Here is a 55,529-nt window from a genome sequence, read left to right on the forward strand (position 1 = left end):
GCAGCAAAACGCCGGAGATCATCGGCGGTGGAGACGAGGTTGCCCGTCGCATACACAAACGTCATCGACACGTCGGCGCGGTCGGATGCGCCGATGTAGCCCTCCGCGATAGCGCCGTCAACCGCCTCATCGGGGGTGAAAAACGTATGCCGCAGATCAAGTGGCGTCATGATCCGCTGCCGCATCTCCTCCGCCAGCAGCCTGCCCGTGACCTGCTCGACGAGCAGGCCGAGGATGATATAGTTGGTGCTTGAGTACTTCCAGGCGCCCGCGCTGCCCGGCTCGAAGGCCGCCCCGTACTGATCGACCATCCCCACCAGCTCACGCGGGGTGTAGGTCCGCTCAGGGTTCTGATACGCTTCGATGAAAAACTCCGAGTCTTCGAGGTAGTCGAAGATGCCGGACCGATGGCTCAACAGGTGCCGCACGGTCGTTCGATCGGCCAGCGGCACGATCTCCGGAAGCCAGGCGCTGATCGGCGTGTCCAGATCGATCCGCCCCTCTTCGGCCAGTTGCAGCACCACAACTGCGGTAAACATCTTGGTGATGCTCGAAATACGGATCAGCGTATCTGCCTCCATTGGCCGACCATCCCGGCGGTCGGCGACGCCGCTCGCGCCGCTCCACGGCGTATATCCGGGGATGCTCACCGCCAGCACCGCGCCGGGACTCGATCCGCTCGTCACGGTGTCGTCAAGGACCGCCTGCATCTGTGCGATGAGCGCCGGGTCAAGCGGCTGCGGGGCCACGGGAGCCGGAGTGGGGGTCCGGGCAGGTGGCGCTGCCGTCGCCTGCGGATCGGGCTTGGCCGGAGCTGTCGGCAGCGCCACCGTCGTCGACGCTGCGGTGATCCGTCGACTCGCGGTGGTCGGCGGGACAGCGGGGCGTGCCGCGCTGTTCGGGCTGGTGCGTCCGAAGGATGCTACGCCGACCGTCAGCAGCAGGAGGATCGGGACGAGCAGCCGCAGCCGACGGAAATCATCCAGGCCGCGACGCGATCGTGACAGCCACGCCGCAGACCACGCACCTCGCCAGCCCCACCACCGGCTCCCGTCGTATAGGGGCAGGCCATGACGCACCGGCAGTTCGATCCAGCGATACGACAGCTCGACGAGGACCGCCACGATCGCCAGGCGCAGACCAAGCAGGGGCAGGCCAGCGAGCGGCAGATCGATCGTGGGCCGCGTGACCATGAAGACCGGCCAGTGCCAGAGGTAGAAGCCATACGACCGCAGCCCAATCCAGCGGAGCGGTCGTGAACCTAGCCATCGCGGCACGATCTGTGCGTGCGGATGAGTCACGGCGGCGATCAGGAGCGCCGTCAGCAGGTCGATCAGCGCGAAGCCGCCACGGTACAGCAGCGGGTGCCGCTCCGACAGGAAGACGAAACAGACGATCAAGCCAGCCAGGGCGGCCAGACCGGCGGCGTCCGGCAGCCATCGACCCCGGCGACGTGGTATCGCAGGCGTGGTGAGCGGTGCCCAGACGAGTGCGAGGGCCGCGCCGACCAGCACGCCACTTGCTCGCGTATCAGTTCCATAGTAGAGCCGGGATGGATCAGCGCCAGGCTGATAGGCGGCAGCCATGAGCGCGGCGCTGCCGAGGGCGGCGGCCACGATCAGCATGAGCAGGCCCCTGGCGCGCAGCATGCGCATCCCGGCGACGAAGATCAGCGGCCAGAGGATGTAGAACTGCTCCTCTACCGCCAGCGACCAGAGGTGCTGCACGAGCGAGGGACGCAGGAGCGGATCGAAGTAGGATTGCCCCCTGGCGATCAGGTGCCAGTTCATGACATAGCCCAATCCTGCCAGCAGGTCGGCGCCCAGGTCGCTGCGCTCACCGCGCAGCAGCAATGCGTCAAGCAGCACGGTGCCAAGCAGCATGACGAGCAGTGCCGGAAACAGTCTCCGGGCACGGCGGAGCCAGAAGGCGCGCAGATCGATGCGGCGGTGCTGTCGCCACTCTGCCAGCAGCAGGCCGGTAATAAGAAAGCCACTCAGCACGAAAAACGACTCGACGCCTAAAAAGCCGCCCTGAACCGGGAGTCCGGCGTGGTAGAGGAGCACAACAATGACGGAGAGCGCCCGCAGGCCGTCAAGGCCGGGTATGTACGGCAGCCGGTTGCTGTGCGCGGAACATGTCGGCGGTGAGTCCATCTGAAGATCCTTGATCAGTCAATCCTGTTGGCACACGAGCGCAGACCGTCGCCGATGGTTTGGCCGCAGCATCCTGAACTCCTTTGCGGTCGTGCCGAGGACAGGCATGCGCTCTACGGCGATGCTGCCGTGCGCTGCCGGAGCGGGTAGCCTCGATGTGAAGCGGCACGACCTTTGCGTGCGCTGCTGCGACCGGCGTGATCGTGCCGCCAGCGGACGTGAGCCGCAGCGCATTTCTGAGCACATTGCCCGGCTCGCGCGGCATCCGCTCCCCATCGGCACTGATGGGCGGCAGATCTGCTAGCGCGGTCATAGCAAGCGTAATGCCTGGCCTTGGCTCCGCGCCGATCCGCGCCTGCTCTCGCCGCAGCAGGCGCACGATACATCCACGCTAGTCTGATCAGATTGCAGGAGACAGAAGCACGACGAGCAGCTTCCAGCGCGCTTGCGCTCAGGGGTTTTTTTGAACGTTATTTAATCAAGGCACCTCGGTGCTTCAGCTACCACAGCCGGGGAGCCAGCCCGTCCTCGGTTGGGCGATAAAGGCTACCTGCGGTACGGACGCTTGTGGAGGAGGATGTTGTGTGCCGCCAGCCACGCCTCGCGAGCACTCCTCAGCAGCGCGGCGTTCGACGGCTGTCTGGAGCAGCCGCACGGTTGTCATGAGGATCTGTAGCCCCAAAGAGCGCGGGTTGCTGCGTACCGCTGTGCGGCGCGGCTTTTCCCATCAGCGGGGGTAGCTCGCTGGTTCGGCCCCTTTCAAATGAGCTTCCAGATCGCCCATAGATCGCAATCTGCATGTTGCTCGTGTGGATAGGCGTGTCGCAGGCGAGCTTGCACCGCACGCGCAGCATCAAAATCACGCAGAAGACCGACGTCAGAAAGATCAGCAGGCGTGAACGCCTGATCAAAGCCTCCGCAATTCGTCAGCGCACTGATTCCCGTTGCTGCTTCAACCAGATCATAGCCGAGAAAGGCAAACTGCGCGTCCGTAAATGCCGCTCGCGGATCCTCCGCTGGTTCACGCATCACCGCCAGGATGTGGGCTGCTTGATCACCCGTGCGGGCGCGTAGGTAGTTCAGATCGTGGAAAAAGTACGTGTACCAGTCCTGGTGAATGTTGTGCTCCCAATCTTCCGCGATGAGATCAGGCAGCACATCAGGGCACAGGAGGATGTCCAACGAGATCACTTCGCGGAGGTGTGGGAGGTTGGCCCATGCCAGATAGCTCGTCCACGCCTCACCACCAGAAGGATCAAACGGCTTCCGTGCCGTGAACCAAATGTTGGTCATACACACTCCACAGTGGATTGACCGGTGTCGCACAACGGCCTGGCTCACCTGCTGCCATAACGCAAGATACTGCGCAATCGCCTGCGCGATACATGCAGGCGACTGTGCTGTTGTATCACGATCGCGATCATACCTGGAGATTAAGGTATCGTGCAAGCGCCCGCGTGCGAGGCCACGGGATGGCCTAGGAGTTGTTTTCGCTGCTCCATGCTGGGGAGATCAAGTGCAGGTTTGGAAACTCCTTAGGCATCCCTGGCCCCGGACGATGCAGCCGTTATCCAAGGATGCCCTTCGGGCGGGCAGCCGATCAAACGAGACGACCGCGTCATAGCTGCAACCAGCACCCGCGCGGCGTCGTATCTCCAGCAGAAAGCAGGAGCGATAGATACATATGCGTGAATCACACTATTTCGTCGGCTGGCGGCAGCGCGAGGTGCTGCTTGTCCTCGGCCTGGCGCTCGCCACGATCGTTGCCTGGCGCATGCCGGTGGTGGGCTGGGTGCTCTATCCCTTTCAGGTCTACGGCACGTTCGTGCATGAGCTGAGCCATGGCATCGCGGCGATCCTCACGGGTGGCGCATTCCGGCGCTTCGTCGTCAATCCCGATCTATCGGGGACGGCTCTATCTGCGGGCGGCATCGGCTGGATCGTGGTCAGCGCGGGCTATATCGGCAGCGCGATCTTTGGCGGCATCCTCACGCTCCTCTCTGCGTCGGCTGTTTCCGCGCGGCGTGTGCTGGTCTGGCTGGGGCTGACGCTTGGGGTGATGTCGCTGCTCTTCGTGCGGAACCTGTTTGGGCTGGTGGCGGGGGTGGCGCTCGCGGCGCTGCTGGTTGTGGCCGGACGGAGGCTCCGCGAAACCTGGGCCGATGGCCTCCTGCTGTTGCTCGCGGTTCAGATGATGCTCAGCGCGCTCGACAGCGTCGTCGATCTTGTGCAGATCTCGGCCCTGCGTGGAGCGACACGCACGGATGCTCAGATCATGGCCCAGATGACGGGCATCCCCGCAATCGCGTGGGCCGGGCTGTGGAGCCTGCTCTCGCTGGCGATTCTGGTGGGAACGCTCCGCCTGGCGTATCGCCGGACCCCGCCAGGGCTGCTGGATGACGAGGCTGGATCGGTCCAGCCTCGTGAGCGACGAGGCTCTGCCAGCCTGTGAAGATCGCAGCGCCCCATGCGCGGCGGCAGGCGTGCGGCGCGGTGCTAGCGCCGACGGACGCACATCCTGCCGCTGGACGCACGCCGGGAACCGTCTACGACGCCTGCGGGTCTATCGGCGGATGAGTCGGCTCTCCGCCGTAGTCTTGCTCCCGATAGCTGCCCGTCGCACTGGCGCCGGACTCGTCGCGGTGCGTCTCGTCGCTCCCGACATCGTGCGGGAGCGGCGCTGGTTGCTGCCGGGCGTCGCGACCGTCGATCGCTTCTCCTGGGGCAGGCTGTGAATCCTGCATCTCTCGTGCTGACATTGCTATCCTCCTCGTCGTGACACGTCCATCCGAGATGGGCACCGTCGGCGCACGACGAGGCTGCCCATCATGTAGCCCTGGTAGCAGCCCGGATGCCAGGAGCATGGCACGCTGCCACAGGCGCGTTGACGCTGCCGCGAAGCTGCGCTAAACGATCTGATGCTCCGTCGCATCCGCCTGCTCAATCAGCCGACGCATGGCGTCAAGACAGCTCTTCGCCAGCCGCTCAACCGTTGACGCGCGATGAAGTGACGGGCAATAGCACCAGTCGAGGTGCAATTGCTTCCCCTGAATACTCCCGATCACCTCGAAGAGCCAGGGACGCTGGCATTGCGTGCTGCGCGTCGGGCCGTACGACTCGGGTGCCAGGCCGAAGGAGGACGACATGCTCATGCTCTGGTCGATCCGCCCTAAATAGTTTAAGACGATCTCGGCAGGCGGCAGCGCGCGCATCTGGCGCTTGATGGCATCGTCGCTGAGATTGAGCAGCCAGTCATAGCCCCAGCCATGATTGGGAATCGCGCGCCATTGGCGCTGAGTCGTCTCCAGCGCGGAGGCGGCAGTTGTAACGCCACGCAGATCAAGCACGAGCCGGGTCGCGGTTGCCAGCCAGCCGACGGTGCGCGACAGATCAATGCTGTCCAGCCCGATCTGCCGACCATGCCCCTGCACGCAGATCAGGTGCACCGGATGCTCCGTCCAGTCTGCTAAGGCCAGTCCGATGCCTGTCAGCACCAGCTCGCGGATCTGAACATTGTAGCTCGCTGCCACCGTCTGCAACAGGGCTTGCGTCTCCTGGATGCTCAACGACGTACGCAGCGTCCGCGTCGCCCCCTCGATGTTTGCGCTCTGCCCTTCCGGGAAATCAACCGGCAGGCGTCGGACCTCCGTCCAGGGCCGTCCCAGCCAGTAGGGCACCTGCTGCGTCAGCGCTGGCGAACGGACATAGTCTACCACGCGCTCGCTCCATGCTTTGAACGAGGCGGTCTGTGCCGGGAGCGCGATCGTCTCGCCGCGCCGCAACTGCTGGTAGGCGCGCTCAAGATCGTGAAGCAGGATTTGAAACGAGATCCCATCGGCGGCCAGATGGTGGACGATGATCAGCAAGCGCCCTGGCGCGGTAGAGCCGCACACAAAGGCGGCCACACGCAGAACAGGGCCGTGCTGAAGATCCAGGCTCCTTTGCAGCTCAGTCGCGGCTGCCGTAATCGCCTGTCCACGAGCTGCGTCCGCGACATCCGAGAGATCGACGACTGAAAACGGCAAATCGCCGGGAGGAGCAATGAAGGCGCGCCAGCCCTGCGGTGTGTTATGAAAGCGCAGCCGCAGCGCATCATGGTGGGCCATCACGTGCTGCACGGCGCGCCGCATGAGCGCGGGATCGATCAGCTCGTTGACTGTGAAGCATGCGGCAACATTCCAGTGATGCGGCGAGTCGAAATTATTCTCAAGCCAGCCCCGCCGCGTCACAGGGATCTCCTCCGCCACGGCATGGACGCGCTGCTCGGCATCGATCGCTGTGGCTGCGGCTAGCACAGCCTGCTGCGCTGGAGCCGCATGCTGAAGATCGAGCAGCGCATCGTCCCCTGATCGAAACCCGTGGTCGTCGGTGCTACGCTGCTCCAGCGGCGACAGATGGCGTACGATGTCAGCGAGCACCTGGAGAAAGCTCTGGGCAACCTGCTCGATGATCGCAACACGCTCCATATACAATAAGCCACACTGGAGCTGTCCTTCGCCGATGTGGGCGCTCACATGCAGCACGCGAGGCACAATATTCTGCTTGCCGGTCCCTGCTCCGGGGAACGGCAAGAAGCTCCGAATCAACGACCGCTTAGAAAATCTGCGGTACCCCTCACCCGACATAATCCGACCGTGATACAAGAAAATAATCTCAGGCTGCGGGAGCGCGCGGAGCCGTGTGGAAATGTCCGGGTCCGTATTGAGGTGATGCAAGACATTATGATCAAAGCCCCTGTGAGGATTGAGCCGTCCCTGCTCTTTGACCAGCCGCACGGCGTGTCCCAGATCACGAGCATCTCGCAGATCGAAGAGCCTGGGCGTATGCGTCGTGAACCAACCGACCGTGCGCGATATATCGAGATCGTCGAAGATGGCCTCTCGTCCATAGTGTGTGACATCAACCAGCAGCACACGCACATCGGTCCACTGCATAAACGCCAGCGTCAGGGCAGCCAACAGCAGATCCTCGACCTGCAAATCGCCGCTCCGCGCTCCAGCAAGCAAGCGATCGGTTTCCGCACCACCGAGCGACACGCGCCTCTCAATCCAGCGCTCCGTCTCTACCGGCGGCAGCTCAGGGAGCAATCGGCTAACCTCGCTCCAGGGCAGCCCCAGCCAGTAGGCAGCCTCGTGTCTGAGCGCCTCGGAGTGCGCATACTCGGTCAGCCGCTCCGCCCACTGTTGCAAGGACGTTGTCTTGGCGGGCAGGCGAACCGGCATGCCCTGGCTCAGGTGCAGGTAGGCCGTCTGTAAATCTTCGAGCACGATTCGCTGCGAGTGAGCATCCGTGACGAGATGGTGAATCATGAGCAGCAGGCGCTGCGGCGTGACCGGTCCCAGGTCAAACAGGATCAGGCGGATCAGCGGCCCGTTCGACAGATCCAGCGACACCTCGATCTCAGAGATCGCAGCCTGAAAAGCGGCTTCTTGCTCTTCCTGGCGGATCGTCGAAAGGTCGATCGTCGAAAATGGCACGGCCTCGTCGACACCCGCGATGTACTGCCGCCAGCCCGACGCTGTTCGCTCGAAGCGCATGCGCAGCGCGTCGTGGTGGAGGAGCAGGTGTGAGAGCGCCTGCTCCAGCAGTGCGGCATCGACGGCAGACTCCAGCTCCAGCAGCGTCGGTATGAAGTAATGCTGAGGAACCTGAACCCGCCACCAGTCTTCAAAGAACCAGTGCTGGCGCGGCATAAGCGGCACTGGCCCGGTCACGATCCCCTGGGCTGCTCGCTGCATAAGCGCGGGATCGATCGGCTTGCCGCACGTGAATGAGGCGGCGGCATCCGACGGGCGTGGCGCATCGTCCGCAGGCTCAAGCCTGCCGCGCCGTGTGGCGGGAATCGCTTCTGGCATCGCGATCGAGTCGCCATCGGCGGCAAGGAGCCGATCGCGCGACCCATCGCTCAAAAGCGAGCGAATGATGTCGACAAAATAGCGCGCCAGCCGCTCGACCGTCGAGCGTCGGTGAAGATTGACGCTATAGGTCCAGCTCACATGGAGCTGCTGCTCAAAGATGTGTCCAACCACCTCAAAGAGCAGGTGCCGATGATTGTGCGGATCATGGGCCGGGCCGCTTGACTCCGGGGCCGGTCGGTATGGCTGATCCTCAACTCTGGCCTGGTCGATATTTCCCAGGTAGTTAAAGAGCGCCTCGGTAGGCGGCAGCGTGCGCATCGCGTCGAGAATCTCCGGGTCGTCGCTGACATAGCGCAGCACGTCGTAGCCGAAGCCACGGTTAGGAATGCGGCCAAGCTGTTCTTTGATCGCGCGCACCATCTGCTCAGGCGTATCCGCAGGGCTGACGCTCAAGAGCGCCCGCGTGCCGTTCGCGATCCAGCCGACGGTGCGCGAGAGATCGATGTCGTCGAAGATTGTCGATCGACCGTGGCCCAGCAGATCGACCACGACGCCAGGAACGCCCGACCAGCGGGTAATAGCTCCCACCATGGCGGCGACTAGGACATCTCTGATCCGAGCATCGCAGCCGGGCAACAGCTCCTTGAGCAGGATATGCGTTTCTTCAGCCGTCAGCGACACAACCACTGACTGAGTTGAGGCTTCCGTATTCGCCGACCGACCTTCGGGATAATCGACCGGCAGCGGCGTCGCTCGCTCCCACGGCAGCGCGAGCCAGTACTCCTCCAGCTCGCGTCGCAGCGCTGGCGACTGGGCATACGCAACCAGGCGCTCGGACCAGTGTTTGAACGATGTGGTCTTGGCTGGCAGCGCGATCGCCTCGTCCCTTAGGAGCTGATGGTAGGCGGTGTAGAAATCCTCCAGCACGATCTGCATTGAGATGCCGTCGCCGACCAAATGGTGCATGATGACCTGGAGGCGCTGCGGTCGGTCTGGTCCTAGCTCAAAGAGGGCCACCCGGATCATCGGCCCGTCGCACAGGTCCAGCGTCGTGTGCAGATGGGCAGCCGTCTCCTCAATCACGGCATGGTGCTCCACCTCCGCTCGTGTCGAGAGGTCGATCACCGTGAGCGGCACGGCCTCATCCGGGGCCGCGATGTACGGCTGCCAGTAGGGCGCGGCGACCTTGAAGCGCAGGCGAAGCGCATCGTGGTGCAGCAGAAGCTGGCGGAGCACGCGCTGGACCAGCGCCGGATCGAGGCGTCGTGGCGGTATCAGCAGCACGGCGACGTTCCAATGCTGCGGATGAGCAAAGTTCTGCTCGAAGAACCACCGCTGGATAAAGGGCATCGGGCCGATCACCAGATCTTGCTCAACAGTGGTTGCGGAGGGGCAGGCCACGCGAGCCAGCTCGGCGATCGTCTGGTGCTCAAGCACCTGCCGGGCGGTTATGTGCAGCCCGGCCTGCGCGGCTTTGGCGACGACCTGAAACCCGATCAGCGAGTCGCCGCCGAGCGCAAAGAAGTTATCATGGATGCCGACCTGATCGATGCCCAGGAGCGCCTGCCACAGCTCGGCGATCGTGCGCTCGACGGCGCTGCGGGGCGCAGCATAGCCGGTGGCTAAGGCTGGCCGGGCGTAGCGCGACTCGAAGCTGCTCGGCTGCTGCCCGCCGCTGCTGCCGCGACCCGACCGCCGACTGGCCTGCTTGATACGGCGCGGCAGGTCACGCACCGACACCGCGATCTGGGGCAGGCCGCCGCTCGCCAGCACGCGCTGCAAGGTTTCCATGCCTTCCTGGGGCCTGATACCAGCTTCAGCCAGGGGCGCGTCAGGATGATCTGCGTGGATCGATTCGTCGCCAAACTGCCATCCATCCCAGTTGACGCTGATCCAGCGGGCCGGGCTGATCTGACGCTGCTGATGCACAAAGAGATCCATAAAGGCGTTTGCCGCAGCATACGCGGCGAATCCCAGGCCGCCCAGGATCGACGATAACGAGGACGTGACCAGGCAAAAATCGAGATCTCTTCCGCGCAGGACACGTTCGAGCGTGAGCAGCCCATACACTTTGGGCTGGAATTGCTCCTCACCGACGCGCCGATCGGTTTGCTCAATCAGGCGCATCGCCCGCTCTCCGACGATGCCAGCCGCATGGATCACGCCATGCAGCGCGCCGTACTGGGCTTCGATGCGCTCGATGATCGCCTGCATCTGCTCCTGATCGGCCACATCCGCGCCCAGGATCAGCACCTCCGCGCCCAGCGCTTTGAGACGCTGGACCTGCGGCGTTTGTTCGTGCGCGGCACCAGCAGAGCGGCTGACCAAAATCAGCTTCGCCTGCACGGTCTGAGCCAGATATTCGGCAAGCACCAGGCCGATTGCTCCGAGGCCGCCCGTGATCAGGTAGACGCCGTGTGGCCGGAGGATGCTCGGATGTGCTAAGTCGCTTCCCGGCTGGATTGGCTCATAGACCTGTACCCAGCGCTGCTGTCCGCGATACGCCACCACCGGGTACGTCGCAGGCTGCTGCATCTCTCCGATCAGCGCATCGAGCAGGCGCGCCTCCTGCCAGGTGTTCGGCTGCGGCAGCGCTATATCGATATGTCGACATGCGATGTCGGGGTACTCCTGCGGAATGATCTTACTCAGCCCAAGCGCTGTCGCCTTCTCGGCGGCCAGCGCCTCGGTGCCCGTCACGGGCTGGCTCTGGTTCGAGACAATCTCGATGCGCGCTGCCAGCTTGCGCGTGCCCAGCGCGCGCGCCAGAAACAGCAGGCTATAAAAGCCGCGCGCTTGCGCTCGTTTGAAGGATGGCGCGTCGAGCGGCTCGGCGTCGTCCGAGGATGTCAGGCTCCAGAGATGAACGGTCGAGGTTGGCGTGAGATCGCGGGCGGCCAGGTGATCCAGCAGCGCCGCGTACTGCTCCGGCTCCGTCGGATCGAGCATGTACGTTCGCGCGCCGGTCTGCGCGAAGCGCTGCCCGCAGACCACGGTGATCGGATTGTGACCGAGCTGCTCAAGGCGCTGTACCAGCCGCGCCGCGACGCCAAGCTCATCCGCGAAGACGAGCCAGCAGGCCGGATGATCGGCGTTGGATGCCTGCGCGAGGGTCGGCTGCGCCTGCTTCCACACCGGGATATACAGCCACTGATCTGGCGCAAGCCGCTGATCGGTGGCGACGGTCGGCGCGTCCTCGGCATCGGCTGGCGCTTCCAGCCAGTAGCGGCGGCGCTCGAACGGATAGGTCGGCAGTGCAACGAGCTGGCGACGCTCATGGGCATAGCCTGCGGCCCAGTCGATCGCCACGTCCGCCAGCCACAGGTGGCCGAGCGTCTGCATCAGCAGCACGCTATCGGGCTGCTGCTCATCTGCGTGCGGCAGCGATGAGAAGATCGTGCAGGCCGCAGGAGCAGCCTGCCGAGCCAGGTTGCGCAGCGCGCGCCCAGGACCAACCTCCAGCAGCACCGGCTTCGGTCGTCGCACGATCTCCTGCACGCCCGCGCCGAAGCGAACCGGAGCGCGCAGGTGCCGTGCCCAGTAGTCGGGATCTTGCGCCTCGTGCTCGGTGATCCAGGTGCCGGTCACATTCGAGATAAACGGAATGCGCGGTACACTGCGCGGTATCTGCCGCACATACTCGGCAAAGACCGCGCAGATCGGCTCGACCATCGGGGAGTGGAAGGCATGGCTGGTTGACACGGGGCGGCACCGCACGCCGTGCTCCGTCAGTCGTTGGCGCAGCGCCTCGATCGCTGCTGTCTGGCCGGAGATGACGCACTGGGTCGGGCTATTGATCGCCGCCAGCGACAGGTGCTCGTTCAGTAGCGGCTGTACGGCATCTTCGTCCAGCGCGACCACCAGCATGGCTCCTGCGGGGAGCTGCTGCATCAGCCGTCCGCGTGTGGCAATCAGCGCGACGCTATCTTCCAGCGAGAAGACTCCGGCCAGACACGCCGCCACGTATTCGCCCAGGCTATGTCCGAGCATGGCTGCCGGTCGGACGCCCCAATCCAGCCAGAGCTGGGCCAGCGCATAGCTCACGACAAACAAGGCTGGCTGTGCGATGCGCGTCTGGCTTAGCAGGCTGGCCGCCTCCGCCCGCTGATCGTCTTGCGGATAGAGCACCGCGCGCAGATCCAGGCCGAGGTGCGGCTCGAACAGCCCGGCACAGCGATCGACGCACGCTCGGAAGCGGGCCTCGGTGCGGTACAGATCGTGTCCCATCCCGACGTACTGCGATCCCTGCCCCGGAAAGAGCCAGATGACCTCAGGGCTGCCGTCGCCGTCGACCTGGGCCGTGTCCGCTCCCGCAGGCGGTGATTCCAAACCTGCGATTGCCTCCGCACGATCGCGGCAGACCACGATGCGGCGGTGGGCAAAGCTGCGCCGTCCAACCTGCAACGTGTAGGCCACATCGGCAAGATTCACGTAGGGCGTGGCCTTGAGCCACGTCCGCAGATTCGCGGTCGCCGCATCAAGCGCCGTCTCGGTTTTGGCCGAGAGCAGCAGGAGTTGCACGGGCCGCGACGGCCCCGACTCCTCGACCGGCGGCGCTTCTTCGAGGATGACGTGGGCATTCGTGCCGCCCATGCCAAACGAGCTGACTCCGGCGCGGCGCGGGTGATCGCCGCGGGTCCAGTCCGTCAACGCGGTGCTGACGCGAAACGGTGTTGCGGCAAAATCGATCTGTGGATTGGGCTGCTGAAAATGTAGGCTCGGCGGAAGCTGCCGGTGCTGGAGCATCAGCGCGGTTTTGATCAGTCCGGCCACGCCCGCGGCTGCGTCCAGGTGTCCGATATTGGTCTTGACCGATCCCAGGGCGCAGCGTGGGCCGGTGCCGCTGCGCGCTCCAAATGCCAGCGCGAGCGCCTTGACCTCGATCGGATCGCCGAGCGGCGTGCCCGTGCCGTGCGCCTCGACATAATCGATCGTATCGGGCGTGACATCCGCGAGCGCCAGCGCATCGCGGATCGCCTGCGCCTGCCCGTGTACGCTGGGCGCGGTAAACCCGACTTTCTGCCCACCGTCGTTGTTGATCGCCGAGCCACGGATCACGGCGTAGATCTGGTCGCGGCTCGTGATGGCGTCTGCCAGCCGCTTGAGCACCACGACGCCCACGCCGTTGCCGCCGACGGTTCCCTGTGCCTGGGCGTCGAAGGCCCGACAATGCCCGTCCGGTGAGAGAATGCTGCCATCCTGATAGTGATAGCCGGTCGTCTGTGGCACCTGGATCGCCACACCGCCCGCCAGCGCCAGGTCGCTCTCGCCGTTGAGCAGGCTCTGGCAGGCCAGATGCACCGCGACCAGCGAGGTCGAGCAGGCGGTTTGTACGGTCATGCTTGGGCCGGTCAGGTGCAGCTTATACGAAACCAGGGTCGACAGAAAATCTCGATCGTTGCTCAGCGTCGCTTGAATATTAGCAAACGCGGCGTGGCGCTGGGGATGAGCCAGCAGATGGTGCAGCAGGTAGCTGTTGAGCTTCTCGCCGGCATAGACCGCGATCCGGGTGGCGGCAGGCGCGGCGGAGTAGCCCGATCGCTCAAGCGCTTCCCAGGCGCACTCCAGAAAGAGGCGATGCTGCGGATCGGTCAGCTCAGCCTCGCGCGGCGGCATGTCGAAGAAGGCGGCATCGAAGCGGTCGATGTCCGAGAGGAGGCCGCCAGCCGGGACGAAGCTGGGATCGACGCGCTGCGCTGGCGAAACGCCCGCCGCATCCAGCTCGGCCTCGGAGAAGCGCGCGATCGACTCGACGCCGCCGCTCAGGTTCTGCCAGAACTGCTCCAGCGTGGACGCGCCGGGAAACCGGCCAGCCATGCCAATAATCGCAACACCGTAGTCGAAGAGATCGGGCTTATTCATGCTTGGACGGCTCCTCATTCCGCGCTGCCTGGATGCGCTGTCGCTGAAGCTGCTGTCGCTGGCGGGCGGAGCGGATCGACTCGGCGCGCGTGGCGGAGTCACCCGACGGCGCAGCGCTATCCTGGGGCGGCCTCAGGGACTCGGCAAACGATCGGATCGTTGGATGCTGAAACACGTCGATCATCGACACGGGCTGCGGCAGGGCCGCTTGCAGCCTGCGGTGCAGATGAACCGCCAGCAGCGATGTGCCGCCCACATCGAAGAAGTTGTCGTCGATGCCCAGCCGCTCAAGCTGAAGCACCTCCTGCCAGATCGCCAGGATCGTCCGCTCCGTCTCCGTCTGCGGCGCGATGTACGCCGTATCAAGGCGCGGGCGGCTCGTGGTCGGCGCGGGCAGCGCGTGCCGATCGACCTTGCCGCTGGGCGTCAGGGGCAGCGCCGCAAGCTCGACGATCGTCGAGGGCAGCATGTACTCCGGCAGCTCGGCGCGCATGAGCTGGCGCAGCCGATCCACGGCAAGCTGCTGCTCCGGCACGAGCACGACATAGGCGACCAGACGCTGCTCGGCGGGCGGATCGTGACGCGCCACGACCACCACCTGCTGAACGGCGGGATGCTGGCTGATGACCGTCTCGATCTCCTGCGGCTCGACGCGGAAGCCGCGCAGCTTGACCTGCTGATCGATCCGGCCTAGAAACTCCAGCGTGCCGTCAGCGCGATACCGACCCAGGTCGCCCGTCTTGTACAGCCGCGTGCCGGCTGCGCCGAACGGGTTGGGGATGAAGCGCTCGGCGGTCAAGGCGGGCTGGTTGAGGTAGCCACGCGCCAGACCAATCCCGCCGAGACAGATCTCGCCCGGAGTCCCAAGCGCCACGGGATTGGCGAGGCGGTCGAGCAGGTACACCTGCACGTTGTCGATCGGACGGCCAAGCACGGCTCTGCGCGGCGGCGGATCGTAGCGCGCGATCGTGGCGCAGACGGTGCCCTCGGTTGGACCATAGGCATTCAGGAGATGACGGCCAGCCGACCAGCGCGCGGCCAGATCGGTCGGGCAGACCTCGCCCGCGACGATCAGCGTCTTGAGCGCGGGCAGCGGCTCGTGCGGCAGCAGGGCCAGCACCGAGGGCGGCAGCGTCGCCGTCGTAATCGCCTGGTCGCGCAAGAGCTGCGCGAGCGCCGGGCCGGGAATCCGACTGTGCGACGGCATCAGCGTGAGCGTCGCGCCCGCCAGGAGCGCCATGCAGATCTCGGACACTGCCGCGTCGAAGCTGAGCGACGCAAACTGAAGCACGCGGCTGCTCGGCTCGACCCCGAACGCTTGAATCTGGGCGGCGGCCAGATTGAAGAGGCCGCGATGCGTCACTTGCACGCCCTTGGGCCTGCCGGTCGAGCCGGAGGTGTAGATCACGTAGGCCAGGTTGTCCATCGTTACGGCGCATGGCGGATTCGACGGGCTGTGCTGCGCCAGCGCCGTCTGCGCTCGATCCAGGCAGATGATCCGTGGCCCCTGATCCGGCAGCATCGCGGCGTGCTGCGTATGAGTCAGGATCAGCGGCAGGCGTGTATCCGCGATCATATGTGCCAGGCGCTGAGCGGGGTAGGTCGGGTCCAGCGGCACGAACGCGCCGCCAGCTTTGAGCACTGCCAGCACCGCGACGAGCATATCCAGCGACGACTCAAGACAGATGCCAACCAGCGTCTCCGGCCCGATCCCCATCTGGCGCAGCTCGTGCGCTAGGCGGTTGGCGCGCTGGTTGAGCGTCTGATACGTCAGGCGCTCATCGGCAAACGTCGCGGCAATCGCCTGCGGCTGTCGATCGGCGATGGCCTCGAAGACGGACTGGATCACGGTGGTAGCGCGGCCAGCGACATCCGTCGCGTTCCAATCGTACACAAGCTGCCGGTACTCGGCATCGCTCAGGCAGGCGTAGTCCATGATCGGACGATCGGGATCGCGGAGCACGGAGCGCAGCAGCAGCTCAAGATGCGCGACCATCCCCGCAACGGTGGCCGGATCGAAGAGGTCCGTATTGTACTCAAGCTCGCCTTGCAGCGCCGTGGCCGTGCGCTCAAGCGACAGGGTTAGATCGAATTTGGCGGGCGAGGTGTCGATCTGCATCGTCCGCAAGGTCAGATCCGCAACCCGGAGCGTGACGTTCGGAGCATTCTTGATCACCAGCGCGGCCTGAAAGAGCGGGTTGCGGCTCAGATCGCGGGTGGGCTGGAGCTCCTCAACCAGCCGCTCGAAGGGTAGATCCTGATGGGCATAGGCCTGGAGGCAGACCTCGCGGACGCGACGCAGCAGCGCGCGGAACGTCGGATTGCCTGACAGGTCGGTGCGCAGCACGAGCATGTTGACGAAGAAGCCGATCAGCGGCTCGAACTCGGCGCGCGTGCGATTCGCGATAGCCGTGCCGACGACAATGTCGTCCTGGCGGGTGTAGCGGTGGAGCAGCGTTTGAAACGCCGCGAGGACGACCATAAAGAGCGTCGCGGTTTCCTGCTGTGCCAGCGCGTCGATCGGGTCGGCGATCGACGCATCGAGCACGACGGGATGCCGCGCGCCGGAGAATGTCTGAATCGCCGGACGCGGACGGTCGGTGGGCAATGCCAGCGTCGGCAGGGGCGGGCGAAGCTGCTGCCGCCAGTAGTCGAGGTGCTGCTCCAGCACGGCTCCCTGCATGGAGCGCCGCTGCCAGATCGCAAAGTCGGCGTATTGCAGCGGCAGCGGGGTACTCACCTGGCCCAGCGGCGCGGCCTTCCCGGCGCGCCGTGCCTCGTAGAGCGTTACCAGCTCACGCATGAACACGCCAATCGACCAGCCATCGGAGATGATGTGGTGCATCGTCAGCAGCAGCTTATGGTCGTCTGCGGCGAGGCGCAGCAGCACGACACGCAGCAGCGGCCCCTGGGCCAGATCGAACGGGCGCTGCGCTTCCGCGACCGCGTGGCGTCGCACCTGCTCGTCGCGCTGCTCCGCCGGGAAGAGCTGCATATCGATCACCGGCACGTCGATGCTCAGCGCGGGGCTGATGATCTGCACCGGACGGTTCTCAACAACCGTGAAGGTCGTCCGCAGCGCCTCGTGACGACGGATCACCTCGTCGAGACTCAGGCGAAAGATCGTCACGTCGAGCGGGCCTTCGAGATGCGCCGCGACCGGCAGATTGTAGAAGGCCGTCTGCGGCACGAGCTGGTCGAGAAACCACAGGCGGCGCTGCGCAAACGACAGCTCAATCCCGTTTGGGTCGCGCTCCTGCGGCCCGACGAGCGGTTGCCGGGCGGGCCGCAGGGCCATCAATTGTTGAAACAGCCGCCCGTGCTCTTCGGGCGACAGATCTGCAATCTGTTTGGAACGATCTGTCATAACCCTGTGACTCATCGCCTCCCCTGGCTAGGTGCTGAGCGCATTACGGATGATCGATCGTCAGACGGGCGGCAGTTTCAGGATCGGCCTGCTCCAGCATGTGCTGCACGACCATCACCGAAAACTCGGCGATGGTCGGAGCCTCGAATAAGCCCCGCAGCGGCAGCGACACCTGAAATTGCTCAAGCACCCGCGCGTTGATCTGTGTCGTCAGCAGCGAGTGACCGCCCAGCGCAAAGAAATTGTCGTGGATGCCGATGCGCTCGACGCCCAGCACCTCTTCCCAGATCGCGGCGACCGCCTGCTCAAGCTCATTGCGTGGCCCGACATACGTCTGTGCCCGATCGCTCAAGGCCAGATGCGGCACCGGCAGTGCCTGTCGGTCGACTTTTCCGCTGGCGGTCAGGGGGAAGGCGTTGAGCGGCACCACGATCGACGGGATCATATAGTCGGGCAGCTTGCCGCCCACAAAGCGCTGAAGCTCCTCCACGACGATGCTCTGGTGCGGCTGCGGGATAACATACGCAGTTAAACGCTGGTCGGGGTGCCTGCCCGCGGGCGCTGCGTCGTCGCGCACCATGACGACGGCATCCTGCACCGCTGGATGCTGCCGCAGCACCGCCTCGATCTGCCCCAGCTCGATCCGAAAGCCGCGCAGCTTGACCTGATGATCGACCCGCCCCAGGTACTCGATCGTGCCATCGGGCTGGTAGCGCGCCAGATCTCCGGTGCGGTAGAGCCGTGATCCAGGGGCGGCGCTGAACGGATCGGGGATGAAGCGCTCAGCCGTGAGATCCGCGCGCCGCACATAGCCGCGCGCCAGGCTGACGCCGCCGATGTACAGCTCACCGGCAATGCCGATCGGCACCGGCTGAAGCGCGCGATCCAGAATATACGCCCGGACGTTCCAGATAGGCCGTCCGATCGGGACAAGCGCCTGATCGGTCTGGCGCTGGCACTGCCAGACGATGACCTGGATCGTCGTCTCGGTCGGGCCGTACAGATTGTACAGATCCGCCGGAAGGCGGTCGAAGCAGCGCTGTTGCAGGTCGAGCGCCAGCGCCTCGCCGCCGCAGAAGACCCGCTTGAGACTGGTGCAGGAGCGGATCAGCGGCTCTTCCAGCAGCAGGTGCAGCATCGCCGGGACGAGCTGCAGGATCGTGATCCGGCGCTCGATGACCGTCCTGACCAGATAGGTGCTATCCTGCTGCTTGCCCGGCTCGGCCACGACCAGGCACGCTCCGGCAAGCAGCGGCGCGTAAAACTCCCAGACGGATGCGTCGAAGCTGCACACGGTCTTCTGCAACACGCGATCATCGGTCGTCAGCGGCAGCTCGGCCTGCATCCAGAGCATGTGGTTGCACAGCCCGCGATGCGTGATCATCACGCCTTTTGGCACGCCCGTGGAGCCGGAGGTGTAGAGCACATAGGCCAGGTGGTCGGGCGCTCCGGCATGCTGCGGCGGCGTCGCCTGCTCCCGCGCGATCGTCGTCCAGTCGGCATCGATACGCACAACACGACCGTCGAAGGCCGGGAGTCGCTCGGCGAGGTGCTGCTGCGTGAGCAGCACGCTGATCGCGGCATTGTCGATCACGAAGGCCAGATACTCCGAGGGATGCGACGGCTCAAGCGGCACGTACGCGCCACCGGCTTTGAGCGTGCCCAGCAGCGCAATCACCAGATCCAGCGAGCGCTCGACATGGATGCCGACCAGGACATCGGGGCCGACGCCCTGCCGCATCAGGTGGTGCGCGAGCTGATTAGCGCGGGCATTCAACTCGGCATAGGTCAGGCGCTGGTCGCCATACTCGACGGCGACCGCGTCTGGAGTGCGCGCGGCCTGCGCCTCGAACAGATCATGCAGCAGCAAATCAGGCTCCACGTCGACCGTCGTGCGGTTGAAGTCGGAGAGCAGCCGCTGGCGCTCGCTCGCGCCGAGCAGCGCCAGCCGGTCGATCAGGAGCTGCGGCGCGTGCAGCGCATGATGCAGGAGCGTCTGGTACTGCTCGGCGAGGACCGCGAGATGCTCCTGATTCAAGAGCCGGGCATCGTAGTGGAAGTCGCAGACGATCGTATCGGCCTCGCGGCGACAGGCCAGCTTGATCTTGAATTGATGGGTACAGGCTGCGTAGCGCTCCAGGGAGCACGTCACGTCCGCACCGGACTCACACAGCGCGGCGTCGTCGAACGAGAAGCAGACCGGGAAGAAGGGCGGCTGCTCGCCGTCAGCGGCGTCCGGCAGCACGGTATCCCAGGTAAAATACTCCTGCCACTCGTTGTGCTCATGCCAGATCCGCCCGACCTCATCCAGCGCCTGTTGAAAGGTCGTGCTCGCGTCTCGCTCAAAGGAAAGCGGCAGGTCCCTGGCAAACAGCCCGATCGCCTGCTCAAGCTCCTCATACTTGCGCCCGTCGCTGGCGATGCCCAGCGTAAGCCGCGATTGTGGAATATGCCGTCCCAGCAGCACGATCCAGGCTGTCAGCAGCAGCATCGACGTATCGGCTGGATGCGCGTCAAGCTGCGCGGCGAGCGACTGATCCAGCGTGGAGTGATAGACCTGGAGATCGAAGCCGCCCGCCGCGCCCTGCCGACGCTCGAACGCCAGACGCATGCCCGGCAGCGCCTCAAGGTGGGAGCGCTCGCGCCAGAATTGCTTGCCAACCTCGGCATCGGCGACCTCAAGCAATTCGTTTTGCCACTCGGCAATATCGGCGTACTGGAGCGGCTCGTCGTCGAGCGCGCCGCCCTCGACCGATGCCGCGTACGAGCGCACGATCTCAGCGACCAGATGGCGGAGCGATGCCAGATCAGCGCACAGCGCCGGGAGGCTGATCACCAGGCAGTGCTTGACGGGCGAGCATATCACCAGCGTACAGCGCGTCACGGGACCCTGCGCCAGATCGAATGGTCGTTGCAGCAGCTCATCAAAGACCTGCCAGATCTGCCGCGCCTGCGCTTCGGGCACGTGCTGCTGGATGTCGATCGCCTCCCAGGTCAGCAGATCCTCGCCAATCACCTGAAGCGGGATCGTCATCCCCGCCAGCGCGCGAAAGGTTGTCCGCAGGATCTCGAAGCGCTGAACCACGCTGTCGCAGGACTGGCGGAGGCGCGCCCGATCGAGCGGCCCGTCGATCTGTACCGCACACTGGGACCGAAAGGGCACAGCACGCCCGGCTTGCTGCAACAGCCAGACCTGTTTCTGCTGCGGCGAAACCCGTACACCTGCAATCGAATCAAGGGTCATGTCTACGGTTCTCCTTCAGTGAGGTCGTGTAGGGCGCGGACGAGCACGGCGCGGCATATGTCGGCACACGCCCCGTGCTAGATCAGCGAAATATCGATCTCTTCTTGCCAGGCGTTGAGCCAGCGCCGGAGCTGCTGCCCGTCGTCTTTCGGTGGAACGTTCGAGCGATGCCAGACCAGGAAGGCCTGTTTGTCGGCACCGACCAGGAAGAGCGCGTGCATGCCTTTCGAGCGCTTCAGCGTTTGTAGCGCCTGCGCGGGCGTCTGCACGATCGGGCTGCCGACGTTGAGCGACGTGTTGACCGATACCTCGACGCCGACGCGCCGCCCCATCGCTTTGAGATAGGCGTAGGCCAGCGGATCGATCTCAGGGCGGACGATCTGCACGCGCGCGGTGCCGTCCTTGTGGACCACCGCCGGGATCAGATGCGCGCTTTCTGGTCGCGCCCGCACGGTCAGGACCATGTAGTTGTAGGCGTTGTAGTTATCGCAGGCGGCACCCGGCGATAGCTCAAACAGGTGATGAGCCGCCTGATAGGTTGCCATCGGCGCCAGCGGTCGCACGGCCTCGCGGAATTTGACGAGCTGATTCAAGATGGTGCGGATCTCCGCGTTGCAGGGATTGGCAAGGATCGAGCGATGCCCCAGCGCGCGCGGACCCGTCTCGGCCACGCCCTGGAACAGCCCGATCACGCCATTCTTGGAGACGATGTAGGCCATCAGATCGGCGATCACGCCGCGCCGTCCCACATCCGAGAGATTGCCCAGCCGAAGACAGCCGAGATCGCCGACGCTCTCTAGCGCCTGCTCGATCGCCGCGCTCGACGCCGGAATGCCGCAGTAGAAGGCATGGCGCAGCGGCTCGCCCGGAGGCGCGCCATTCGCCATCGCAACATGATAGGCCGCGCCCATCGGCGTCCCCGCATCGCCCGGCGTGGGCGGCACCCACAGATGCAGCCGCGTATTGTTGCATCCCAGGTAGCGCTCGTAGTAGTGCTCGTCGAAGTGCTCAAGCAGCTTCATGTTGGCAAGGCAGTTGAGCGCGGTGCCGCCGGTCAGCACCAGCTTATTGCTGCCGGTTGTGCGGATCAGATGGCCCACGATATGAAAGAGCACATCCTCGAAGAGCATCTGTGTCGCGGCGGCCTTATCCACCCGATCGCGCGTAATCTCGGCATGCTGCACGTCCTCGACATTCAGGATCGCGTCGGGATTCCACATATCTTTGCGGGCGATCGGCTCTCCCAGGATCTCCTTGAGCATCGGCGTGTACGGGCGATGCACGCTGCGATGCCAGTTTGCCAGCGCCCGGTTGAGATAGATCTGCCCGTTATTGCCGAAATAGACCAGTTGCCGGAGCTGGCGATAGTAGGGATTGGTCAGGCGATCGTTGTTGCCCCAGGCTGCCGCGCCCATGTAGCGCCCTTCGCTGCTCAGCTCCGTCCAGCCGCCCTGTGTCGAGCTGATACACGAGTAGAGCAGGCCGAGCGAGTCGAACATGCTCCGGTTGTCGTACAGCAGCTTGACGCGCCCGTGCTGGGCCATGTACAGCGAGATCGCGTTATCATCGCCAGCGCCGTCGATCACCGTGATGATCACCGGCTCCGCGCTGCGGGCAAATGGCGAGGCCGCAAGGGAAAAGTACGCATGGTTATCGTGGTGGCGCGCGCCGATGATCGGAAACGGCTTGCTCATGCCGAACTGCTCGCCCAGCGCCCTGGGACCGCTGAAGAACTTGAGAAAGCGCTGCGTAATCAGATCGCCGTCGCTGTCCTCCTGGGTCAGCAGCAGCGGCAGGCTGGCCGGTCCTTCTTCCAGAATCGCGCGTGGCGAGCAGCAGCGCACAATATCGAAGGTCGCGATACAGGCATGAATATCAGCAGGACCGATCCCAAGCTGCGCCATCTGCTCGCGCAGGACCTCGATCGATTGCTCAGGATACTTGGTGTAGTGCTTGACGCCGACAAAGCGCTCTTCCTCGTTGTTGGTAATCAGCCTGACGCCATCTTTGAGCGAAGCCGAGACGAGGCCAACGCCGCTGTTATGGGTGCAGGACGTAATACCGAGCAGATAGACCTCCGCGCCGCGCTCCAATTGCTGGCGCAGCGTCGCCATGCGCTCCTGGGCATATCCGCTGGTCGGTAGATAAAACTGGTGGCGCTCGCCATACCGTTTCATGATCGGAAGCATGATCGCGTCGGCAAGATCGCCAAGCCACGGTCGCGCTGCCCCATAAACCCCAAACTTGCGTGCCATTCGCTGCCTTCCACCCCTCACGAAATCGCGACATCGTCCCAGCTACAGGGAGCGGACATGCCCACAACCACTTTACGCGGGCCGCTATAGGGCGCGCGTCCATGCGCCACCAGCAGGTTATCCAGCATCAGCAGATCGCCCTGCTGCCACGGAAAGGCGATCGTCTCTTGCTCGTGAATCGCGCGCAGCTCGTCGAGCACCTCAGGCTCGATCGGCGAGCCGTCGCCGTAATAGGTGTTGGTCGGTAGATCATCTTCGCCATACTCGATCAGCAGCGCCTCGCGGATCGTCGGCTCAAGCGTCGAGATATGGAAGAAGGTCGCGTGGTTGAACCAGACTAGCTCCTGCGTGCGTGGATGTTTCGCCACGGCTCGGCAGACCTGCCGCGTGCGCAGGCGGCCCCGCTCGCGCCACTCCACCTGCGTGCCGACCTGCTGGCAGTAGCGCTCGACTTCGGCTTTATCGGTGGTATGAAAGACCTCCTGCCACGGTAGCCCGAAGCCATCGCCGAAGTTGCGGACCAGCATCCAGCCCTTTTCCATGAACTTCTCGCGAATCCTGGGATCGAGCCGTTGATAGACCCGGCGCATATCGGCGATCGGCGTTTCTCCCTGCTGCTCGGCTGGCTTCAGGCAGAGAAAGAAAATGTTGGTCGGGAAGCTATGCCGATACGCCAGCTCGTTGTGCAAGAAAATGCGCTGATAGGCCGGGTAGTCGGTCGAGGTGTAGATGTTGTCGCTCAGCTTCGTACGCGGCGATGCGCCCTCATGGTATTCCATCGGCGCGCCGCCGACCGCCGTGATGAACTGGTTGAACTGCTCAAGCGTCTGCATATGGTCGAAACTGCGGAATAAAATACCGCCATGCAGCGCGAGCTTGTCCTCGATCAAGGATCGGCTATTCTGAATCCACTCGATCAGGTTCAGCTTGTCGATCGCGGGCTGCACCACGAGCGGAAGCTGCGACGCGCCGCTCAGCGGCTCCATCCGCACGAGCGATTCGCTCGATGTGGTGATGGTCTTACGCTTGATCGCGCTCAGCGAGCCCAGGCTGCGCTTTGGATTGCCGGAGTCGGTCATACCTCTTCATATCCTTTCGCTGGTGGTTGGTGCGCGCCCTGCTGCCGACGAGCGCGGAGTCGCTGAAGGTTTGCCGAGGAGAGCGCCTGCCGCGCCTGGCTGCGCTCTTCTGCCACGGCCTGATCCAGCATCGTCGTCAGCGCGCTGACCGTGCTGTCGGGACGAGCCGTGATCGCGGTGATGACGGTCTGGAAATGATTGAGCAGGCGACGAATGGTGGTGCTCTCGAACAGCTCGGTGCTATATTCAAGCGAGCCCGACAAGGAGCCGTCTCGCGGCAGGATATTCAGCAGCAGATCGAACTTCGTCGTGGCCGTATCGACGACGAGCGGCTCGGCGGTGATTCCCGCGAGGCTCAACTGGGGCATCGCGGCGGTCTGGAGCACGATCTTGACCTGGGTCAGCGGCAAGAACGTTGTGTCACGCTTCGGCAGGACTTCCTTGACCAGATACTCGAACGGAAGCTCCTGATGGGCGTAGGCGCTGAGCATGCTTTCGCGCACGCGCTGCAACAGCTCTCGAAAGGTCGGATCGCCCACGAGGTTAACGCGCAAGACGAGCTGGTTTACAAAAAACCCGATCAGGTCTTCCGTCTGCGCCTGGAGCCGGTTGGCGGTGTCGGTGCAGATCGTCAGATCGGAGGAGCGTGTGTGCTGGTGCAGCACGCAGAGCCAGGCTGCCGTGAGCGTCATAAACAGCGTCGCCTGGCTCTGCTGGCCGAGGCGCGTCAGGGCAGCGCTCAGCTCTGCCGAGATCTCGAATGGTTGCCGCGCGCCCGCAAAGGTCGGCGCGGATGGTCGCGGTCGATCGCCCGGCAGATCATCGAGCGGCAGCCCGGCCAGCGTTTGTTTCCAGAAGGCCAGATGCGACTCAAGCACGGCGTCACGCAGCCAGTCGCGCTGCCAGATCGCGAAGTCGGCATACTGGATCAGCAGCGGCGCGAGCGGCAGCGGCGCGTGATCGCGATCGTGATCGAGAAAATAGTTGTAGAGTGTGGAAAGCTCGCGGGTGAAGACGCTCAACGACCAGCCATCGATGATGATATGGTGAAACGTCAGCAGCAGCACATAGGCCGAGTCTCCGGGCTGGAGCACCGTGTAGCGCAGCAGCGGGCCGCGCTGGAGATCAAATGGCTGCCGCGCCTCATGCGTCGCGCGGCGGGCTACTTCCGACTCATGCTGAGCCGCCGGAAGATCGCGGAGGTCGATCAGCGGCACCTCCAGATCGAGGACCGGCGCAATCACCTGATGCGGACGCCCGTGGACGGCGGTAAACGTCGTTCTCAGCGACTCGTGGCGCTGGATCAGGGCGTTGAGGCTCTGCCGCAGCGCGTCGATCTGGAGCGGCCCCGAAAGCCGCACCGCAAACGGAACGTTATACATGGGGTTGCCCGGAAAGAGCTGATCGAGGAACCACAGGCGCTGCTGCGCGTACGACAGCGGCAGATCGCCGTCGCGTGGGAGCGGCACCAGCGCCGGTGGCAGGTGGCCGCTTTTGGCCTGCTGCGCCGCCTCGACCCGCTGCGTAAACGCGCGCAGGCTCGGAAATTCAAAAAGCGTGCGGACCGGCAGGTCGATCTTAAAGAGATCGCGCACGCGGGCGATCACCTGCGTCGCCAGGAGCGAGTGGCCGCCTAGCTCAAAGAAGCTAGCCTCGGCGCTGATCGGCGCGACGGAGAGCACACCCGCCCAGATCGTCGCGATCGTCTCCTCAAGCATCGTAAAGGGTGCCAGCGCCGGGCGCTCCTGCGAACGCGGGCTTCCTTCCAGCGGCGGCAGCGCGCGGCGGTCAACTTTGCCGTTGGGCGTCAGCGGCAACTGGTCGAGCTGCATCACATGGTTGGGCAGCATGTAGATCGGAAGCCTGGCACGCAGAAACGACTGAAGTTCGCCGCCGGTGATCCGCTGCTCGCCGCGCGCGACGATGTAGGCGACCAGCAGCCGATCGCCGCGCTCGTCCTGCCGGATCGCGACCACGCCGTCCTGTACCGCCGGATGCTGCCGCAGCGCGGCCTCGATCTCGCCCAGCTCGATGCGATAGCCGCGCAGCTTGACCTGCTGATCGGCGCGGCCTAGAAACTCGATGCTGCCGTCAGCGCGGTAGCGCGCCAGGTCGCCCGTCCTGTAAAGCCGCGCGCCACCCTGAGGGTCCCCGGTCTGGCTGAACGGATCGGGCACGAACTTCTCGGCGGTCAGCGCGGGCTGATTGAGGTAGCCCCGCGCCAGGCCATCGCCGCCAAGATAGAGATCGCCGGGCACGCCGATCGGCACCGGCTGCATGTCGGCGGCGAGCACGTGGGCCTGCGTATTGGCGATCGGATAGCCGATCGACGGCTCGCGCGCTGCGTCTCTGGGCAGCAGCGTCCCGGTCGAGTAGGTCGTGTCCTCAGTCGGGCCATACAGGTTATAGACCCGCTCGATCGTCGGGATGGCATAGAGCTGCCGGACCAGCGTGCTATGCAGCGGCTCGCCCGCGAGATTGACCGTGCGTACCGATGCGGGCAGCCGCTCCGTGCGAACCAGCTCGGCAATCGCGGAAGGGACCGTGTTGAGCAGGGTGATCGCGGCGCTTGTCTCAGGCACGTGCAGCGGCGTCTCCGCGATGATCGCCGTACCGCCGCAGCTCAGCGGGACGAAGAGCTCAAAGACCGAAAGATCGAAGCAGATCGATGTGCCTGCCAGCACGCCTGCCAGTTCGTGCGGCGAAAAGACGGTCTTGGCCCAGGCCATCAGCGCGACCGCGCTGCGGTGAGTAATCGCGACGCCCTTGGGCCGTCCGGTGGAGCCCGACGTGTAGATCACATAGGCCAGGTGCGCGGCATCGATCGCAGCCGCAGGGTTGGTCCGAGGATAGGCCGACACGATCTCCTGGCTGGTATCCAGGCACAGCACAAACACCGCTGTCGCCGACAGCCGCTCCACAAGCGGCTGCTCGGTGATCACCGCCTCGACCTGCGCGTCGTCGAGCATCAGCCGCAGACGCTCCTGGGGATAGGCCGGGTCAAGCGGCACGTACGCGGCACCGGCTTTGAGAATACCAAGCAGGCCCACTACCATGCTCGATGAGCGCTCCATGCAGATCCCGACGCGCATGTCGGGAGCGATGCCGCGCTGCCGCAGATACCAGGCAAGCTGGTTGGCGCGCGCATTCAATACATCGTAGGTCAGCCGCTCGTCTCCGCAGATCACGGCCACGGCGTCGGGCGTGCGCAGCGCCTGCGCCTCGAACAGGTGATGCAGGCAGCAGCGCCGGTCGTAGTCCACGCGCTGCGCGTTCCACGCGATGAGCATCTGGTGCCGCTCGGCATCGCTGAGATAGGGGATCTGGGCCAGGCGCTGGTGCGGCTGCGTGGCGATGCCCCGGAGGATCGTCTGGAGCTGATCGAGCATGCGGGCGACCAGCGCCGCGTCGAACCTGCGCCGATCGTAGACCAGCCGCAGCGAGAGCGCTCCGCCGGGCGTCACGATCAGCGCCAGCGGATAGTTCGTCTGCTCATCGAAGCGCAGGTGATCGATGCGGATCGTGCTGCTCGACGGCCAGAGCTCGGCAGCCGCCGGATAGTTCTCGAACGCGATAATGCTCTCAAAGAGCGATTGTCCTGCCGGTATGCCGTGCCAGCGCTGAATGTCGACGAGCGGCGTGTACTCGTACTGCCGGATCTCCACCTGCCGATGCTGGATCTGCTTCAGCCATGGCAGGCAGAGCGCTGCGGCTGGAATACGCACGCGGAACGGCAGCGTGTTGATGAAGACTCCGATCATCGTCTCGACGCCCGGCAGCGCCGGTGGCCGTCCCGACACGACCATGCCAAAGACACTATCCGCCTCGCCGCTGTAGCGGCTGAGCAGCAGCGCCCACGCGCCCTGGATCAGTGTATTGAGCGTGACCTGATAGGTCGTGACGAACGACTCAAGCCTGGACAGCACCTCCGGCGACACCTGGAGCTGCTCCGTTGCAAGCGTCGGCTGGCTGGCCGGAGCGTCCACCGATGGCTGGTCGCCGACGAGCAGCGGGTGAGGCTGGAAGCCCTCTAGCGCCTGCTGCCAGAAGCGCCGCGCGCGCTCCATATCCTGCTGCTGCAACCAGCCGATGTACGTTCGGTAGGGCTGAATCGGCGGCAGATGCGGCTCGCGGCTGTGACACAGCGCGTCGTAGCAGGCCAGCAGCTCGCGCATGATCAGCGGCAGGCACCAGCCATCCAGCACCAGATGGTGAAACGACCAGATCAGCTGATAGTCATGCTCGGCCATCCGAATCACGGTCAGGCGCATCAGCGGCGCGTGCGGCAGCACAAACGGCTGGCTGCGATCCTGCTGCATGACGGCTTCCAGCCGCCGTAGCTGCTCGGCAGCGGGCATGTCTCGCCAGTCGTACTCCTGCCAGGGCAGCGTGGCCTCCCGCCGTACGATCTGGAGCGGCTGCTTGACGCCTTCCCAGACGAAGACCGTCCGCAGCGCGGCATGACGGTCGAGCACGCGCTGCCAGGCCAGCCGCAGCCGCGCTGTATCCAGCGCGCCGAACAAGGTGCAGACGAATTGCTCGACATAGATGCTCGACGCTGGCTCGTAGACCGTATGGAAGAGCATGCCCTGCTGCACCGGCGATAAGGGATAGATGTCTTCGATGTTGTCACGTTTCATATGTGTCACGTCCAAGATCCCCTTAGATCACAACCGGCAGCGCGGCAAGCCCACGCAGCGCCAGCGTCTTTTGCCAGACGGCAGCATCAGTCCCCAGGCGCATGGTCGGTAGCCGTTGCAGCAGCGTCGTGAGGACGATCTCGCCTTCCAGCCGGGCGAGCCACTGGCCGATACAGCGATGCCGCGCATAGCCGAACGCTAGGTGCGGATTCGGATCGCGGCCAATGTCGAAGCGCTCAGGCTCGGCAAAGCGCGCCGGATCGTGGTTGGCAGCGCCCAGCATGAGGTACACGAGGTCGCCCTGGCGGATCTGCACACCGTCGACCGGCACGTCTTCCTGCGCGCGACGGATCACGAGCTGGACCGGGCTTTCATAGCGCAGGCATTCCTCAAGGGCACTCCCGACCAGCGCCGGATCGTCGCGCAGCCGCCGGAGCTGATCCGGGTGCTGGAGGAGCAGCCAGATGCTACTGGCAAGGATGCTCGCTGGCGGCCCGTGGCCCGCGTCGAGAAAGAGCTGACATTGCGCGAATAGCTCGTCCTCGCTAAACGCCCGCACATCCTGGCCGCTCACGAGCATGCCCAGCAGGCTTGGCTGTGGCCGCTGCTGAAGCCGTGCCAGCATCGTCCGAAAGTAGCCGAGCATCGTGTCGAAGGTCTTGAGCGCCCGATCGAGCTGCGCCTGCGTGATCGACGCGCCCAGCAGGTTGAAGGACTCGTCGTACCACGCTCGAAGCTGCTGGAGATCCTGAAACGGAATCCCGACCAGTTCGGCGATCACCAGCGCGGGCAGCGGGTCGGCGAGATCGCGGACCAGATCGAGCCTGCCGCCGGATTGCGATCGGGCGAGGAGCTGGTCGACGATGCTCTGGATACGCTCACGCAGTGCCGCGACCGCCTCCAGCGTAAAGACCGGATTGAGGATGCGGCGGATAACGGTATGATCGGGCGGATCGAGAAAGGCCAGTTGCCGGGCATTCACCTCGAACAGGCGCCGCAGCGCCGCGCGCTGCTCCGGCGGCATCCGGTCCATCAGCGATACCGTGCGATCCGCCGAGATGCGGCGGTCGGGGAGACACGCGACCACATCAGCATAGCGTGTCAGCACCCAGCCGTGCAGGTAGCCATCCCAGTGGATCGGCGCTTCGGAGCGCAGCCGCTGGTAGAAGCTGTAGGGATTCGCCAGGATCTCTGGCCGGTAAAGGTTGTTGAGGCTGAGCGACGGGCTGCCTGCTTGCATGGGTATCCTCGCAATCGCTGGCTGGTACTGGTTGAACGGCTGCGTGCTCCCGACCGGCGTAGCGTCCTCCGTCCGAGGCGCGCTACGCTCCATCGAGCAGATCGGAGAGCGCGGCAAGCTCCTGCATGTCCAGACCTGCCAGCGGAAAGTCGGAGGGCGTGTAGCCTCCGGCAGCCGGCGACAGGCAGTGGGCGATCAGCGCGCGCAATGCGTCCACAAATCGTTGCGCGAGCGCTTCGATCGTGGCCTGGCGATGGATGCGTGTGCTGTAGGTCCACTCGATCCGCAGCGCGCCGTCGATGACGCTGCTGTTGATCTCGATGAGGTAGCGTCGGCGTCCGGCGGGAGCGCGCGACGGCCCGGTTGACTCGGAGGCAAGCGTGAAGCTGCCCGCCAGGACCTGATCGAGCTGGCCCATGTAGTTGAAGCTGATCTCGGCCTGCGGAAGCTGAGCAAGCTCCTGGGCGGATGTCCGACAGAGATAGCGCAGCAGGCCGTAGCCCAGGCCGCGCTGCGGGATCGTCCGAAGCTGCTCCTTGATCGCTTGCAGCGATGCTCCAACGTCGAGCGTCGGATCGAGGCGCAAACAGACGGGAAAGATCGTCGTAAACCAGCCGACCGTACGGCTCAGATCGACGCCCTCAAACAGATCTTCACGGCCATGACCTTCGAGATCGAACAGCAAAGTCTGCGCTCCGGTCCACGGCACACATGCCTGCACCAGCGCCGTCAGCAGCAGATCGTTGATCTGGGTGCGGTACGCCTGTCCGACCTCGTGCAGCAGCGCGTGAGTCGCAGCGGAGTCGAGCGCGACCGTCACCGTGTGCGCTGAGGCGACCGTGTTCTCGTCCGCGCTGGCTGGAATATCAGTTGGCAGGCGCGGCACCGCCGCCGGGATCGCCGCGCGCCAGTACGCGAGCTCCTGCTGAACTGCGGGAGTCTGCGTGTAGTCGTCGAGCAGGCGCGCCCACTGGTGAAAGGAGGTGGTTTTTGCGGGCAGCGCCACTGCCGCGCCCGCGCTGATCTGCTGATAGGCCGTGTTGAAGTCGTCCAGCAGGATGCGCCACGAGATCCCATCGACGGCCAGATGATGAATCACGATCAGCAGCCTCGATCCACGCTCCGCGCCAAGCTCAAAGAGCGCGGCGCGCACCAGCGGCCCTGCGGCGATGCTCAGGCTGGCCTGAAGCTCGCCTGCCACGCTCGTCAGCCGCGCGTCCTGCTCCGCCGCAGGATAGACCGAGAGATCGATGTGCGTGAGCGGGATCTGCTCACGTGCCGGATCGACCTGCGCCTGGATCGTATCGGCCTGCGGCACAAAGCGCAGCCGCAGCGCGTCGTGCTGCACTACGAGTTGCTCAACGACACGCTGCACATACGGCGCATGGAATGGGGCTTGCGGCTCAAGCAGCACCGCCTGATTCCAGTGATCGGGCTGCGCGAGGCGCTGCTCAAAGAACCAGTGCTGGACCGGCGTGAGCGGCAGCGGCCCGGTATCCACTTCGTGCAGCGGGCCGCGCGCGGGCGCTGTCTCGACGATCGCCGCAAGCTCCGCGATCGTCTGATGCTGGAAGATCAGCTTGGGTGTGATGTCGAGGCCAAGCTGTTTGGCCCGCGCGATAATCTGAATGCTCAAAATCGAGTCGCCGCCAAGCTCAAAGAAGTTATCGTGGACGCCCACCTGCTCAACGCCGAGCACCTGCGACCAGATCTCAGCCAACTGCTGCTCGACCTGTGAGCGCGGCGCTAAGAATTCCTGCTCCATGTCCGGTCGAATCTGGTCGGGCGCGGGCAGCGCCTTGAGGTCGACTTTGCCGTTGGGCGTGAGCGGCAGCGTATCCAGCAGCATCATCGTCGACGGCAGCATGTATTCCGGCAGCACGTCCGCGAGAAACGCGCGCAGCTCAGGAATGAGCGCCCGCGCCAATCTGCCCCGGAAGGGATGGTTGGTATAGCTCAGCCGATCCTGACGATGGACGGCGGGAGCCGGAAATGCGGCCAGTGGCAGCGCCTCGCGCTCCTGGTCGGCCTCGCACCGCCGGAAAAGGACATCGTAGCGACCATCCGCGCCGCAGCGTGCCCCGCTGATGTCGATCCGGTACGGCAGGTGCTCGCCCAGGCTCCAACATTCCTCAGGGTCGATGCCCGGCAGCAGGCCATGCTCGTCCAATGCCTGCCTGAGCGCGCCGACCGTCTCCGGCGGCTGCTCCTCATCCAGCAGTTGGGACGCGCTCAGCGCATGTTGCAGCCGGGCATTGGGAACGCCGCCGATGCCGAGGCTCTCAGGCGCAGTGTCGCGGAGGAGCGCGCGGAGATCCGACACGCTGAGCTGCCGCTCCTCCCAATCCAGCCACGCTGCCGCCGGGGCTAAGGCTGGCCTGTCGCCGACGAACAGCACGGCCTGATAGCGAAAGCGCGACATCTCGTTATGGAACGGGCTGCGCTGGGGCTGGATCTGGACATGGCTGATTTGCGGGAAGCGCTCCGGCAACGACAGGAAGAATTCGGGAGCGACGGTCAGCTCCTGCTCCTGGGCGATGCGCTTCTGAATCCGCTGCCGAAGCTGAGCCGTGGTCAGCGCGTCGTCTGCCTGGAAGAGCTGGACCGAGGTGTGAAACGCCTCAAGCAGCCAGAAGTTCCGCACATCGCCGATAAAGATCGCCCCGCCCGCCCCGGCAAGCTCCAGGGCACGCTCTACGACCCGCAGCAGGTAGGTGCTGCTTGGGAAATATTGAATGATCGAGTTCAGGATCACCACGTCGAACGGCTGCTCATCGCCGAGCACCACCTCATCCGCCGCCGCCTGATGGAGTTGGACCTGGGGCAGGTGGTAGGCCGGTAGGCTCATGTGCTGCCGAATATAATCCAGGGCGATCGGGGAAAAATCGGTGGCGACATAGCGCTCACAGCGCGGCGCGATCTGAAACAGGAGCAGGCCGGTTCCACAGCCGATCTCGTACACCCGGCGTGGCCGCAGCGCCATGATCTGCGCGGTTGTCGCGTCGACCCACGCCTGCATCTCGTGGGCGGGGATCGGCAGGCCGGTGTAGCTGCTGTTCCACCCGCTGATGTTGAACGCCGGATTGTCGCTGAGCGACACGTCGGAGTAGGCGTTGTCGAACGTGGTCTGCCAGTATGTCACCTGCTCCTGCTGCCAGGTCTGCTCCAATCCCTGGTCGGCGTCGGATTGATACGCCGCCTCCGGCACGACGTACGCGACCAGCCGCTTCGCCCCAAGAGCACCCGTCTGGAGATCATCGCGCGCGATGACCGTCGCGCTCTGCACTGCCGGATGCTGGCTGAGGATCGCCTCGATCTCGCTCGGCTCGACCCGAAAGCCGCGCACTTTGACCTGTCGATCGATGCGGCCCAGGAACTCGATCGTGCCGTCAGGCCGATAGCGCGCCAGATCGCCGGTGCGGTACAGCCGCGCGCCACCCTGAGGGTACCCGGCCTGACTGAACGGGTGGGGCACGAAGCGCTCCGCCGTGAGCGTCGGCTGGTGGAGATAGCCCCGCGCCAGGCCGTCGCCGCCGATATACAGCTCGCCCGGCACGCCCACCGGCACCGGCTGCAAGCGCGAGTCGAGCAGGTAGACGGTGGTGTTCGCGATTGGCCGACCGATCGAGACATCATAGCCGACCTGTTCGGAGGCGGTGATCACATGGCAGCAGGCGAACGTGGTACTTTCGGTCGGGCCGTAGCCGTTGACCAGACGTTCGGGCTGGACTTCTCGCAGGACCCGCCGCACATGCGCCGGATGCAGCACATCGCCGCCCGCGAGAAGCTGACGGACGGACTGGAGGCCGTGAATCTGGCCCTCGACCATCTGGTGGAACAGCCCCGCCGTCAGCCAGAGCGTCGTCACCTGATGCTGCCGTAGCGCCTGGGCTAGCTCATCCAGCCCGGTGTGCTGCTCGCCAAACATGACCAGCCGACCGCCGTGGAGGAGACAGCCCCAGATCTCGAATGTCGAGGCATCGAACGCGATCGGCGCGAACTGAAGAAAGACCTCGTCTGGCCCAAAGTGCACGAACGAGCTGCCCATCACCAGCCGCACGACGCCGCGATGCGGAATGCACACGCCCTTGGGCACGCCGGTCGAGCCTGAGGTGTACATCACGTAGGCCAGATGGTCTGCGCAGCCGCTGCTTACCTGGGCCGCTCGCCCATCGTAGGCTTCCTGATCCCAGTCGGCGTCGAGACACATGATCGCGCCGTGGTAGGCGGGGAGCTTCTGCGCCAGCGATGACGACGTCAGCAGCAGGGCCGGACGAGCATCGTGTAACACAACGCCCAGGCGCTCTCGCGGATAGCGCAGATCGAGCGGCACATACACGCCGTCCGCTTTCAGAATCGCCAGCAGCGCGACGATCATCGTGACGGAGCGATCGAGATACACGCCCACCTGCGTCTCGCCCTGAGGGCACCCGCCGACGCCAAGCGCGCGCAGACGATGCGCCAGCCGGTTGGCCTGGCTGTTCAGCTCGGCATACGTCAGGCGCTGGTGCTGATCGACGACCGCAACCGCGTCAGGCGTCCGCCGCGCCTGAGCTTCAAACAGATGATGAAGACATGCATCGCGCGGGTAATCGACCTGCGTCGCGTTCCAGTCGAACAGCAGCCGATCGCGCTCGGCGTTCGAGAGCAGCGGCAGGTCCGCGATCGAGCAGGCCGGATGCTCCGCGACGTACGCCAGCAGGTGGTGATAGTGCGCCAGGAAGCGCTCGATCGTCGCCGCGTCGAAAAGATCGGTGCGATACTCGGCCACGATCCGCATGCCGTGGGCGTCGGGGATCGCAAACAGCGTCAGATCGAACTTGGTGGTTCCCGTCTGAACATCGAGCATCTCCAGCGTCAGGCCGGAGAGCCTCAAGGGCGGCAGCGGCGCATTTTCCAGGCTAAACATTACCTGAAAGATCGGATTGTGGCTCAGGTTCCGTTCGGGCTGAAGCTCCTCGACCAGCCGCTCGAACGGCACATCCTGATGCGCGTATGCTCCAAGCGCAGCCTCGCGCACCCGCTTGAGCAGCTCGCGGAAGGTCGGATTGCCCGACAGGTCGGTGCGCAGGACCAGCGTGTTGACGAAAAAGCCAATCAGCCCTTCGATCTCCGCGCGGGTGCGATTGGCGATCGGCGAGCCGACCAGGATGTCGGTCTGGCCGCTGTAGCGCGCAAGTACGATCTTGAAGGCGGTCAGCAGCGTCATGAACAGCGTAGCACCCTCGCGGCGGCTCAGCTCGTTGAGCGCCTCGATCAGCGCGGCGGGTACGAGGCGCGACACGCGGCTGCCCCAGACCGTCTGCACGGTCGGTCGCGGGCGGTCGGTCGGCAGCGCAAGGTAGGCCGGAGTATCCGCGAGCTGACGCTTCCAGTAGGCGAGCTGTTCTTCCAGCAAGGGGCCTTGCAGGCGCTTCCGCTGCCAGCGCGCAAAGTCGCGATACTGAACCCTCAGCGGAGCCAGCCCCGCCGGTTGTCCGGCGACATGTGCGTCGTAGAGCGCGGCCAGCTCTTTGACGAGCACGCCGAGCGACCAGAGATCGGCGGCGATATGATGGACGGTGAGCAGCAGGATATGCTCCGTCTCGCCGAGCTGCAGCATCACAGCGCGCAGCAGCGGCGCGCGATCCAGCGCGAACGGACGCAGCGCCTCCTCGGTCGCCAGACGCTGCACCTGGGCCGCCTGCTGCTCCTGCGGGCAATCATCCAGCGCGATGATCGGCACCTCGATCGGCTGCGCGCCGTTGATTACCTGAGCCGGCACGCCGCGCTCGCTGATAAAGGTTGTGCGCAGCGCCTCATGGCGGCGGATGACCTCGTTGATGCTGTGTTCGAGCGCGCCGATGCTCAACGCTCCGCTGAGCCGGACGGCGGCAGCGATGTTATAGAGCGATCCATTCGGCTCGAACTGTTCGAGGAACCACATGCGCTGCTGCGCAAAAGACAGCGGAAACGATTGTGGTGTATCGATCTCTTTGCGCAGCAGCCGTGCAAGCAGTTGGCGTCGCTCGTCCGGTGATAAGTGTGCCAGTTGAGAGTCGTTGAGCATAGGGATGGATCACCCTTATTATTTCAAGATCGTATTGAGCCAGTGCGCTACTTCTTCATCCGAAAGCTCGTCAAGATTGGTCAGCAGGTGCTCGGCCTGGTCGCGCGCAATGCCTATGTCAGCCTGGATCGCGTCGTCGTGGTCGTCCTGGGCGCTGCGCTCGATCACCGCCGCCATCGCCGCGACGGTCGGCCCCTCGAAGATCGTCTGCAACGACAGCTCGACCTGAAACGCGGCCCGGACAGCCGACATCATCTGGGTTGCAGAGAGCGAGTGACCGCCCAGGTCGAAGAAGCTGTCGTGGATGCCCACGCGCTCGACCTGAAGCACCTCGGCCCAGATCTGCGCCAGGCGCGTCTCTGTCGGCGTGCGGGGCGCGACAAAGACCGCTGCGGCATGCGCGTGCTGCTCCGGCTTCGGCAGCGCCTGTCGATCGAGCTTGCCGTTGCGGTTGAGCGGCAGCCGGTCAAGGAAGATGAAGCTCGACGGCAGCATGTACTCAGGCAGCCTGGCTTTCAGGTAGGCTCGAAGTTCCGAGGCGAGGCCATCACCCCCGACCTGCGCTGCGCTCGGCACAACGTACGCCACCAGATGTCGGCTGGTCGTCGTCTCGCCGACCGCTACGACGGCAGCCGCCTGAACCTGCGGATGCTGCTCGATCGCCGCCTCGATCTCGCCAAGCTCGATGCGGTAGCCGCGTATTTTGACCTGAAAATCGATCCGGCCCATGAACTCGATCGTGCCGTCGGGCAGGTAGCGTCCGCGATCACCGCTGGCATACAGGCGCTCGCCGCTTTCGGGGTGATCGATGAAGCTGGCGGCGGTGCGCTCCGCGTCGCGCCAGTAGCCGCGCGCCAGCCCCGCGCCGCCGATGTAGAGCTGCCCGGGCACCCAGGTTGGACACGGCTGCACGTGTGCATCCAGCACGTGGTAGGCGGCGTTGGTCATGGGACGGCCATACGGAATCGTCTTCCACTCCGGCGCGACGCTGTCGATCGGGTAGCAAATATCCCAGACCGTGGTTTCTGTGGGACCGCCCAGGCTGATCACTCGCGCCTGACGCGCCAGCGCTCGCGCCCGATCGGGCAGGCTGACCGGAATCCAGTCGCCGGAGAGCATGATCAGCCGCAGCGAGGCCGGAAGCCGCTCGGCACCATCGGGATCGCGCTCCAGGTCATCCACGAACATCTCAAGAAACGCGGGCACCGAGTTCCAGAGCGTGATCTGCTCGCGCCTGATCAGCCGTGACCACGCCACCGGATCAAGGATCTGGTCGGCGGCTGGCATAACGATCGCCCCGCCCGCGCAGAGCATGCCGAAGATGTCATAGACCGAAAGATCGTGCTGCAATGCCGTCAGCGCAATGGCCCGGTCGTCGGGGCCGACGCCGAAGCGCCGGTTAACATCCAGGACGCGGTTGATCACATTGCGCTGCTCGATCATCACGCCCTTCGGCTGGCCGGTCGAGCCTGAGGTGTAGAGCACATAGGCGAGATGATCGGGCCGCTGGATCGGCTCAAGCGGGCGGTCGTCGAGCGCGGCACGATCGTCGGCGTCGACACAGATCCGCTGCACCCGTGCGGGCCATGCCAGGCCCACGTCGATCCACGACTGAGTCAGCACAAGATCGACCTGGCCGTGGTCCAGCAGATACCAGATCCGCTCCTGCGGGTAGGCGGGATCGATCGGCAGATAGGCTGCCCCGGCTTGCAGAATCCCCATGACCGCGACAATCTGCTCCCAGCCTTTTTCCATACACACCGCCACGAGCGTATCGGGCCGTGCGCCAAGCGCGCGCAGCCGACGACCGAGCCGATTCGAGGCGCGGTACAGCTCATCGTAGGATAGGGTGCGACGGGCGCTGATGATCGCGGGCGCGTGAGGCCGCGCGGCGGCCTGCTCGGCAAAGAGCGTCTGGAGCAATGCCTCGCGGATCGGCGCGTGCGTCATGTTGATCGCTGCGCGCTGCTGAAGCTGGTGGAGCGGCGTCAACGCCGGAGGCTCCTGCCACGTATCGTCGCCGGCTGCCAGCCGGTGGAGCAGCGCATGATACGCCTCGAACATCACCGGCATCAGGTCGTCGGGGAACAAACCCTGGACATAATCCCAGTCCAACACCAGCGCGCCGTGATGCTCCGCGACCTGTAGATCGAGCCAGACCTGCGGCGTTTGTGAGCTCATGTACACCAGCGTGCCGAGCTGCTCAGGCATGGTGATCAGCGTGTCGTTGCCGCGCTGCAAGCCCTGGTAGAGCATGCTGGTGAAGACGACCGGCATGACCGCGCCGGAGGTTCGACCGCGCAGCCGGGCCAGCTCGCGCAGCACCCAGACGCCGCTGACATGGCTATGCTCCAGGTCCGACCAGAGCTGCTCCTGAATCCGAGCCGCGCGGCTGCGGAAGGACTCGCGGGCCGTTGCATCGACCTCAAGCAGCGTAAACGAGGCGAACTGTCCGACCAGATCGTTGATCGCAGGGTGCAGCGGCAGCCGATTGAAGCGCGGAATGTTGATCGTAAAGCGCTTCTCGGCGCTCCACGCTGCCAGCACCTCGGCGTACACCGCCAGAAGGAGTCCGGCAGGTGTGAGATCGACCTGCGCGGCGCGCTGCTTCAGCACCAGCCACGTCGGCGCATCGAGCGTCGTGCTCAGGCGATGGAAGCGTGGCTGCTGAAGCGCCGACGGATTCTTGCTCAGCGGCAGGTCGGGCGCTGGCAGCAGGTCGGCCAGACGCTCCTTCCAGTAGCGCACGGCATTCTGGTACGGCTGGCGCTCACGAAGGGCACGCTCCGCCAGCACGTAGTCGCGGAACGACACCGCGAGCGGCTTCAGCAGCGACTCGCGCTGCTCATAGAGCACGACCATATCCTGCGCGAGCAGATTTGCGCTCCAGGCATCGGCGATCATGCCGTCGACGCTGATATGAATCCGTATGCGCGTCTCGTCCAGGCGCGTCGCGCGAAACTCGAAGAGCGGCCAGCGCTCAAGCGGCAAGACGTGATGCGACATCTCATCCCGAATCGCCTCCAGCGTCGCCGCGATCTCGTCCGGGCTGTGGCCCCGCAGGTCCAGCACCGCGATCTGGTAGGCGGGAACGTCAGGCAAGATCTGCTGCTGTCCATCGGGCAGCACGATCGCGCGCAGCATGTCGTGGCGTTCGATCAGGCGCTGGAGGGCTTGATTGAAGCGTGGCAGATCCAGGGTTGCGCTCTCAAGCTCCAGGTAGCCGTGGATCGACACGTTGCCGAGGTCAAAATCCGCGTTTCTGCCGATCCAGTAGGCTTGCTGAATATCTGTCAGCGGGAATGGCTCATAGCGGTGCTCGATGTCGGGCGTGACCTGCGTGGGCATCTCGGCGGCATCGATCGCTGGCGGCGCGTGCTCCGTACGCTGCACAATCACGACCGCCAGCTCCGCCACCGTTGGAGCCTGGAAGAGTCCTTGCAGCGGCAGGCTGACGTGCAGCTCGGCTTGCAGCCGCGCGAGCAGTTGCGTGGCGAGCAGGGAATGACCGCCCAGCTCAAAGAAGTTATCAAAGATGCCGACCTCGTCGACGCCGAGCAGCTCTTCCCAGAACCGAGCGATCGTCTGCTCCAGGTCGCTGCGTGGGGCAACATAAGCGACGCTGAGGTTCGGGCGTGGGTGCGACGCCTGTCGCTCCGGCAGGTGGGCGGCGCGTGCCAGGAGCGCGGGCAGCGAGTAGCTGTGCTTGAGCAGGGCATCTAAGCTCTGCGTCGAGACGATGATCCGGGGCAGCGGTCGCTGCACAATCCGCATAAACGCTTCGACGCCCTCCTGCGGCTGGATACCGTTCTTGAGCAGCTCGGCGCGCAGCGCCTCAAGCTCCGGCGGCAGCACGCTGGTAACAGCCATGCCCGTCTCCTGCCAGGTATCCCAGTTGATCGCGACCGTCGGCACGCGGCTGGTCGCGCTGTGCTGCTGCGCAAAGACATCGAGAAATGCGTTTGCCGCGCAGTAGTCGACCTGTCCAAACGCGCCGGTAATCGCGTTGATCGACGAGCACAGCACCCAGAAGTCGAGCGGAAGGTCCTTAAGCGCAGCGGCGAGGGCCAGCGTGCCATAGACTTTTGGCACAAACACCTGCTCGACCATCGCCGGAGACTTGAGCTGGATGATGCCGCCGCCCGCGACGCCAGCCGCGTGGATCACGCCATGCAGCGCCCCAAAGCGTGCCAGCGCCTGATCGACCGCCTGCGCCATCTGCGTCGGGTCGGCTACGTCGGCGCTGAGCGCCAGCACCTCACCGCCGAGCGCTTCGATCGCCTGGATCGCGCGGAGCTGCTGGCTGGTACGATCGGTGTCGTCGTGCGTTGCCAGCCACGCGGCCCAAGCTGCCCGCTCCGGCAGAGCCGAGCGCCCGACGAGCACCAGCCTGGCGCGTACCGTCTGCGCAAGCTGCCGCGCCAGGATCAGGCCGATGCTGCCCAGGCCGCCGGTGATCAGATACACGCCGTGCTCGCGCAGCCGTGGCGGTGCGGATGCCTCGTCGGCAAGGCGGAGCGCGTCGAACGTCTGCGCCCAGCGGTGCCTGCCCCGGTAGGCGACGACCGGCTCCGGTGACGCTGCCAGACACTCGGCGAGCAACTGCTCAGCCAGAAGGTCCAGCGCTGCCGCTGTCGGCGGCGGTACGACATCGATGCTGCGGCAGGTGATGTGCGGATACTCCTGGGGGATAACCTTGCACGGACCCAGCAGCAGCGCGCTGGCGGGCGCGAGCGCCTCGTCGCCGGTAATATCGTGCATCCGCTCGGAGACAATCTCGATCTGCGTCGGGCTGCGCTCGGCGCGACGACCGAGCGCCTGGGCGATCGAGACGAGACTCAAGAAGCCCAGCGAATGCACGCGCCGCGTTTGCTCGACTGAGGATGCGCCGCCTGCCTGATCGCCGAGGCCCCACAGGTGAACAATCCGATACGACTCGCACGGATGCGCCAGCAGCGCGGCACACAGTTCATCGTAGTGCTCTGAAGTCTGCGGCTCGATCGTCAAGCTGTGATCGTCGCTGCGGCTGAACGTCGAGCCCGCGCGCACCAGGATCGTATGCTGCTGTGCCTGTCTCAGCAGCTCGGCCAGTCGCTCGCCGCAGCCGCGCTCATCGGCAAAGATCAGCCAGCGCTGCGCAGGTACGGCTGCCGGATCGGTCGGTAGCGGGAGCGGCACCCGCTGCTTCCAGGCCGGAACGTAGAACCAATCGGCAATATCAGGATGCTTGGTCAGCGTCGGCTCGGCGGCGCGGCCCTGCTCCGGCGGTCGCTGCGGCTCGACCCAGTAGCGCTGGCGCTGGAACGGATAGGTCGGCAGCGGAATACGCCGCCGCTGCTGATCCTGCCAGAGCGCGTGCCAGTCGATCGGCGCTCCGGCCAGCCAGAGCCGTCCAACGGTGTTGAGTAGAAACGCCAGGTCCGGCCGCTGCTCGAACACGGGCCGCATCGACGGCAGGATCACACGGCCTACTGACTGGCCGCTGGCCGGATGCTGCGATGCCAGGCTGCATAGCGTGTAGCCGGGACCGACTTCCAGCAGCATCCAGTCGGGGTCGCGCAGCAGGTGCTCGATCCCATCGCCGAAGCGCACGGTTCCGCAGAGATGCCTGAGCCAGTAGTCGGGATCGGTTGCCTGCTCCGCCGTGATCCAGGTGCCGGTCACGTTCGAGAGGTAGGGAATCTGCGGTGCCTTCAGGTCGACGCGCCGAACGACCTCGGCAAAGCGCTCAGCGATCGGCTCCATCAGCCCTGAGTGGAACGCATGCGCGGCCTGAATGCGTCGGCAGATGATCCCCTGCGCTTCAAGCTGCCGCCCCACCGCATCGATCTGCTCGACCGATCCTGAGAGGACGCAGAGTGACGGGCCGTTGACCGCTCCGATCGCAAGCTCCGGTCCGAGCAGGGGCTGAAGCTCGGCCTCCGGCAGCGGCACCGCCAGCATCGCGCCCGCCGGAAGCTGCTGGATCAGCTTGGCTCGCTCGGCCACCAGCCAGAGCGCGTCCTCAAGCGAGAGCACGCCCGCCAGCGTCGCCGCGACATATTCGCCCAGGCTGTAGCCGATCAGCGCTTGAGGCTGGATGCCGCACGACCGCCAGACCTGCGCCAGGGCATACGCGATCACAAACTGCGCTGGCTGCGCATAGATCGTCTGGCTGAGCGGACTTGACCCCGAAGCCGCCGCGTGATTCCCTCGGCCCAGCATCGCGCGCAGGTCAACGCCCTGCGTGTGCGCAGGTGCCGCGTCGTGGAGCGTGGGATCGGCTGGCGGCGCGGGCGGGAACAGAATCTCACGGAGGTCACGATCGAGATATGGCTGCAGCAGCGCGGCGCAGCGATCGACCTGGCTGCGAAACGTCGGTACGTACTCGTAGAGCTCCTGGCCCATCCGCTGATAGTGATCGCCCAGGCCGGGGATCATGAACGCCACCGCCCGCGCCGCCGCTGTCGACTCGCCGGTCAGCACCCGCTGCGGATCGCGCGACGACAGCGCGGCCTCCAGATCGGCATGATCGCGGCAGATCACAAACCGCCGCTGGCTAAAGCTCCGGCGTCCGCATTGCAGCGTGTAGGCCACATCCGCTAGCTCAAGCGCCGGGCTGCGCTCCAGATGCGCGAGGAGATCGTCGGACAGCGCTTCGAGGGCAGCGCCCGTGCGCGCCGAGAGCGGGATGAGCTGCCAGGGCTGCGTGGATGACGAGTGCGGCACGGGCGGCGCTTCTTCGAGCACCAGATGCACATTCGTGCCGCCGATGCCAAACGAGCTGACGCCTGCGCGTCGCGGCCCGCGCTCGGCGGTCCATTCCCGAAGCCTGGTGTTGACATAAAACGGACTACTGGCAAAGTCGATCTGTGGATTCGGCTCCTCGCAGTGCAGGCTGGGCGGGATCGCCGCGTGCTTCAGCGCGAGCACGGTCTTGATCAGCCCAGCGATGCCTGCGGCGGTGTCGGCATGACCGATATTGGTCTTGACCGAGCCGATCGCGCAAAACGCGGTACGCTGCGTGCCAGTGCGAAACGCCTGGGTCAGCGCGGCAATCTCCACCGGGTCGCCCAGCGCGGTTGCGCTGCCGTGGGCCTCGACGTAGCCGATCGTATCGGGCGCGACCTCGGCGAGCGCCAGCGCTCTGGCGATCACATCGCGCTGACCCGTCACGCTGGGCGCGGTGTAGCCCACCTTGGCCGCGCCGTCGTTGTTGAGCGCAGCGCCGCGAATCACGGCATCGATCGTATCGCCGTCGTTGAGCGCGTCCTCAAGCCGCTTGAGGACCACCACGCCGACGCCGCTGCCGAGCACAAAGCCGCCGGCATTGGCATCGAAGGCCCGGCAGTAGCCATCGGGCGAGAGGACGCTCGTATCCTGGTGCAGGTACCCGACGTGATGAGGAATCCGGATCGACACGCCACCGGCCACCGCCATATCACACTGGTAGTTGAGCAGCGCCTGGCATGCCAGATACACCCCGACCAGCGAGCTTGAGCACGCGGTCTGCACCGAGAAGCTCGGCCCCTTCAGGTCCAGCTTATACGAGACGCGGGTAGGCAGGAAGTCCTTGTCATTGCCGATCAGGACCTGAAACTCTCCAACCGCGTCGACGATCTCGCGGTTGTGATACACATTCTGGAGCAGGTAGGCGTTCATCCCGACACCGGCATACACGCCGGTGCGATCGTGGAGATAGCCCGACGCATAGCCCGCCTGTTCGAGCGCCTGCCAGGTACATTCGAGAAACAGCCGATGCTGCGGATCGGTAACGTCGGCCTCGCGTGGATTGAATCCAAAAAACGCGGCGTCGAACTGGTCGATGGTATCCAGCACGGCGGCGGCTTTGACATAGCGCGGATTCTGGATCAGGTTGGCGTCGACACCGGCATCTAACAATTCCTGGTCGGAAAAAAAGGTAATCGAGCTAACGCCATCGCGGAGGTTCTGCCAAAACTGATCGATCGTGCTCGCGCCAGGAAAGCGGCATGCCATCCCAATGATCGCGATGGCATCGGCCAGGTCGCTGGTTTCTACGCTAGCCATTCTCCGTACCTTTCATCAGACGTTTGCGCCGCTGGATGCTGGCTTTTTCTTTTTGAGCGAGCCGTTGTACCTCTTCGACATCAACCTGCGCGGGCTCCGTCTGAGCCAGGAATGTGGCGAGCGCGCTGATGGTTGGGTATTTGAACAGATCGACCATCTGCACAGGTCGGCCAAACGCTTCTTGCAGCCTGCTGCCAACCTGAGCCAGCGTGAGCGAGTGGCCGCCGAGATCAAAGAAGTTGTCCTCCACGCCGATCGTGTCGATCTGCAACACGTCCTGCCAGATCGCGGTGATCGTGCGCTCTGTCACGGTGCGCGGGCTGGCGTATCGCGTATCGAGGGCCGGGCGCAGGGTTGTGGGTGCCGGTAGCGCCTGACGGTCGAGCTTGCCGTTGGGCGTCAGCGGCAGCGCATCGAGCAGCACAAAGGTCGAAGGAATCATATACTCCGGCAGCCGCTCGTGGAGAAAATCGCGGAGCTGGCTGGTCGTCACGGCGTGCGCGGCGTGGGGCACCACGTAGGCGACCAGCGCGGGCGGCGCGCCATGATCGCCGCGCGCGAGGATGGCGACCGCCTGCACGTCGGGATGCGCTGCCAGCGCCGCCTCGACTTCGCGCACGGCGACGCGGAAGCCACGAATTTTGACCTGATCGTCGGCGCGTCCGCAGTACTCAAGGCCGCCGCTCGGCAGAAATCGCCCGCGATCTCCGGTGCGGTACAGCCGCGCGCCCGGCGGAATACCCGCAGCGCCGCTCAGCGGATGCGGGATGAACTTGCCAGCCGTCAGCGCCGGATCGTTCAGATAGCCGCGCGCCAGGCCGATCCCGCCGACGAAGATCTCTCCGACAACGCCGATCGGCACCGGCTGAAGCTGCCGGTCGAGCACATAGATCTGCGTGTTCGCAATCGGACGACCGATCGCAATGTGCCCGTCGAGCGCGGCATCTGCGCGCGTATCCGACCACGTCACATCGGCGGCGACCTCCGACGAGCCGTACAGGTTGAGCAGCGTACCGTCCGGCAGACGCTCCCAGAAGCGGCGCGCAAGCTCCAGGGAGAGCGCCTCGCCGCTGGTGATCCACAGCTTCAGCCTGGGCACCCGTCGCGGCAGGTCGGGATCATGATCGAGCAGCAGCCGCAGCAGCGACGGCACGAGCACCAGACGGCTGACCTCGGCCTCGGCCAGCAGATCCAGCAGGCGGCTCGGATCTTTGCGGATCGCCTCAGGCACGATCTCCAGCGCCACTCCCTGAAGGAGCGGCCCGAAGATCTCCCAGACCGAATCGACAAAGTTCAAGGATGTCTTGAGGCAGCAGCGCTCCGACGGCTGGAAGGGATAGCGCTGCCACATCCAGTTGCAGCGATTCACGGTGGCGCGATGCAGCCCAAGCACGCCTTTCGGCTGCCCGGTCGAGCCTGAGGTGTAGATCACGTACGCGACGCTGTCTGGCGTGGCGCTGCTGTGGAGCGCATCCGCTGGCTCCCGGTCGATCGTCGTCCACTCGCTGTCGAGGCAGATCGTGCGGGCCGCGCGTCCGGGCACGGCTCCGAGCAGATGCTCTTGAGTCAGCAGCACCCGAATGCTGGCATCCTTGAGCATATAATCGAGCCGCTCACGCGGATAGGCCGGGTCGAGCGGTACATAGGCCGCGTCGGCTTTCAGGATCGCCAGCACGCCGACGACCATCCACAGCGATGGCTCAAGACACACGCCGACGTACGCCTCCAGCCCTACTCCTTGCCTGCGTAGATAACGCGCCAGCTTATTGGCCCGCCGATCCAGCTCCCGGTAGGTCATCGTCTGCTGCCGGTCGCTGAGCGCAACGGCATCAGGGGTGCGCGCCGCCTGCGCCTCAAAGAGTTGGTGCAGCGTTGCGGCGCTGGGATAGGCCATCGTTGTCGCCTGCCACTCGGCCAGCATCAGGCGTCGCTGGGGCTCCGTCACGAGCGGAATGTCGCAGATCGCGACGTGCGGCTCGGCCAGCGCCGTCTGGAGGATCATCCGCAGGCCCTCGGCCATGCGCGCGATCGTCTCTGCCTCGAAGAGCGCGGTGTTGTATTCGATGACGGCTTCCAGCCCTGCATCGCCTTCGCCGATCGCCAGGGTCAGATCGAACTGGCTGGCCCGCCGCTCGACGGCAACCGACTCGCAGGACAGCCCGGCGATGCGAAGCTGCGCGCCCGCCTGATTCAGCGCCAGCGGCACGAGATTCGCGCCATCAGGCAGCGTGAACGCGCTGTGCCAGAGAAACATCACCTGGAAGACCGGCGAGTAGCTCAGGTCGCGCACCGGCTGAAGCTGCGCGACCAGCGAGGCAAATGGGTAGGCCTGGTGTTCCATCGCCGCCAGCACGCGCTGGCGTGTCTGCGTCAGCAGCGTATGGTACGACATGTCCGCGTCGATGTCGGCGCGAACCACGACCGGATTGACGACATAGCCCACCAGATCCATCAGCGACGCGCGATCCCGATTGAGCATGGGCGTTCCAACCAAGATCGTGCGCTGGCTGGTGTAGCGATGGAGCAGCGCTTGAAATGCGGACAGGACCACGGTAAACGGAGTTGTAGCGGATGACCGGGCATGGGCTTTGATCGGCTGCGTCAGATCGACCAGCGTCAAGGCGTAGGTCGCTCCCGCATAGGTCTGAATCGACGGGCGCGGGCGGTCGACCGGCAGCTCCAGGATCATGGGTGCGCTGGTGCCCTCTGGGCGAAGCTGGCGCTGCCAGTATGCCGCAAGCTGCGCGCCCTGCGGCCCTGCGAGCATCTGACGCTGCCACTGGGCATACTCCATATACTGCGGCGGTGTGAGTGGCAGCGCGCGCTCCGCTGCGCCGGTCGTCTCGGCGCGGTAGAGCTGGTCGAGCTCGCGCAGCACCACGGTCAGCGATTGGAAGTCCGCGATGATATGATGGATGCTGATCAGCAAGACCGACTCATGCGCGGAGCGGGTGAAGAGGTGGATGCGGATCAGCGGTCCGCGCGTCAGATCGAAAGGCTGGTAGGCTGCGCTGTGGAGCTGCTGCGCGAATATCGCCTCACTCCATGCAGCCGCACCCGTCACCTGCACGATCGCCGGGCCGGTCGGGTGAATGTGCTGCACGGGCTCCGCATGGTGCAGCGCGAAGGTGGTTCTCAAGCTCGGATGACGCTCGATGATCCTCCCGAAGGCGCGCTGAAGGGCTGATACGTCGACGGGCGCGCAGATTCGCAGCGCCCGCGCGATGGTATAGGCCGCGCTATCCGGGTCGAGCTGATGAATGATCCAGAGCGCCCGCTGGCCCGGAGACGCGGCATGGGTCACGGGCTGCGTGTCGGGCGCAGGAAGGATGCGATCCGGCTCGTGAGCGGAGCCTGCGACATCAGCGAGAATCGCAGCCGCAAGCTCAGCGATCGTCGCCGTGCTCAGCACGTGCTCAAGCGCGACGCACGTCTTGAAGTCAACTTCGATCTGGTGCTTCAGCTCGATCGCCATCAACGAATCGAGGCCCAGCGAGCTGAGCGGCTGATCCGTAGCGATCCGCTGCGCCGCGCCATGCAGCGAGCGGGCAACCTGGCGCTGAAGATAGGCCTCGATCGACGCCTGCCGTGCCGTCGGGGCAAGATCCTGCCAGTCGGGGGGCAGCCCTGGCTCGCTCACGGCAGCGTCACGCGCGTCTGGATCGTTCAAGACATCGCGGGCGATCCCCTCCAGCGTGTCGGCCAAAAAACGGGCGCGACACAGATGGCGCTGGATCTTGCCGCTTGAGGTTTTGGGGATGCTCCCAGGCATGAGCAGGACGACCGCATACACCTGGAGCTCGTGGTGCTCGGCGACCGCCCGACGAATCGCGGCGATCATCTCGCCAGGAGGCAGCGCGCGCGCCTGACGTTCGACCTCCTGCACGATCACCAGCCGCTCGGCGGGATCGCCGTCGATCGTAAAGGCCGCGCCCGCGCCTGCTCGCAGCGCAGGGTGGCTACCCTGGACCGTGTATTCGATATCCTGCGGATAGTGATTGCGTCCCCGGATGATGATCAGATCCTTGAGGCGGCCCGTGACAAACAGCCGATCATCGTGCAGAAAGCCCAGGTCGCCGGTCCGCAAGAACGATGCGGCAGCCTGGGTGCTCAGGCGAGCCTGGAAGGTGTCGCGGGTGTCCTGGGGGCGCTCCCAGTAGCCGGATGCCACGCACGGCCCGGCGAGCCAGATCTCGCCCACCTGATCAGGCCCGTGTGGCGTCTGTGTCTGCGGATCGACGATCAGGAGGTCCTGCGCGCCGTGGATCTGCCCCGCGCTGACCAGGATCTGCGCATCCTGGGATTCATCCGCCGCCTCGATCACCTGATGCCCTTCGAGCGCCGCTTTTTGTGCCCTGTAGAGCATGGGCGCGGGCGATCTGGGGCCTCCGGTGACAAACAAGGTGGCCTCGGCCAGGCCATAGCACGGATACCAGGCAGCGTGCCGGAACCCGTACGGCGCGAACGCCGCCGTAAAGCGCTCGATCGTCTCGTGATGAATCGGCTCTGCGCCGTTGAACGCGACCGCCCAACTGCTGAGATCCAGGCCGACGCGCTGCTCCTCAGGTATCTTGCGCGCGCAGAGATCGTAGGCAAAGTTCGGCCCGCCGCTGGTTGTCGCCCGGTAGCGGCTGATCGCGTGCAGCCAGCGCATCGGGCGCTGCAAGAAGGCCATCGGCGACATCAAGATACAGCGGGCACCGATGTACAGCGGCTGTAAGACGTTTCCGATCAATCCCATGTCATGGTACAGCGGCAGCCAGCCGACGATCACGGATTGCGCGGTGTGCTCAAAGGCGTGAGTAATCAGATGCTCGTTCTGCATCAGATTCGCGTGACTGACCATCACGCCTTTCGGCGTGGAGGTTGAGCCGGAGGTGTACTGAAGAAAAGCGATGGCCGCATCGCTCAGATGGGGCGCTTCCCACTGATCAGCCCGGTCATCGGCGATCGTATCGGTCGCAAGACAGCGCATGTCCTTAAAGCTTCGGCTCTGCGCAATCACCGCCTCCATCGTCTTGGACATCGCCGATGTGGTTAGCGCAACCAGCGGCCTGGCATTTTCGGCAATGGCTTCCAGACGCGCGACGCTGTGGTGAAGCCGAGCTTGATGGAGTGGATAGGCAGGGACGGCAATACACGCGGCGTAGAGACACCCAAAGAAGGCCGTAATATACTCAAGGCCGGGCGGATACAGCAGCAGCGCCCGCTCGCCAGGCGCCTGGATCTGCTGTAATGCGGCGGCAATCGCGCGAGCGTGACGATCGAGCTCACCGTAGGTAAGCATAACCTCGGTCGTCTCTCCATCAAGCAGAAATGTATACGCTGGAGTATCTGTCTGGTGTACAGCACGCCACCGTAGCAGGCTGACCAGATCCCGATGTGGTGTGCTGGCGTTGGCAGAATAATTGCGCATTTAGTCCCTACTGGATGAAGGAATACCAGCAACCTCAAAGGCGAGCCATATTCATTATGAACAGCCTGATCGGTAGGGTGTCCTCGCTGATGGAGAACGCCTATTTGTGGAAGGAGCCGTAGATGAGCTTTCTCTGTTCACTCGTATCGATTTAGAACGTGATCACAGTCCTGTAGGCTGGTACGTAGGTGAGGATCGCACGTATGAATGGGGCGACCCGTGTTCGTCGCTTTTGCGGCACAAGCACTGTTGACAAGTCCCTAAGGGGATGGTGAAGAGTATAAAATTTAAGTTAACAGATGTCAAGAAACCATTAGTACTACTCAGGGTTCTGTCAAAGTCAGCATGCTCATGAAGGTCGATCACGTGTGTGCCAATCGGTGCTGCTGCCAGGCATCGAGGCCGGAATCAAACCTCATCAGGATCGCCTGTACCCGCTATTCCGAGTATACTGCACTCAGCTAGCGCCCCTGGCCGATTCGCTTCTTGAACATCATGGAGGACTCGTGAACATTCGCGACATTCTGACACTCTACGACTACAATTATTGGGCGACACGACGGATCTTAGCAGCCAGCATGCAGGTAAGCCCGGAGCAGTTTATGGCCCCAACCGCTCATAGCTTCGGGAGCCTGCGCGGCACATTAGTACATGCGTTAGACGGTGAGTGTGCCTGGCGCATGCTGTGTCACCACCAGACCATCGCATTCTTCGGGGCGCTGAAGGAAGATGCGTTCCCGACCTGCGACGTACTGGCGCGGCGCTGGTATGAGGAAGAGCGCGCCATGCGGGAGTATCTCGCGCTCCTCACCGACGATGATGTGAATGCGTATGTGCGCTACACGACGCCTGAGGGGGAAAAGCGGGAACGGCTGCTGTGGCATTGCTTGCTGCATGTCGTCAACCATGGGACGCAGCACCGGAGCGAAGCCGCAGCGATCCTGACAGGGTATGGCTCCTCACCGGGATTGCTCGATTTCACGGCCTTCTTGAACGAGCAGCACGGATAGATGCGGCGCAAACTGGTCGCCCGCCGACACCCGGAGCGTCTTTGTTGTAAATCGTGTGTACCCTATGCGAGCCACAGGGCGCGATGTGGGAGGAGCACGGTACATCGTGCTCACCAACGACCGTTCCGAGAAGGCGTGCAACCATCGCCGGATATGCACGACCGAAGGCTGAGCCGCAATCGAGACGAGCATCAGCAGGGCAGAGGGATTAAAAGCGCAGGAGCACCTCGATCCGCTGCTCAGGCCCGCGTGCGATGGCGTCTAAGAGCGCCTGAAAGCGTTGCAGCATCCGGCTGATCGTGGCATCGTCGAAACAGGGCCGGTGGTACGACATACTCACCACGATCGCAGGCCCCGGAAATACGTCGATCCTCAAGGGGTACTCCATCTGGGCAAAGAATAGGCGGGTCGGATTTTGAACAACGCCCAGATTCTGGAAAATCAGGTAGCTATCGAAGAGCAGCCCATCGTGCGGAAGCTCCAGCCACTCCCGCAGCTTGCGCATCGGCGTGTACTCGTACTGGCTCATCGTGACGTGATGCTCGCGAAGGTGCTGGAGCAACGTCAGTAACGCGCTGGCTCGCGGTACCTGCACCCGCAGCGGCAAGATATTTAAGGTCGGGCCGACAATCGCATCAGCGCCTGCCAGCTCGGTGGGGCGACCGCTGACGACCACGCCAAAAACAACGTCTTCTGCGCCGGTATAGTCGCTCACGAGCAGCGCCCACGCGGCCTGGACGAGCGTGTTCAGGGTGATCCGATGCGCCCGCGCGATCGTTTGCAGCATGTCGGTTGTGTCGGCGTGCAGCGTGCGGTGCTGCCGGGTAAAGCCTTCCGCCTGGCCTGGTCTATTCCCCGGTACGGACTGGATCAGCGACGGAGCGGGGCACATGCCGCTCAAGGCTGTTTTCCAGAATCGCTCGGCCTTTTGAAGATCCTGCTGTTGCACCCAGGCAATATAGTCCGCGTACGCTTGCGTCGGCGCGAGCTCGACCTCCCGATGTGTGGCGTAGGCGGCATAGAGCGTTGAAAATTCATTCAGCAGCAGGCCCAGGCTCCATCCATCGAGACACATATAATTGAAGCTAAAGATCACCTGCCAGGCATCGTCCGCAACCTGTGCGAGGCAGACACGGATTGGAGTCGGCTGCCTCAGCTCGATACCGCGCTGGCGGTCGGCGTCAAGATAGGCCATCAGGCGCTCCTGCTGCTCGACGGCAGGAACGCCGCGCCAGTCCTGATACGCCAGCGGTAACGACGTGTGTGTATGCACCACCTGAAGCGGCTGCGGTTCCTGCTCCCAGCTAAACGAGGTTCGTAATATCGCATGCCGCGCCGCAAGCTGCTGCCAGGCGCGCTCAAAGGCCGCTCGATCCAGCGGCCCCGGCATCGCATCGACACGCTGCACGAGGTAGAGGCCCGGCTGCGGCGCGGCCAGGTATTGCGACAGAAGATGATCCTGAAGCGGCCCCAGCGGATACACGTCCTCGATGTCGCCGCCCTGGCCGCTCATGCGATCGATGTCGTGCTGCGTACGGCGGATGAGGGTAGCATCATCGGGCGCTGATCCGTCTGCCACGCTCGGCTGTCCCGGCGAAACCATGCCTGGTGCTGCATCCCGCTCGGCCCCGGAAGCTGGCAGCGCATCCACGGCTGCTGCCAGCTCGGCGATCGTCTGATGCTGAAACAGGTGCCTGGGCGTGAGCAAGAGTCCGGCGCGATTGGCTTTAAAGACCACCTGAATACTGTGGATCGAATCGCCGCCCAGCGCGAAGAAGTTGCTGGTGATCGATACCTGCTCCAGGCCCAGCACATCGCACCAGATGGCGGCGAGCATCTGCTCGGTCGGCGTGCGTGGCGCGAGATCGTCCGAATCAAGATCGATGACCATCGGGATCGGCGCAGGCAGCGCCGAGCGGTCCAGCTTGCCGTTTGGCGTTAACGGCAGCGCGTCGAGCAGCACGATCGCCGAGGGCACCATATGCTCCGGCAGACGCTCCTTGAGGTAGCTGCGCAGCGCCGGAACGATCCGCCGCTCCAGCTTGCTGTGCAGCGGATTGTTCGCGTAGGTGCTCCACGGGCGCTGGATCGAATCCGCTGCTGGAGCTGCCACGGCTCCCGCCTCCGGTCCTGCCTGGCGCGAGAGCAGCAGATCAAAGCTGCCGAGCGGGCCGGAGCCAGACCAGCCGAGTGTGGTGGTATAGCCGAGCTGCTCGCCCACCGACCAGGCATCCTCCGGGTCGACGGCGGGCGCTTCCCTGACCGACGCCACGGCGGATCGAAGCTCGCCCGTGGTCGCTGGCCGATCCGGACGCGCCAGGGCTGCCGCGATCTGGAGATCGCCGCTGAGGCGGGCATTGGGCACGCCCGTGATCAGCAGGCGCTCCGGCTCGGTCGCCGCGATGTGCCGCCGGAGATCTGCGATCGTCAACGCCTGCTCACGCCAGTCGAGACGCGGCACGTCTTCGCAGATCGGCTCCGCTGAGCCAACGCGCAGGACGGCATCGTAGCGGAATTTCGTCAGCTCATTGTGGCTGGTGCCGCGCTTGAGTTGCAGATCGAGATGGCTGATGCCTGGCAGATGCCGGGCCAGGGCGTGGAAGAAGGCGGGATCGATCGCCAACTCCTGCTCCTGGGCCAGGCCGCGCCGGATGCGCTGGTGCAGCCGAAGAGTCGGCAGCGTGTCGGGCGCGCGGAAAAACTCCACCGAGGTATGAAACAGCTCCAGGAGCGGGAGGCTCCGCAGATCGCCGACAAAGACGTGCCCGCCGGGCGCGACCAGCCGCGTGGCTGCTTCCAGCACGCGCAGCAGGTAGCCAACGCTGGGGAAATACTGCACGACCGAGTTGAGAATCACCGTGTCGAACGTGCCCGGCTGAAGCTCGCCAAGCTGATCCGCCGCGCGGTGGACCAGCGCGACCTGGGAGAGATCCAGCGCCGATAGCTGGGCCTGGATGTGCTCAAGCGCGGCCTGCGAGAGGTCGGTTCCCACATAGCGCTCACACGACGGCGCGATACGGAAGAGCAGCAGCCCGGTTCCACAGCCGATCTCCAGGACTCGTCGGGGTCGCAGCGCTGCGATCCGCGCAACGGTCTGATCGACCCAGGCGCGCATCTCCGCCTCCGGGATCGGCGCTCCCGTATAGCTGCTGGTCCAGCCGCTCAGGTTAAGCGTGGGCTGCGTCGCCGGGCTCGCCCGCCGATAAGTATCGTCGAAGACCTGCTGCCAGCTCGTCACCTGCTCAGCCGTTAGCGTTTCGAGTTCTGAATTTTGAGTTGAGGCCCTCACCCCCGGCCCTGCGGGGCCGCCCCCTTCCCCACGCTCAGGCGGGCCTCCGCCTTCGCCGTGATAGGAGAGGGGGAGAATCTTTGCCCGGTTCTTTGCTCTTTGTTCTTTGCTCTTTGTTCTTTGCTCTTTGTTCTTTGTTCTTCGGGTATGACATACGCCACCAGCCGCCGATCGCCTGCCGAATCCTCGCGCGCCAGCACCACCGCCTCGCGCACGCCCGGCTCATCCAGCAGCGCTGCCTCGATCTCGCCCGGCTCGATGCGCAGGCCACGGATCTTGATCTGATGATCGATGCGCCCAAGGTATTCAATCGCGCCGTTCTCCTGAAACCTGGCGCGATCTCCGGTGCGGTACAGGCGCGCGCCAGGAACGGCGGAGAAGGGATCGGGCACGAACCGCTCGCCGGTCAGCGCTGGCTGCTGATGGTAGCCACGACCAACGCCGACACCGCCGATGTAGATCTCGCCCGCCACGCCCGGCGGCACGGGTAGCCCATGACGATCGCAGATGTAGATCCGCGTATTGGCGATCGGACGACCGATCGGCACCGTCCGCTGGTCGGGATCGCGCCGACAGGGCCAAAAGGTGACATCGACCGCCGCTTCGGTCGGGCCGTACAGGTTATGCAGCTCGGCGTCGAGCTGCATGAAGAAGCGCGCTTGCAGCTCGACGGAGAGCGCCTCGCCGCTACAGATCACGCGGCGCAGACAGGTGCAGGTGGCGCTCGCTGGCTCCTCCAGGAAGATCTGGAGCATGGGCGGCACAAAGTGGATCGTGCTGATCTGCTGCGCCGCGATCAGCTCGGCGAGATAGGCCGGATCGCGGTGTCCATCCGGTCGGGCGACGACCAGACCCGCCCCGGCCAGCAGCGGCCAGAAAAACTCCCAGACCGACACGTCGAAGCTGAACGGTGTTTTTTGCAGCACCCGATCGCTGGCGTCGAGCCGGTAAGCATCCTGCATCCACAGCAGCCGATTGACGATCGCGCGGTGGGTGTTGAGCGCGCCCTTGGGCTGTCCCGTCGAGCCTGAGGTGTAGATTATATAGGCCAGATGATCGGGCGTTACGGCGCTCGTCACGCGCTCCGTGCTGGCGCGCTCGATCGTCGTCCAATCGCCGTCGACAGAGACGACGCTTGCCGGCAGGACAGGCAGGCCCGACAGAAGGCGCTGCTGGGTCAAAAGCACGTCCGCCTCGGCATCCAGAAGCATAAACCGCTGTCGCTCCTGCGGATACGTCGGGTCGATCGGAACATACGCGCCGCCTGCTTTGAGCACCGCCAGCAGGGCGATCACCAGCTCCGGCGAGCGCTCCATGCAGACGGCGACGCGAACGTCGGGACCAACGCCCAGCGCTTGCAGATGGCGGGCAAGCTGGTTCGCTCGGCTATCAAGCTCACGGTAGGTCAAGGACTGATCTTCAAAGCGGACCGCCATCGCCTGCGGCGTGCGATCGACCTGCGCCTCGCAAAGCTGATGCAGACACACGTGGTCGGGGTACGGAACCTCGGTCGCGTTCCAGATCTCGAAGATCTGCCGACGCTCATGCTCCGTCAGCAGCGGAAACGACGCGATCGGCTGATCGGGATTGGAGACGACCGCCTGAAGCACGAGCTGAAGATGCGCAAGCAGCCGCTCGATCGTCGCCGCGTCGAAGATGTCGGTGCTATACTCTACCGTCCCGGCCAGACCTTCGGCGCGCTGCTCAAGCGAGATCCAGAGATCGAATTTTGCCGTTCCGCTGTGGGCCTCGACCGGGCTGAGGATCAGGCCGGGTGTTTCGATGGTTGGAATCGGCGCGTTCTGGAGCACCAGCATCACCTGAAAGAGCGGGTTGCGGCTCAGATCGCGATCGGGCTGAAGCTGCTCCACCAGATGCTCGAAGGGCAGATCTTGATGCGCATACGCTTCGAGGCAGACCTGCCGCGCGCGCCGGATGACCTCACGAAGGGTCGGGCTGCCCGTTAGGCGTGTGCGTAGGACCAGCGTGTTGGTAAAGAAGCCGATCAAGCCCTCGATCTCGGCGCGCGTGCGGTT

Annotated in this window: 18 protein-coding genes; 3 read left to right on the forward strand and 15 right to left on the reverse strand. The window is 64.7% G+C overall.

All coding sequences use genetic code 11. The features are described from left to right. The 3 genes from VFZ66_06490 to VFZ66_06500 form a co-directional block, all read right to left on the reverse strand. On the reverse strand, positions 1-2,156 hold a 2,156-nt coding region (locus VFZ66_06490), incomplete at its 3' end, for a serine hydrolase (protein HEX6288820.1). After that, the gene (locus VFZ66_06495) at positions 2,095-2,535 is read right to left on the reverse strand and encodes a hypothetical protein (protein HEX6288821.1); all 441 of its coding nucleotides are present in this window, start codon (positions 2,533-2,535) and stop codon (positions 2,095-2,097) included. The genes VFZ66_06490 and VFZ66_06495, both read right to left, overlap by 62 nt. Positions 2,536-2,915: 380 nt before the next feature. After that, the gene (locus VFZ66_06500) at positions 2,916-3,449 is read right to left on the reverse strand and encodes a hypothetical protein (protein HEX6288822.1); all 534 of its coding nucleotides are present in this window, start codon (positions 3,447-3,449) and stop codon (positions 2,916-2,918) included. A 391-nt stretch (positions 3,450-3,840) separates the two neighbouring features. On the opposite strand from VFZ66_06500, the gene VFZ66_06505 reads away from it, so the two are divergent. Both VFZ66_06505 and VFZ66_06510 read left to right on the forward strand, forming a co-directional pair. Beyond that, positions 3,841-4,608, forward strand: a complete 768-nt coding sequence (locus VFZ66_06505) for a M50 family metallopeptidase (protein HEX6288823.1) — start codon at positions 3,841-3,843, stop codon at positions 4,606-4,608. After that, positions 4,580-4,891: a hypothetical protein gene (locus tag VFZ66_06510; GenBank protein ID HEX6288824.1), complete on the forward strand. Its 312-nt coding sequence runs from the start codon at positions 4,580-4,582 to the stop codon at positions 4,889-4,891. Before VFZ66_06505 ends, VFZ66_06510 begins: the two co-directional genes overlap by 29 nt. A gap of 171 nt (positions 4,892-5,062) precedes the next feature. On the opposite strand, the gene VFZ66_06515 is transcribed toward VFZ66_06510, so the two are convergent. The 10 genes from VFZ66_06515 to VFZ66_06560 all read right to left on the reverse strand — a co-directional run bounded on the left by VFZ66_06515 (position 5,063) and on the right by VFZ66_06560 (position 49,194). Next, positions 5,063-13,876 carry an SDR family NAD(P)-dependent oxidoreductase gene (locus VFZ66_06515; protein HEX6288825.1) on the reverse strand — a complete coding sequence of 2,938 codons (8,814 nt, stop codon included), beginning with the start codon at positions 13,874-13,876 and terminating at the stop codon, positions 5,063-5,065. Then, positions 13,869-17,243, reverse strand: a complete 3,375-nt coding sequence (locus VFZ66_06520; GenBank protein ID HEX6288826.1) for an amino acid adenylation domain-containing protein — start codon at positions 17,241-17,243, stop codon at positions 13,869-13,871. The genes VFZ66_06515 and VFZ66_06520 overlap by 8 nt, the downstream gene beginning before the upstream one ends. 43 nt (positions 17,244-17,286) lie before the next feature. Continuing rightward, positions 17,287-20,487: an amino acid adenylation domain-containing protein gene (locus VFZ66_06525; protein ID HEX6288827.1), complete on the reverse strand. Its 3,201-nt coding sequence runs from the start codon at positions 20,485-20,487 to the stop codon at positions 17,287-17,289. Positions 20,488-20,564: 77 nt separating this feature from the next. After that, positions 20,565-22,742, reverse strand: coding sequence for a carbamoyltransferase C-terminal domain-containing protein (locus VFZ66_06530; protein HEX6288828.1), 2,178 nt, complete (start codon positions 22,740-22,742; stop codon positions 20,565-20,567). A gap of 17 nt (positions 22,743-22,759) precedes the next feature. Continuing rightward, the gene (locus VFZ66_06535; GenBank protein ID HEX6288829.1) at positions 22,760-23,821 is read right to left on the reverse strand and encodes a TauD/TfdA family dioxygenase; all 1,062 of its coding nucleotides are present in this window, start codon (positions 23,819-23,821) and stop codon (positions 22,760-22,762) included. Then, positions 23,818-28,461 carry an amino acid adenylation domain-containing protein gene (locus tag VFZ66_06540; GenBank protein HEX6288830.1) on the reverse strand — a complete coding sequence of 1,548 codons (4,644 nt, stop codon included), beginning with the start codon at positions 28,459-28,461 and terminating at the stop codon, positions 23,818-23,820. Before VFZ66_06540 ends, VFZ66_06535 begins: the two co-directional genes overlap by 4 nt. 22 nt (positions 28,462-28,483) lie before the next feature. Next, positions 28,484-29,701, reverse strand: coding sequence for a cytochrome P450 (locus tag VFZ66_06545; GenBank protein ID HEX6288831.1), 1,218 nt, complete (start codon positions 29,699-29,701; stop codon positions 28,484-28,486). Positions 29,702-29,783: 82 nt separating this feature from the next. After that, the gene (locus tag VFZ66_06550) at positions 29,784-35,750 is read right to left on the reverse strand and encodes an amino acid adenylation domain-containing protein (GenBank protein ID HEX6288832.1); all 5,967 of its coding nucleotides are present in this window, start codon (positions 35,748-35,750) and stop codon (positions 29,784-29,786) included. An 18-nt stretch (positions 35,751-35,768) separates the two neighbouring features. Continuing rightward, on the reverse strand, positions 35,769-43,778 hold the full coding sequence (locus VFZ66_06555; GenBank protein ID HEX6288833.1) for an amino acid adenylation domain-containing protein: 8,010 nt from the start codon (positions 43,776-43,778) through the stop codon (positions 35,769-35,771). Next, positions 43,771-49,194: an amino acid adenylation domain-containing protein gene (locus VFZ66_06560; GenBank protein HEX6288834.1), complete on the reverse strand. Its 5,424-nt coding sequence runs from the start codon at positions 49,192-49,194 to the stop codon at positions 43,771-43,773. The genes VFZ66_06555 and VFZ66_06560 overlap by 8 nt, the downstream gene beginning before the upstream one ends. A 506-nt stretch (positions 49,195-49,700) precedes the next feature. Here VFZ66_06560 and VFZ66_06565 point away from each other — a divergent pair. Further along, entirely contained in the window at positions 49,701-50,204 is a 504-nt protein-coding gene (locus VFZ66_06565) for a DinB family protein (GenBank protein ID HEX6288835.1), read from the forward strand. 208 nt (positions 50,205-50,412) lie between these two features. Here the strand turns inward: VFZ66_06565 and VFZ66_06570 are convergent, their stop codons facing one another. Further along, positions 50,413-53,442, reverse strand: coding sequence for a condensation domain-containing protein (locus VFZ66_06570; GenBank protein HEX6288836.1), 3,030 nt, complete (start codon positions 53,440-53,442; stop codon positions 50,413-50,415). A gap of 47 nt (positions 53,443-53,489) precedes the next feature. Beyond that, positions 53,490-55,529 (reverse strand): amino acid adenylation domain-containing protein (locus VFZ66_06575; protein HEX6288837.1); only part of this gene is annotated, 2,040 nt, incomplete at its 5' end.

It is taken from the genome of Herpetosiphonaceae bacterium, assembly GCA_036374795.1.
Lineage (GTDB): Bacteria > Chloroflexota > Chloroflexia > Chloroflexales > Kallotenuaceae > LB3-1.

Coding starts and splice junctions, on each gene's coding strand:
- VFZ66_06545 (HEX6288831.1), bottom strand. CDS start 29,701: ATGCAAGCAGGCAGCCCGTCGCTCAGCCTCAACAACCTTTACCGGCCA.
- VFZ66_06505 (HEX6288823.1), top strand. CDS start 3,841: ATGCGTGAATCACACTATTTCGTCGGCTGGCGGCAGCGCGAGGTGCTG.
- VFZ66_06540 (HEX6288830.1), bottom strand. CDS start 28,461: ATGAAACGTGACAACATCGAAGACATCTATCCCTTATCGCCGGTGCAG.
- VFZ66_06525 (HEX6288827.1), bottom strand. CDS start 20,487: ATGACCCTTGATTCGATTGCAGGTGTACGGGTTTCGCCGCAGCAGAAA.
- VFZ66_06535 (HEX6288829.1), bottom strand. CDS start 23,821: ATGACCGACTCCGGCAATCCAAAGCGCAGCCTGGGCTCGCTGAGCGCG.
- VFZ66_06520 (HEX6288826.1), bottom strand. CDS start 17,243: ATGACAGATCGTTCCAAACAGATTGCAGATCTGTCGCCCGAAGAGCAC.
- VFZ66_06550 (HEX6288832.1), bottom strand. CDS start 35,750: ATGCTCAACGACTCTCAACTGGCACACTTATCACCGGACGAGCGACGC.
- VFZ66_06560 (HEX6288834.1), bottom strand. CDS start 49,194: ATGCGCAATTATTCTGCCAACGCCAGCACACCACATCGGGATCTGGTC.
- VFZ66_06530 (HEX6288828.1), bottom strand. CDS start 22,742: ATGGCACGCAAGTTTGGGGTTTATGGGGCAGCGCGACCGTGGCTTGGC.
- VFZ66_06555 (HEX6288833.1), bottom strand. CDS start 43,778: ATGGCTAGCGTAGAAACCAGCGACCTGGCCGATGCCATCGCGATCATT.
- VFZ66_06500 (HEX6288822.1), bottom strand. CDS start 3,449: ATGACCAACATTTGGTTCACGGCACGGAAGCCGTTTGATCCTTCTGGT.
- VFZ66_06515 (HEX6288825.1), bottom strand. CDS start 13,876: ATGAATAAGCCCGATCTCTTCGACTACGGTGTTGCGATTATTGGCATG.